Annotated in this window: 45 protein-coding genes, 1 tRNA gene and 3 pseudogenes; 29 read left to right on the top strand and 20 right to left on the bottom strand. The window is 40.0% G+C overall.

From position 1 onward, the window contains the following. Nucleotides 1-312 precede the first annotated feature (312 nt). The 3 genes and pseudogenes from PR809_RS16330 to PR809_RS16320 form a co-directional block, all read left to right on the top strand. On the top strand, nt 313-1266 hold the full coding sequence (locus PR809_RS16330; RefSeq protein ID WP_102140581.1) for a zinc-binding dehydrogenase: 954 nt from the start codon (nt 313-315) through the stop codon (nt 1264-1266). 426 nt (nt 1267-1692) lie between these two features. Next, nucleotides 1693-2805: pseudogene (locus PR809_RS16325) on the top strand (IS3 family transposase). A gap of 14 nt (nt 2806-2819) precedes the next feature. Continuing rightward, nucleotides 2820-2948, top strand: a pseudogene (locus PR809_RS16320) (helix-turn-helix transcriptional regulator); the annotation flags it as partial. Between the two features lie 648 nt (nt 2949-3596). On the opposite strand, the gene PR809_RS16315 reads toward PR809_RS16320, so the two are convergent. Beyond that, complete coding sequence (locus tag PR809_RS16315; protein WP_102140579.1) at nt 3597-4202, bottom strand: TetR/AcrR family transcriptional regulator; 606 nt, start codon at nt 4200-4202, stop codon at nt 3597-3599. A 343-nt stretch (nt 4203-4545) separates the two neighbouring features. Here PR809_RS16315 and PR809_RS16310 point away from each other — a divergent pair, with 343 nt between their 5' ends. Further along, the gene (locus PR809_RS16310; protein ID WP_148241606.1) at nt 4546-5751 is read left to right on the top strand and encodes an efflux RND transporter periplasmic adaptor subunit; all 1206 of its coding nucleotides are present in this window, start codon (nt 4546-4548) and stop codon (nt 5749-5751) included. 11 nt (nt 5752-5762) lie between these two features. Then, nucleotides 5763-7481, top strand: coding sequence for an efflux RND transporter permease subunit (locus PR809_RS16305; protein ID WP_442959986.1), 1719 nt, complete (start codon nt 5763-5765; stop codon nt 7479-7481). 1518 nt (nt 7482-8999) lie between these two features. Here PR809_RS16305 and PR809_RS16300 read toward each other — a convergent pair. The 4 genes and pseudogenes from PR809_RS16300 to PR809_RS16285 all read right to left on the bottom strand — a co-directional run bounded on the left by PR809_RS16300 (nt 9000) and on the right by PR809_RS16285 (nt 11816). Further along, complete coding sequence (locus PR809_RS16300) at nt 9000-9920, bottom strand: dsDNA nuclease domain-containing protein (protein WP_272524572.1); 921 nt, start codon at nt 9918-9920, stop codon at nt 9000-9002. Next, nucleotides 9905-10096: a dsDNA nuclease domain-containing protein gene (locus tag PR809_RS16295; RefSeq protein ID WP_272524571.1), complete on the bottom strand. Its 192-nt coding sequence runs from the start codon at nt 10094-10096 to the stop codon at nt 9905-9907. The genes PR809_RS16300 and PR809_RS16295 overlap by 16 nt, the downstream gene beginning before the upstream one ends. A 209-nt stretch (nt 10097-10305) precedes the next feature. Next, a pseudogene (locus tag PR809_RS16290) lies at nt 10306-11512 on the bottom strand (tyrosine-type recombinase/integrase). Between the two features lie 209 nt (nt 11513-11721). Continuing rightward, nucleotides 11722-11816, bottom strand: a tRNA-Sec gene (locus PR809_RS16285). A 309-nt stretch (nt 11817-12125) separates the two neighbouring features. On the opposite strand from PR809_RS16285, the gene prlC reads away from it, so the two are divergent. Together prlC and rsmJ are read left to right on the top strand one after the other, a co-directional pair. Then, complete coding sequence (prlC, locus tag PR809_RS16280; protein ID WP_206276165.1) at nt 12126-14168, top strand: oligopeptidase A; 2043 nt, start codon at nt 12126-12128, stop codon at nt 14166-14168. Then, nucleotides 14161-14931: a 16S rRNA (guanine(1516)-N(2))-methyltransferase RsmJ gene (gene rsmJ, locus PR809_RS16275; RefSeq protein WP_102140154.1), complete on the top strand. Its 771-nt coding sequence runs from the start codon at nt 14161-14163 to the stop codon at nt 14929-14931. Before prlC ends, rsmJ begins: the two co-directional genes overlap by 8 nt. Nucleotides 14932-15014: 83 nt before the next feature. Here the strand turns inward: rsmJ and gdhA are convergent, their stop codons facing one another. Both gdhA and uspA read right to left on the bottom strand, forming a co-directional pair. Continuing rightward, nucleotides 15015-16349, bottom strand: a complete 1335-nt coding sequence (gene gdhA / locus PR809_RS16270) for an NADP-specific glutamate dehydrogenase (RefSeq protein WP_004263145.1) — start codon at nt 16347-16349, stop codon at nt 15015-15017. Nucleotides 16350-16616: 267 nt separating this feature from the next. Beyond that, nucleotides 16617-17051 (bottom strand): universal stress protein UspA, encoded by a 435-nt coding sequence (uspA, locus tag PR809_RS16265; RefSeq protein ID WP_004263149.1) that lies wholly within the window; start codon nt 17049-17051, stop codon nt 16617-16619. 451 nt (nt 17052-17502) lie between these two features. Here uspA and uspB point away from each other — a divergent pair, with 451 nt between their 5' ends. Next, nucleotides 17503-17838, top strand: coding sequence for a universal stress protein UspB (uspB, locus tag PR809_RS16260; RefSeq protein ID WP_102140153.1), 336 nt, complete (start codon nt 17503-17505; stop codon nt 17836-17838). A gap of 132 nt (nt 17839-17970) precedes the next feature. Here the strand turns inward: uspB and pitA are convergent, their stop codons facing one another. Next, nucleotides 17971-19461: an inorganic phosphate transporter PitA gene (pitA, locus tag PR809_RS16255; protein ID WP_102140160.1), complete on the bottom strand. Its 1491-nt coding sequence runs from the start codon at nt 19459-19461 to the stop codon at nt 17971-17973. Nucleotides 19462-19836: 375 nt separating this feature from the next. Here pitA and PR809_RS16250 point away from each other — a divergent pair, with 375 nt between their 5' ends. Both PR809_RS16250 and PR809_RS16245 read left to right on the top strand, forming a co-directional pair. Further along, the gene (locus tag PR809_RS16250; protein WP_210848606.1) at nt 19837-21036 is read left to right on the top strand and encodes an NAD(P)/FAD-dependent oxidoreductase; all 1200 of its coding nucleotides are present in this window, start codon (nt 19837-19839) and stop codon (nt 21034-21036) included. A 504-nt stretch (nt 21037-21540) separates the two neighbouring features. Then, on the top strand, nt 21541-22239 hold the full coding sequence (locus tag PR809_RS16245) for a pirin family protein (RefSeq protein WP_166268263.1): 699 nt from the start codon (nt 21541-21543) through the stop codon (nt 22237-22239). A gap of 68 nt (nt 22240-22307) precedes the next feature. Here PR809_RS16245 and pckA read toward each other — a convergent pair whose 3' ends face one another. From pckA to PR809_RS16225, 4 genes are all read right to left on the bottom strand, one after another. Then, complete coding sequence (gene pckA / locus PR809_RS16240) at nt 22308-23927, bottom strand: phosphoenolpyruvate carboxykinase (ATP) (protein WP_166268261.1); 1620 nt, start codon at nt 23925-23927, stop codon at nt 22308-22310. Nucleotides 23928-24130: 203 nt separating this feature from the next. After that, the gene (gene hslO / locus PR809_RS16235; RefSeq protein WP_102140149.1) at nt 24131-25003 is read right to left on the bottom strand and encodes an Hsp33 family molecular chaperone HslO; all 873 of its coding nucleotides are present in this window, start codon (nt 25001-25003) and stop codon (nt 24131-24133) included. Nucleotides 25004-25042: 39 nt separating this feature from the next. Beyond that, nucleotides 25043-25453 carry a ribosome-associated heat shock protein Hsp15 gene (gene hslR, locus PR809_RS16230; protein ID WP_102140148.1) on the bottom strand — a complete coding sequence of 137 codons (411 nt, stop codon included), beginning with the start codon at nt 25451-25453 and terminating at the stop codon, nt 25043-25045. A gap of 64 nt (nt 25454-25517) precedes the next feature. Next, nucleotides 25518-27611 carry an IgaA/UmoB family intracellular growth attenuator gene (locus PR809_RS16225; protein WP_206276163.1) on the bottom strand — a complete coding sequence of 698 codons (2094 nt, stop codon included), beginning with the start codon at nt 27609-27611 and terminating at the stop codon, nt 25518-25520. A 325-nt stretch (nt 27612-27936) separates the two neighbouring features. Between PR809_RS16225 and nudE the strand changes: the two genes are divergently transcribed. Then, nucleotides 27937-28488 carry an ADP compounds hydrolase NudE gene (nudE, locus tag PR809_RS16220; protein ID WP_102140146.1) on the top strand — a complete coding sequence of 184 codons (552 nt, stop codon included), beginning with the start codon at nt 27937-27939 and terminating at the stop codon, nt 28486-28488. A gap of 156 nt (nt 28489-28644) precedes the next feature. On the opposite strand, the gene mrcA is transcribed toward nudE, so the two are convergent. Beyond that, nucleotides 28645-31158 carry a peptidoglycan glycosyltransferase/peptidoglycan DD-transpeptidase MrcA gene (gene mrcA, locus PR809_RS16215; RefSeq protein WP_166268257.1) on the bottom strand — a complete coding sequence of 838 codons (2514 nt, stop codon included), beginning with the start codon at nt 31156-31158 and terminating at the stop codon, nt 28645-28647. A gap of 116 nt (nt 31159-31274) precedes the next feature. On the opposite strand from mrcA, the gene PR809_RS16210 reads away from it, so the two are divergent. The 12 genes from PR809_RS16210 (at nt 31275) to PR809_RS16155 (ending at nt 41927) form a co-directional block, all read left to right on the top strand. Continuing rightward, nucleotides 31275-32114, top strand: coding sequence for a pilus assembly protein PilM (locus PR809_RS16210; RefSeq protein ID WP_206276162.1), 840 nt, complete (start codon nt 31275-31277; stop codon nt 32112-32114). Between the two features lie 3 nt (nt 32115-32117). Then, nucleotides 32118-32663: a PilN domain-containing protein gene (locus PR809_RS16205; protein ID WP_102140143.1), complete on the top strand. Its 546-nt coding sequence runs from the start codon at nt 32118-32120 to the stop codon at nt 32661-32663. Next, nucleotides 32656-33204 (top strand): hypothetical protein, encoded by a 549-nt coding sequence (locus tag PR809_RS16200; RefSeq protein ID WP_206276160.1) that lies wholly within the window; start codon nt 32656-32658, stop codon nt 33202-33204. Before PR809_RS16205 ends, PR809_RS16200 begins: the two co-directional genes overlap by 8 nt. Continuing rightward, entirely contained in the window at nt 33197-34261 is a 1065-nt protein-coding gene (locus PR809_RS16195; protein ID WP_231068892.1) for a secretin N-terminal domain-containing protein, read from the top strand. Before PR809_RS16200 ends, PR809_RS16195 begins: the two co-directional genes overlap by 8 nt. Before the next feature lie 507 nt (nt 34262-34768). After that, complete coding sequence (gene aroK, locus PR809_RS16190; protein WP_004906592.1) at nt 34769-35290, top strand: shikimate kinase AroK; 522 nt, start codon at nt 34769-34771, stop codon at nt 35288-35290. Nucleotides 35291-35338: 48 nt separating this feature from the next. Next, complete coding sequence (gene aroB / locus PR809_RS16185; RefSeq protein WP_166268251.1) at nt 35339-36427, top strand: 3-dehydroquinate synthase; 1089 nt, start codon at nt 35339-35341, stop codon at nt 36425-36427. Between the two features lie 263 nt (nt 36428-36690). Then, the gene (locus tag PR809_RS16180; protein WP_166268249.1) at nt 36691-37599 is read left to right on the top strand and encodes an SPOR domain-containing protein; all 909 of its coding nucleotides are present in this window, start codon (nt 36691-36693) and stop codon (nt 37597-37599) included. A gap of 82 nt (nt 37600-37681) precedes the next feature. Next, the gene (dam, locus tag PR809_RS16175; protein ID WP_102140138.1) at nt 37682-38584 is read left to right on the top strand and encodes an adenine-specific DNA-methyltransferase; all 903 of its coding nucleotides are present in this window, start codon (nt 37682-37684) and stop codon (nt 38582-38584) included. Between the two features lie 15 nt (nt 38585-38599). Next, the gene (gene rpe, locus PR809_RS16170; RefSeq protein ID WP_102140137.1) at nt 38600-39274 is read left to right on the top strand and encodes a ribulose-phosphate 3-epimerase; all 675 of its coding nucleotides are present in this window, start codon (nt 38600-38602) and stop codon (nt 39272-39274) included. Continuing rightward, on the top strand, nt 39271-39963 hold the full coding sequence (locus PR809_RS16165; RefSeq protein ID WP_206276159.1) for a phosphoglycolate phosphatase: 693 nt from the start codon (nt 39271-39273) through the stop codon (nt 39961-39963). The genes rpe and PR809_RS16165 overlap by 4 nt, the downstream gene beginning before the upstream one ends. Nucleotides 39964-39979: 16 nt before the next feature. After that, nucleotides 39980-41023 carry a tryptophan--tRNA ligase gene (gene trpS / locus PR809_RS16160; RefSeq protein WP_102140135.1) on the top strand — a complete coding sequence of 348 codons (1044 nt, stop codon included), beginning with the start codon at nt 39980-39982 and terminating at the stop codon, nt 41021-41023. 166 nt (nt 41024-41189) lie between these two features. Continuing rightward, complete coding sequence (locus PR809_RS16155) at nt 41190-41927, top strand: 3-oxoacyl-ACP reductase family protein (protein WP_102140134.1); 738 nt, start codon at nt 41190-41192, stop codon at nt 41925-41927. A gap of 73 nt (nt 41928-42000) precedes the next feature. Here PR809_RS16155 and PR809_RS16150 read toward each other — a convergent pair whose 3' ends face one another. From PR809_RS16150 to PR809_RS16140, 3 genes are all read right to left on the bottom strand, one after another. After that, a complete protein-coding gene (locus PR809_RS16150) occupies nt 42001-43206 on the bottom strand; it encodes a lactate oxidase (protein ID WP_102140133.1) in 1206 nt (401 codons plus the stop codon). A 37-nt stretch (nt 43207-43243) separates the two neighbouring features. Continuing rightward, complete coding sequence (locus PR809_RS16145; RefSeq protein WP_206276158.1) at nt 43244-43810, bottom strand: YceI family protein; 567 nt, start codon at nt 43808-43810, stop codon at nt 43244-43246. A gap of 100 nt (nt 43811-43910) precedes the next feature. Next, entirely contained in the window at nt 43911-44588 is a 678-nt protein-coding gene (locus PR809_RS16140; RefSeq protein ID WP_206276157.1) for a hydrolase, read from the bottom strand. A gap of 265 nt (nt 44589-44853) precedes the next feature. Here PR809_RS16140 and PR809_RS16135 point away from each other — a divergent pair, with 265 nt between their 5' ends. Then, the gene (locus PR809_RS16135; RefSeq protein ID WP_102140130.1) at nt 44854-45729 is read left to right on the top strand and encodes a pirin family protein; all 876 of its coding nucleotides are present in this window, start codon (nt 44854-44856) and stop codon (nt 45727-45729) included. Between the two features lie 44 nt (nt 45730-45773). Here the strand turns inward: PR809_RS16135 and PR809_RS16130 are convergent, their stop codons facing one another. Beyond that, nucleotides 45774-46679: a LysR substrate-binding domain-containing protein gene (locus tag PR809_RS16130; protein ID WP_195697984.1), complete on the bottom strand. Its 906-nt coding sequence runs from the start codon at nt 46677-46679 to the stop codon at nt 45774-45776. Between the two features lie 187 nt (nt 46680-46866). Here PR809_RS16130 and PR809_RS16125 point away from each other — a divergent pair, with 187 nt between their 5' ends. Together PR809_RS16125 and PR809_RS16120 are read left to right on the top strand one after the other, a co-directional pair. Further along, nucleotides 46867-48552 (top strand): ABC transporter ATP-binding protein, encoded by a 1686-nt coding sequence (locus tag PR809_RS16125; protein WP_206276156.1) that lies wholly within the window; start codon nt 46867-46869, stop codon nt 48550-48552. Continuing rightward, nucleotides 48545-50179 carry an ATP-binding cassette domain-containing protein gene (locus PR809_RS16120; RefSeq protein ID WP_206276155.1) on the top strand — a complete coding sequence of 545 codons (1635 nt, stop codon included), beginning with the start codon at nt 48545-48547 and terminating at the stop codon, nt 50177-50179. The genes PR809_RS16125 and PR809_RS16120 overlap by 8 nt, the downstream gene beginning before the upstream one ends. A gap of 91 nt (nt 50180-50270) precedes the next feature. Here PR809_RS16120 and yiiM read toward each other — a convergent pair whose 3' ends face one another. Then, nucleotides 50271-50948 (bottom strand): 6-hydroxyaminopurine reductase, encoded by a 678-nt coding sequence (gene yiiM / locus PR809_RS16115; RefSeq protein ID WP_102140126.1) that lies wholly within the window; start codon nt 50946-50948, stop codon nt 50271-50273. Between the two features lie 137 nt (nt 50949-51085). Further along, nucleotides 51086-51712 carry a superoxide dismutase [Mn] gene (sodA, locus tag PR809_RS16110; RefSeq protein ID WP_102140159.1) on the bottom strand — a complete coding sequence of 209 codons (627 nt, stop codon included), beginning with the start codon at nt 51710-51712 and terminating at the stop codon, nt 51086-51088. 417 nt (nt 51713-52129) lie between these two features. Here sodA and acs point away from each other — a divergent pair, with 417 nt between their 5' ends. The 3 genes from acs to actP all read left to right on the top strand — a co-directional run bounded on the left by acs (nt 52130) and on the right by actP (nt 56172). Then, nucleotides 52130-54085 carry an acetate--CoA ligase gene (gene acs / locus PR809_RS16105; protein ID WP_206276154.1) on the top strand — a complete coding sequence of 652 codons (1956 nt, stop codon included), beginning with the start codon at nt 52130-52132 and terminating at the stop codon, nt 54083-54085. 129 nt (nt 54086-54214) lie between these two features. Beyond that, nucleotides 54215-54526, top strand: coding sequence for a DUF485 domain-containing protein (locus PR809_RS16100; protein ID WP_004906633.1), 312 nt, complete (start codon nt 54215-54217; stop codon nt 54524-54526). After that, nucleotides 54523-56172: a cation/acetate symporter ActP gene (gene actP, locus PR809_RS16095; RefSeq protein ID WP_102140124.1), complete on the top strand. Its 1650-nt coding sequence runs from the start codon at nt 54523-54525 to the stop codon at nt 56170-56172. Before PR809_RS16100 ends, actP begins: the two co-directional genes overlap by 4 nt. Before the next feature lie 267 nt (nt 56173-56439). Here actP and PR809_RS16090 read toward each other — a convergent pair whose 3' ends face one another. Continuing rightward, nucleotides 56440-56868, bottom strand: coding sequence for a hypothetical protein (locus PR809_RS16090; RefSeq protein ID WP_168222872.1), 429 nt, complete (start codon nt 56866-56868; stop codon nt 56440-56442). Nucleotides 56869-57671 lie beyond the last annotated feature (803 nt).

Raw genomic sequence — 57671 nt, 5'->3', positions numbered from 1 at the left:
TAACGTAAACGCTTACGGGTCAGAGAATTGACCGTTGATGATGCAATTCTATGAGTCTGATTGCATTTGTCAAGTGCAATTTATTCTCAATACCGCAATGTTTTTTTAACCCTGATAATTCAAAATCGTATCTGCTGAGACAGAATAAGGGAAGTCAAAAGCAAGAGATAATTATATATCTATAAAGGCTATCATCATTTATTTAGTTATCTTTTCGGTATATAAAATGATACTACATTACAAAATTGTGCGTACTTATATAAAGAATCATATATGTATACACTGCATTTTAACTCAAACATGGAGATTAAAATGAAAGCGGTAATTATTAAACAATTCGGTGCATCACAGGTTATGGAGCTGGTTGAGCAATCAACACCGAAGCCGAAAGATGATGAAGTACTTGTTAAAATAAAAGCTACATCCATAAACCCAGTAGATATTCAAACTCGCCGTGGTGACTATAAAGATGCTATTTCGTTACCTGCAAAATTAGGTGTAGATTGCGCGGGAATTATTGAAGCAGTAGGCAAACACGTCCAAAACTTAAATGTTGGTGATGAAGTTTACTATGTGCCAAGATTGCTTGAAAATGAAGGTAGTTATGCTACCCATCATATTGAGAAAGCGGCAATTATAGCTAAAAAGCCAGCAACAATCACTTTTGAAGAGGCTGCTACACTACCTTTATCTGCGGGGACTGCTTGGGAATGTTTAGTCGAAAGGGGGCGTTTAAAAGCGGGTGATAACGTTCTAATTCATGGTGGAAGTGGTGGTGTTGGTGTTTATGCTCTACAAATTGCTAAATATTTTGGTGCTCATGTGGTTACTACCTGTAATAATACAAATGAAGGATTTGTAAAGCAATTGGGCGCTGACCAGTACTATGATTATAAGAGTGCTGGTTTATACGAGAAAATTTATAATGACCATCCTAACGGCTTCGATATTATATTAGATACTGTAGGTCAAAAAACCATAGAAAACAGTCTTGCTTTGCTAGCACATGCAGGAAAAATTGTTTCTATTGTCGATATGTCAACACCGCAAAACTTGATTAATGGTTGGTCAGCTAACGGTGAAATTCATTTTGTATTTACGACTCAATCAGCTAGAAGGTTGGCAGATATGGCAGATGTCATCGATAAAGGTGGTATCAAACCTATATTAGAGCGAACTATGATGCTAACCGATATTGTTGCGGCTCATGATTTAATTGAAGCTGGTACAAGAAAAGGTAAAATAGCCATTGCAATAAATGGCTAATTGATTCATAAAATAATATTAAAATTGTATGGTTCATAAACTAAATATTTAGTTTATGAACCATACCGTAGCTAATATAAAAATTTCAGATACATCACGCTATATAAGCACTGGATTCTAATCATAAACGTCAATATGAGACTCTTATTTTTAGGCATCTTTTGAATGACTTCATCATCTAAAATGATATTATTTCTTATCGGGTATATAGAAAGGCTCACTTTCAAATAGTTTATTAACCACAATCAACATGCAAGATCTTGCTTGGTTTCCTATTGTAAATAGTCAGATACATAAACATGAATCAACTTAATAGAGCATCTAGATGAGCCTTAGAAGGTTGATGTTTTAAATATAACCGTTCAGTTTCTCTAAAATTAGATAGCTATAATTAGATTTTCTGCCTTAAAAATTGCAGAGGTCATGATGAAGGAAGCCCGTTTTACTGAAACTCAAATCGTTAATATTTTAAAACTCGCTGATTCTGGTATGAAAGAGGACGATATTTGCCGCCAAAATGGGATCAGCAACGCCACTTATTATAATTGGAAATCAAAGTATGGTGACATGGAAGCTAATGATATTAGACGATTAAAAGAACTTGAAGATAAAAATGCGAAACTGAAAAAGCTCTTTGCGGAAGTTAGCCTTGAAAACCACGCGATGAAGGAGCTTTTCGCAAAAAAGGGTTGGTAGTGGCTGAAAAGAGATCCTGTGCTCAATCATTAAAAGAGGCAGGCTTATCAATCAAGTCATTAAGGCTTGTAAGCTAACGTCGTTGTCACGAGCCACGTTTTACCATCAGCAAATAGATTGGCGTAAAAAAGATCAAGTAATGATCGATGCCATACAATCGGTGTTAGCGAAATCACCACAATCGGGATTCTGGAAATGCTATTTTCGACTGAGATTTCAAGGCTATCCTTTTAATCATAAACGAATTTATCGCGTTTATTGTCGATTAGGATTAAACCTGAAACGACGGGGTAAAAAAGTACTTCCGATACATCAAAAAGGCCATTAGTGATTGAAAAATTCCCAAATATTCAATGGGCATTGGATTTTATGCACGACAGTTTATATTGCGGTAAGCGCTTCAGAACTCTCAACATTATTGATGAAGGAACGCGTGAATGCTTGGCGATTGAGGTTGATACGTCATTACCGGCTGAACGCGTCATCAGGTTGCTTGATCGTTTAAAAGCCGAAAGAGGGTTGCCGAAACAGATCCGATTCGATAATGGTCCTGAACTCATTTCAGTTAACTTATTGAATTATTGTGAAGATAACCAAATTTTACTGTGCCATATTCAACCGGGAAAACCGCAGCAAAATGGGTTTATCGAGCGTTTTAATGGTTCGTTCCGTCGTGAGTTTTTAAATGCGTATTTATTTGAATCGTTAAGCCAAGTGCGAGAATTAGCGTGGTTTTGGCTGCAAGATTATAACCAAAATCGAACTCACGAAAGTTTAAATCACCTCCCACCGGAGGCCTATCGTCAACAGTTAAAAAACTCTAAATTGGTGTGTCTCAATTAAAGGGAAGTGGACAGTTTTATAAGCTAATTCAAGACGGCGAGTTTCCTAAACCTATCAAACTAGGACGTAGCTCTCGTTGGTTACGGAGTGAAGTTGAAAACTGGCTGCAGCAACGGATTACTGAATCGAGAAAAAATAACTAACTATGTTATTGGAATTATATAGATATATATTGCTTTATTTATAATGCTAGGTCATAGGTTCAACTTCTATTATCGGTGTCATCTCAACGTCCCCAGACGTCCGTACTCATCTGTAAACACCTTGATTTATAATGATTATACTGCTTTTTAGTCAATCATTATCCGTAACCATCTGATAGAGTCCGATACTGAATCTATATAGGATTGTGTATATGTTCCTGTTCGGTTTTGGATTCTTATACACATGCATTTAAACAATATGCCAATTCGCTGTAAAACCCATACACTTGAAGCACGGCAAAGACTGTCATTGCTTATAAACACTTTGTAAAATTCAAATACAAGAGACTATAAAAAGGCAGCTAGGAATGGTAGCTAAATTACTGCTCCAGTTGATAAATACCTCTAGCCACGAACACCAAATTCATTAAAGACTCGATAGGTTTATTTAAACTAGTAATATTATTTGTATCAACATGACAAAAATGAGAGGTATAAATTTTTAATCTATTCTCACTTAACTTTCTTATATCTAAGACTAACTTTAAATTAGCCTTAGATTTTTAACACAATAGATAATAGTTTAGTCTAAAAAATCAATGCTATTGCCCATCAATACTATTAATGATTATTTAATAATAACTACTCTTATGCCTCCTTTAATATGAATTTAACAACACTTTTTAGCATATCTAAATCAAGAGTTTTATCAATATCAGGGTTCCTTAAAGCATTCACTGATAACCCATGTAAAATTGCACTAATGATTTCAAGCTTTGATTTCATTTCTGATTTTTTATATTTAAAAATTCCCAAAATTGACTCTTGAAATTCTTTATTCTCTTTGTGAACCACTTTTGATATAAATGGGTTTCTAGCTGCTTCAGCTAAAGTTTCCATCATCAATGAAGCTCTTTGTGTATTTTTATGTATAGCTGCTGCAATGGCAAAATCTTCAATTAACATATCTATCGCTTCATCGTCATTTACTGCCTGACGAGCTTTCTCAATAAAAAGGTCAGCATCACTTTTTTCATTTCGCACAATCTCTGCAATAATATCTTCTTTGCTTTTAAAATAGTGGTATATATGTCCAGTACTCATATTTGCTTTTTCTGCTATTTGGGCTAAGCTCGTTTTATGAAAACCTCTAATGCTGAAGCACTCAGCTGCCGCACCTAGTACTTGGGCCTTACGTTTTTTAGCTGTATCAGAGTCATCCTTCTCTATACCTCTTATATCTTTAGAAATCATAAAGTACCTCTATAACTATTATATCAATAAGTTAATGTAGCTCTTTTCATCAAAAGTATAAACTAATTCTACTTGACCTAGATTGGTTACTCAACCTAGAATGCGTGATTAAAAAATTTGGTATAGATATAGCTATATATCTCCATTAAATAGGTTGGTTAACCAGTTTTTTTTTAATCAGGATCTGTTTTCCTTTTGTGGTCTTTCAATTCCGACCACTTATAGGTTGGTTGACCAACCTATACGTGGGTAGGTATGAAATAATGCACAATACTCTTTTATATCAATAGATTATGTTTTTTACTAGAGTATTCATTTTACATTATAGATAGGTTGACTTTATATGAACAAGAAACTAAAACTTCCCAGTAAGAACATAATGTTAGCTATATTAACATCTTTCGTACTTACATCTTGTGAAAAAAACGTGGAAGATATTGAAAAAAAAAGCCAAATAATAGAGGTATCTACGATTGAGCTGGTACCAAAAACATTAGTACTCTCAACTGAATTACCAGGTAGAACATCCCCTTTTTTAATTGCCGAAATCAGACCGCAAGTCGGAGGAATTCTTCAAAAAAGATACTTTGAAGAAGGCTCTAAAATTCAAGTAGGGCAACCACTTTATCAGATAGATCCCGCCCCCTACAAAACAACATTAGCAAAAGCGCAAGCAAACTTAGAAGCTCTAAGATTACTCTCTAAAAGGTATGACAGCTTAGTGATAAGTAATGCTGTTAGTCAGCAAGATAGAGATGACGCTCGTTCAAAATATTTGCAGGCAAAAGCCTCTGTAGAAAGTGCAAAAATTGATTTAGGTTATACTCAAATAACGGCGCCAATATCAGGCCGTATAGGTCGTTCATCTTTTACTCAAGGCGCATTGTTAACGGCTAATCAAGTATTGCCACTAGCAACTATTCAGCAATTAGACCCTATTTATGTAGATATTGTACAGTCATCAACGTCATTACTTCGTTTAAAAGATGAACTAGAAAGCGGAAAATTAAAAAATATTGGTAATAGCCAAGTCGCTGTTGAATTAACGCTAGAAAACGGTAAACAATACAATCACCAAGGAAAGTTGCAATTTTCTGAAATAACTGTAGATGAAGGTACTGGCGCTGTAACTTTAAGAGCTGTTTTTCCCAATCCAAACGGAACGTTACTTCCAGGCATGTTTGTACATGCCCAACTTCAAGAAGGAAGCCTCGAAAATGCGATATTAGTCCCGCAAAAAGGTATCACCTGGGATCTTGATGGGAAAGCGACAGCATTGGTCGTTAATAACAAAAATACAGTAGAATTACGATATATCACCGTTGATAGGACGATCGGAAATAATTGGTTAGTTTCTGAGGGATTGTCCTCTGGTGATAAGGTTATTATTGAAGGTTTACAGAAAGTCCAGCCAGGTTCTATTGTTCATATCACTTCAAATAATACTATTAATGATTTTCCGACGAAAAACTCAAGTCAAAAAGATGAAAAAGACAATATAACATCTTCCATTATATTGCCTGCAACACATCAAAAAGAAGATGATTAAGGAAAATCTCAATGTCAAAATTTTTTATTGATCGACCTATATTTGCTTGGGTTATTGCAATTATTATTATGATAGCTGGTGCTTTATCAATTAAAGTGCTTCCTATTAACCAGTATCCCAATATTGCCGCACCAGCAATTCAAATTAGCGGTACATACCCAGGAGCCTCTGCACAAACGGTTCAAGATACGGTTGTACAAGTTATTGAACAACAGCTAAATGGCCTTGATAACCTCAGATATATTAGTTCAAATGGTAATGCTGATGGAAGTTTCTCAATTACAGTCACTTTTGACCAAGGAACAGACCCAGACATTGCTCAAGTACAAGTACAAAATAAATTATCGCTTGCAACACCATTAGTGCCTGACGAGGTGCAACAACAAGGCATCCGGGTCGCTAAGTTCCAAATCAATTTTATGTTAGTTATGGGGTTAATTTCTACCGATGGAAAAATGAGTAGCTTTGACCTTGGCGACTATATAGTTTCTAACTTACAAGACCCTCTATCAAGAACAAAAGGCGTTGGCGACTTCATGGTTCTTGGAGCCCAAAATGCGATGCGTATTTGGTTAGACCCTGTGAAATTAGTTAGCTATAACCTGACTCCCTTAGATGTTAGCGACGCAATAAGATCACAGAACGTACAAGTTTCATCAGGACAATTAGGGGAACTACCAACAACTAAAAATGTTCAATTAAATGCAACTATTATCGGAAAAACACGATTTGAAACACCAGAGCAGTTTGAGAATATTTTACTCAAAATGAATACAGATGGTTCACAAGTTCGTTTAAAAGATGTGGCTAAAGTTGAATTAGGTTCTGAAAATTTTTATATACAAGCTAACTATGGTGAGAATCAACCTTCTGCAGGTATAGCATTAAGATTAGCAAGTGGTGCTAATGCCCTAGAAACTATTAATGCAGTTAAAGATACTTTAAAAGATTTGGAGGCAACTTTCCCTAATGGTGTAAAAGTTGTTTATCCTTACGACACATCCACAGTAATAAGCACTTCTATAGAAGGCGTAGTAGATACTTTATTTGAAGCGATTGTGTTAGTTTTTCTCGTCATGTTCTTATTTTTACAAAATTGGCGAGCAACACTTATTCCTACTTTAGCAGTACCTGTGGTGCTTTTGGGTACACTAGGCGTAATGGCAGCATTTGGTTTTACTATTAATATTTTGACTATGTTTGGCCTAGTACTTGCCATTGGCTTATTAGTTGATGATGCAATCGTCGTTGTTGAAAATGTTGAGCGCTTAATGGTTGATGAAAAACTATCTCCAATTGAGGCAACCCGTAAATCAATGGACCAGATTACTGGGGCGCTAATTGGTATAGGAGTAGTTTTATCTGCAGTATTTGTTCCAATGGCATTCTTTGGCGGATCAACTGGTGTAATTTATCGACAATTTTCTATCACTATTGTTTCAGCAATGGCTCTTTCAGTTATTGTTGCGCTAATTTTTACCCCCGCGCTCTGCGCTACAATATTAAAACCGGTGGTAGAAGGACATGAACACAAAAATAGATTTTTTGGTTGGTTTAACCGTTTCTTTGAGTATTCAACAAATAAGTATATTAATGGACTAACTCGTTTGCTCAAAGCAAGAAAAAGTGGCATGGCTGCGTTTACTCTTATTACTTGTTCTCTTATTGTCCTATTTCCAATGATGCCTACATCATTTCTCCCAGATATTGCCTCAACTATTTTCTTATAATTTTCTGTAGATTGCTCTTGTTGGTTAGGGGTATCAATAACAAGAGGTGGTATGGCCTCACAACAATGTTCTGCAATATGCTCATACAAAGCCAAATAATATCCTAAAACAGCCCTTGCATCCTCTGCTGCACCACCAACCTCATATATTTTATTATAGTCAAGTGGGCTAGTTATAAGTGAAGCATCAATGTTAACCTTTAACTTTGCTATATACTTAAAGAATGTATTCGAGAAATTTTCTTTTACAGTGTCTCTTTGCTCCTTTGTAATCAAAGCCTTTTGAGTTTTCTTTAAATTCCTCTCTTCTATTTCTTTTGTTTCAAGAACGACCGATTTCTTTTCAATAATAATATCAACTTGTTTATCAACATTATTAGCAGTAAACGTTGAAAACTCCTTTGAATTACTTGATTCAAACGCTAACTGTGAATTTAATAATTTTTCTTTAAGCTTTGAAAGCATCTCATTCAAGTGAGTTAAATCTCTTTGAGCGTTAACTCTTTCATTCTTCAATGAAAATAATTGTCTTTCGGCACTTTCTTTATCAATAAGAATGCTACTTCTATGTGCTATAGAGTTCTCGTGAATTGTTCCACATGTAGGACATTCAATACTTCCTTCACTCATATTTTCCACAGAAAAAATGTAATCTTTATCCAACTCATTAACTATGGACTCTGCAAGTTTCACTTGAGAATCAAGACTAATAATATCAATTTTTAAATTAGCAGACTCGTCTAAATTATTTTTAATTAACTCTTCATATTCTAATATATCACTAGCTAAACTTTCAGAATCAATAATATACTCCTGCTGAATTACATTGTTTTTTAAAATAGCAACAGCATTAGTTAGCTCATTGATATTACTTTTAACTTCATCTACTTGAGATTTAACTTCATAAATATCTTCCTCAATAACAAAGTGTTCCTTCGAAACAAGGCCAGCATGGAAAGATATTACAGGCTTAGCCCATTTACTATATTGCTGTAAATTCAAAAATGAATCCCATGGTTTAACCCATGTCCTCTTCTGGTCAATATAAAAAGGTAAAAAATAATATGCAGGCGGGGGAACTTCTAAATTAAAACTATTTTTTTTGGTAACAAAACATCGAAAAAAACCAATTTTGAGAATAAATCCGAAAACTCACCAGTAATTTTACTATAATTTTTTAATATACCACCATTTTTTGAAAGGTCATTTCATTTTTATAGCGATGAATAGAATATGACTCACCATCTATACTGAAATTTATAATCGATGAGCAATCCAACGCCTTCCAAACATTAGAAAACAATGGTTCACAACCAAATGACCAAAAAATCATTTTAGCTAACGTCGATTTACCAACGCTATTACCATCATTAGCAGTTATTAGAGTCAGATTCTTTCCGAACTCGAATTGCCTCGCGGACTTTGTTGAATGAGATATTATTATTATTTTCTCTAAAATTAACTTTCTCATGTAATTTTATCCTTAAGTTCCTAATCAACAGTTTATAGTTTTTTTCCATTAGATTTCACTCAATATAATTTCGTATATAATCGCTGCAATCAATGCCCTATCTGACTCAAAGAAAGAGATTTTTTTCTTTAGCAATTCAGTTTTAATCTTTTCAAGAAGCTCATAAGTTATTTTTTTATTTAAATCACTTCGATTATTTATAATAATTTTCTGAATGCTTTTCTGAATGTCCTGTATAGCTAATGAAGGAGATAAAACACGCAAAGAGTATGTGTTAACTTCTTTTAATAATTTCCCCTTTTCTAAAGCAGTTACAGTTAAGTCATCAATAATATATTTGGCTGCTTCAAGAGCAACTCCTGAGTTTTCTCCTGATATACCTTTTGTAACAACATCATGTATGTCATCATATGTTAATGCCTTTTTGACAAGTATTTCATCCCACTTAGCATAATCAAAAGTATCTTTACCTCGGATTCTAAGTGCATCCATTAAAACTCTATAAATATCCTTTGGTTTCAATAAATGTTTAGGAAATACGACCTCAACACTATCAGTTATACTTGTTATTGTGTGCTCATAATAACTTTGAAGTGGTATGTCAGAACAAACAAGCCTAAGTATTTCTTTTGGAAAAGAATCGAAGTCATCAACTTCTTTCTTTAAAGCATTTGTTATCGAATCAAAATCACCTGATTTCAGATCAGACAGCCCCATGGCCTTCAATTTTAATCCATCTTTTGGAGAAAAATTAAAACCTATTGTACTTACAAAATTTATCTCAGTAACTTTTTTTAAATAGCTTTTTTTATGGGCTGAAGAACATAGTTTTCCTAAAAGAGATGGTTTTTCATTTTTTTTCCCTTTATCCCGTTTAGTAAGGCTTTTCGTCGTATAACGAACTGAAGAATTAGCTTTGACTCGATTAAAAGTAAACTTAACTTTTTCTTTGTCTAATGAATCAGCAATAATGACTCTTCATGGTATTCCATAAATACAGCAAAATCTTTAGCATTTCTGTACGCTGAAAAAGCCTGACATAGAGCCCAGTGATATTGATATTCAAAACGGTCATAGGATTCAGCTCCAGCAGACTCTCGCTGAGCTACTGCAAGTGGGTTATCCATCTCTATTTCGCTATCCATTACAATTCCTCGAACGCTTTGACTTAGTGTATTAAACAAAAGATTATCAAGAAAAATTGAATTTGGAAGTAAAAAAAGATCGTTTATCTATCCAACTCACAGCATATATGAATATTTCTATAAAAAATCTCAGCGAGATTAAGCAATAATTTTTATCAATAATACCATTACATAAGTAGCCTTCTTTATATAAATAAAGCTATCTATCACTAAAAATTCACACTAACCACATTATCCAAACTCCCCTCCAACTCATCAATATAATCCGCATACCACTGCATCATTTCCCTGCGTCCATCAATATACTGAGCATGATTATACGTACCACGGATCGCATTCTTATCAATATGTGCAAGTTGTGTCTCAACCCAAGCAGAATTAAATCCTTTCTCATGCAAAATTGTGCTCATTGTGTGGCGGAAGCCATGTCCTGTTAGCCTTCCTTTATACCCTAACAATTCAATAACCTGATTTATGCTTTCCTTACTGATCGGTTTTCTATGGTCATTACGGCCTATAAAGACAAGCTCATAATGCCCTGACAGTGGCTTGAGTGAATTAAACAGCTCGATCACCTGCTTTGATAATAGCACAACATGTGGTCGCTTCATTTTCATCACTTCAGCAGGTATCTCCCAAATTCCTTTTTCTAAATCAATATCCTGCCAACGGGCAAAGCGAAGTTCTTGCGTTCTAACAGCCGTTAATAAAATAATTTTAGTGGCAGTTTTGGTGATTATACTGCCGGTATAACCAGCTAGATCCTTCAAAAAATAAGGCAACTCTTCAGCGGTTAAAAATGGAAAGTGTTGTTTCTTCGGTGGAGTTAGAGCAGAAGCTAGATCAGGGGCTGGGTTATATTCCGCTCGACCGGTAATAATTGCATAGCGAAAGACCTCACCGCAGCGTTGACGGACTTTCCGCATCTTCTCTAAGGCTCCGCGCTTTTCTATCTTACGCAACGTTTCAAGTAGCTCTAGAGGCTTAATTTCTGCTATCGGACGCTTACCGATATAAGGAAATATATCCTTTTCAAAGGTATCAATAATTTCATCACGATAACGTAGTGACCAGCGATCCGCTTTAGACGGTATGCCATTCACGAGCGACTGCTTCAAAGGTACTTTCAGAAGCTAAGTGCTTTTCTAATCGCGCTAATTGCTTTTGCTCACTTGGAGCTTTATTTTGAGCCAACAATTTTTTCGCATCATCACGCTGGTTTCTTGCTTCCGCTAATGTCACTTGCGGGTAAACACCTATAGAAAGCATCTTTTCTTTGCCTGCAAAGCGGTACTTCATTCTCCAATATTTAGAACCATTGCGATTAACGATCAGATATAACCCACCTGAATCAGAAAGTTTGTAGGGCTTATCTAGCGGCTTTGCCGTTTTAATTTTTATATCACTCAGAGCCATAACAAAACCTCCGTAAGCCCTATCTGTTACAAAGAAAATGAGAATTTGGGGGTGCAAGATATACCATACCTAAATGCACCCCCGATTAACACCCCCAATAGGGGGTTGATGTGGGGTAACCCCAGTTGAACTGAGTTGACTATGATTTGCCTTTATATGTTGAATTTAAAGGATTTAATTGACTTCAGTGGAGGTGTATTGAACTTGAGTGGCGGAAGATCACAGGAGTCGAACCTGCCCGGGACTGCTGGCAGCCCCAACTGGATTTGAAATCCAGCCGCCTCACCGGAGACGACGATCTTCCTCTATAGGTTGGAAAACGATTATAGACTGAATTCATTATTTTCCAAAGCATTGAAACTACAACTATTGCCTTTATTGATAAAAGCCAATAAAAACCCCATTTATTGATAAGCGTTAATAAGAAAAAACGTTAGATTGATATTGAGGTTTGTACATTTGCCCCCATATACTTTCTTATATTCGCAATGGCGTGCTAGTTCTATCACCCATAACATTGACCATATTTGGGTTTAAGTTCGCCATTTAACTTTTATTGTCAACACAGTAAGCCTTGGCCTACGAGCACAAGCCTGCAATCACAGGATGTTTTATGACAAATTCATTATTAGCCGATTCCGCACTACCCCGTTTTTCTACTATAGAGCCCGCGGATATTTTCCCCGCAGTCCAACACGTACTCAATGAATATCGCCAAACAGTAGAAAACCTGCTGAGCGCAGCGGATCAATATACTTGGGACAACCTGTGCCAACCTTTAGAAGAAGCCAGTGATAAGCTTTCTCGTGTTTGGTCGCCAGTCAGCCATTTACACTCCGTGAAAAATAGCCCAGAACTGCGCGAAGAGTATGAAAAATGTTTGCCATTACTGTCCGAGTTCAGTACTTGGATGGGGCAACATGAGCCTTTATATCAAGCATATAAATCATTAAAAGAAGGGGCTGAATTTAATTCCCTTAACCAAGCCCAACGTAAATCCATCGAAAATACTTTACGTGATTTTGAATTATCTGGAATTGGCTTACCTGCTGAAAAACAGCAACGTTATGGTGAAATTGTTGCACGTTTGTCGGAAATAGCGTCTAAGTTTAGCAATAACGTCCTTGATGCGACTATGGGTTGGAGTAAGCTCATTAAAGACGAAAAAGAATTAGCAGGCATGCCAGAAAGTGCAATTGCCGCAGCAAAAGCCATGGCTGAATCAAAAGGCGAAGAAGGCTACTTACTCACCCTCGATATGCCAAGCTACTTACCTGTTATGACCTATGCTGATAACGCAGAATTGCGTCGTGAGATGAGCCATGCATATAGCACCCGTGCGTCTGACCAAGGCCCAAATGCCGGTAAATGGGATAACAGCGAATTAATTGATGAACTGATGGCGTTACGCCACGAACTGGCGCAATTATTAGGTTTTAAAAACTACGCAGAGAAATCCCTTGCCACCAAAATGGCCGAATCACCAGAACAAGTGCTGAATTTCCTCAATGATTTAGCTGACCGAGCTCATCAGCAAGGGGAAAATGAGCTGGCTGAACTGACGGCTTTTGCTAAAGAGCATTATGGTGTCGATACGCTTGAATCATGGGATTTAGCCTATTACAGCGAAAAACAAAAACAGCATAAATTCTCATTAAATGATGAACAATTGCGTCCATATTTCCCTGAACAACGTGTCCTAAATGGGTTATTCGAAGTTGTTCATCGTATCTATGATTTAACCGCCAAAGAGCGTCATGATGTGGAAACATGGCATAAAGATGTGCGTTTCTTCGAGCTCTATGACGAAACCAACACTCTGCGTGGTAGCTTCTACCTAGACCTCTACGCCCGCGAACACAAACGCGGCGGTGCTTGGATGGATGACTGTGTTGGCCGCATGGTGCATAAAGACGGTTCATTACAAAATCCTGTTGCTTACTTAACTTGTAACTTCAACAAGCCACTCGGTGATAAACCCGCACTGTTTACCCATAATGAAGTCACGACCTTATTCCACGAATTTGGTCACGGCTTACACCATATGTTAACGCAAATTGATGTTGCTGATGTTGCTGGGATTAACGGTGTACCATGGGATGCCGTCGAATTGCCAAGTCAGTTTATGGAAAACTGGTGCTGGGAGCCTGAAGCCCTCGAATTTATTTCTGGCCATTATGAGACAGGCGAACCATTACCAACAGAAATGCTCAATAGCATGTTAGCAGCAAAAAACTACCAATCAGCCATGTTTGTTCTGCGCCAGTTGGAGTTTGGCCTGTTTGATTTCACCTTGCATGCTGAATATGACCCAGCGAAAGGCGCGCAAGTCATGCCAACGTTATATGCAATTAAAGATAAAGTCGCTGTGGTCCCTTCACCAACATGGTCTCGCTTCCCACATGCTTTTAGCCATATTTTCGCAGGTGGCTATGCCGCTGGCTATTACAGCTACTTATGGGCAGATGTGCTTGCGGCAGATGCATACTCACGTTTCAGTGAAGAAGGCATCTTTAACCGCCAAACAGGCCAGTCTTTCCTCGACAATATCTTAAGTCGTGGTGGTTCAGAAGAGCCAATGGCACTGTTTGAGCGTTTCCGTGGTCGCAAACCAGAATTAGATGCCATGTTGAAGAGCTATGGTATTCATGGCTAATCGTATTGAGATCCAATTGATCTGTGAAGAGGGTGCCGATCCCGGCACTCTTTCTCAACTTTCTGAAAAATGGCAGCTTTCTCACACCCCTGATGCCGTTATGGCTGTTGTACTTACGCCTGAAAACTTACAACTACGTAAGCTAGATGAGCCTAAGTTAGGGGGGATCTTTGTCGACTTCGTCTCTGGGGCGATGGCCCATCGTCGTAAATTTGGTGGAGGCCGCGGTGAAGCTGTTGCCAAAGCTGTCGGGATCAAAAAAGATTACCTTCCCGATGTGATTGATGCCACTGCTGGCCTAGGGCGTGATGCCTTTGTTCTAGCCGCTCTCGGTTGCCATGTCCGTATGTTGGAGCGCCACCCTGTGGTTGCTGCCCTATTGGATGATGGTTTACAACGAGGCTACCAAGATGCAGAAATTGGCCCATGGTTACAAGAGCGAATGTCATTGATTCATGCATCCAGTATTACAGCACTGAGCGAGATAACCCACGCGCCTGATGTTATCTATCTTGACCCGATGTACCCTCATCGGCAAAAAAGTGCTTTAGTGAAGAAAGAAATGCGAGTATTTCAGTCATTAGTGGGAGCAGATGATGATGCAGATTCATTGTTAGCCCCTGCGATTGCTTTGGCTAAACGTAGAGTGGTTGTTAAGCGCCCTGATTACGCAGAGCCCCTTGCGGGACAAAAAGCGCCATCAGCGGTTACCACTAAAAACCATCGGTTTGATATCTATCCATGTATTAAAAGTAGCGAATAAACGTAACGGCGAAGGGCGTATGTACAGGTGAAATTATCAGTATGATACAGCCGCCCTTTCGCGTACGTTTTGAGGTCAGAGAATTACAACACACCCTGCCCAAGCATTGCATCAGCGACTTTTACAAAGCCTGCGATGTTAGCACCTTGAACATAGTTTGTTTGTTTCTCTTCGCCACCGAATTCCACACAGTGCTGGTGGATATCCAACATGATGTGGTGCAGACGAGCGTCAACTTTCTCTGCTTTCCAACCTAGGCGAGCCGCATTCTGTGCCATTTCTAGACCAGAGGTCGCAACACCACCTGCGTTAGCCGCTTTACCTGGTGCAAACAGCACTCCCGCTTCAAGGAACAGCTCCGTTGCAGGAATAGTTGTTGGCATATTAGCCCCTTCAGCCACCGCTTTAACACCATTTTTGATTAACACTTTTGCTGCATCCACATCCAGCTCATTTTGTGTTGCACATGGCAGAGCGATATCGACAGGCACATTCCATGGTTGCTGGCCTGCTAAGTAAGTCAAGCCAAACTCTTTTGCATACTCTTCAATGCGACCATAGTTGTTTTTGATCTCTTCCAAACGTGCGAGTTTTTCTGTTGTAAAACCATCTTCATCAACGACAGTACCGCTTGAATCAGATGCAGTAACCACTTTCGCACCTAGTTCCATACATTTTTCAATGGTGTACTGTGCAACGTTACCTGAACCAGAAACTGCGACACGCATTCCTTCAAAACCTAGGCCATGGCGTTTTAACATCGCATTGGTGAAATAAACCAAACCGTAACCAGTTGCTTCAGGGCGAATTAAACTGCCACCAAAGGACAATCCTTTACCAGTAAATACACAAGAAGTGTCATTAGACAGTTTTTTCATCATACCCGTCATAAAGCCCACTTCACGGCCACCCACACCAATATCCCCTGCTGGGACGTCAGTATTAGAACCAATATGGCGATAAAGCTCAGTCATCAATGCTTGGCAGAAACGCATCACTTCACCATGACTTTTACCTTTAGGATCAAAGTCAGAGCCACCTTTACCACCACCCATTGGTAATGTGGTCAGGGCATTTTTCAGTGTTTGTTCGAAGCCTAAGAATTTCAGAATGGATAAATTCACAGACGGATGAAAACGCATACCACCTTTGAATGGACCGATTGCAGAGCTAAATTGTACACGCCATGCGCGGTTGACTTGAACTTTACCTTGGTCGTCTACCCAACACACACGGAATTGAATTACACGCTCAGGTTCAACAAAACGTTCAAGTAATGCTTGGTCACGATACTTAGCATTTTGCTCTAAGAACGGCCAAAGGGAAGTGAATACTTCACGCACCGCTTGTAGAAATTCAGGTTGAGAAGGGTCTCTTTTTTGGACAGACTCCAAGAACGAAGATAGTGATTGTGTCATCTATGTCTTCCTTTTTAACATTGTAGTTGTTGTGATGTGCCTCACTCTTTCTTTTCATTATTTTTAGGAAATGTGAGGTTGATTTGCGTTTGCCTATTGAATATATCATTAGTTTGTATTCTAAATTCAAGGTTTTTTTTCACTCAATAGCAAAATAAATTGCTTGACCTGCCAATAACTCCCTCAAGATACATATTTTGAAACAAAAAAAACGCCTGCATAAGCAAGCGTTTTTAGTGAATAATATTTCAAATATAGTGATATGGATTATTCTTCATCATCATTTAGTGGCACAATCAACATATCCACATGAACGGTATTGATTAACTGGCGAGCAGAAGACATGAGCTTGCTCCAGAAATCTTGGTGGTGTCCACAGACGACTAAATCCATATTGTATTTTTTAATGGCATCGACCAGTACTTGGCCTAAGTCACCACTGCCACTGAGTGTTTCTTGAATTTCATAACCTGCACCCGCAGACAAATCCTTCAGAGCATTACGTGTTTCATCAGTAATACGTTGCTGCATGTCTCCAAGATTGACATCAATAAGACCGGTATAGAGGTCTGAATAGTTAACATCAACATGGATCATAGATACTTTGGCCCCGTAAGGTTTTGCCATAGAGACAGCCTTATCCAGTAATACTTTACTTTCAGGTGATAAATCTACCGCAACAAGAATATGTTTGTAAGCCATAAGTAAACTCCTTCCGAATGCTGATTATCTGGTGGTTATGCCTTCACCACATCTTTATGAATACTATACCTGCTAATTGTGATTATTAAGTGTTGCTTTGATCACATCTAAGCAGATTAACCTTAAAATCATCACTACATATAACATTTTATAAAACAATAACATCATTCATACAATATTAATATATTGCCCTAAAAAATTCGAGTTATGGGAAATATTTTAGCTTAGAAAAACAACAAAGTTGCACCGCAAACTGTGATACTAAAGTTCAACCATTCAGTTTTATTTTCTTCAATGAAAACAAAAAGTCATCACAAATTTGCGCTAACTGCACTTTTTTTAAACAGTAATTTATCCTACAATAAAATAACTGAGTATAAGTACAATTTTTCTGCTGTATTTCCTTTGCGACAATTGCTGTGAGCTTGAGCTAGGTTCTAAGGAGAGGATTATGTTCAGTATGATTGCATTGTTTTGGGCATTATGCATTTTGTGCATCTTAAATATGATGCGGTATTTTTCTTCCGTTCGTGTTTTATTGTCTATTTTAAGGGATTCAGACCCTCTGCTTTATCAATCCGTTGATGGTAATGGCTTTTTTACTACACACGGTCAACTGAACAAACAACTACGGTTAGTTCGATACATAAATAACAAACAGTACCTTGAACATTATGACCCTGAAGTTATTTTGCGTTGTGAGCGGATCCGCAAGCAATTCATGATGATAAGCAGGCTCAGCATTCTTGTTGTCGTGAGTTTAGTCTATTTATTGATAACGGGTTAATTGTAATTAGTGACTGACTAATGAAAAAATAGTGATGACCTTACGATCATCACTATTTTGTATATGTAGATTACTGTGTTCATGTAACTGTTAAAGGCTCCATACTCATGTATGAAGCCCAAATTAGTGCGACTAGATAAACAGCAGCGATAGCCAGTACAAACCACCCGATAACACAATGGACACTGGTAAAGTTAATAACCATGCTAACGCAATGCTTTTAATGGTTTTTGTTTGTACACCGCCACCATCGACAACCATCGTCCCCGCAACGGCAGAAGATAAAACCTGCGTTGTTGAAACGGGCATACCAGTATAACTTGCCACGCCGATAGACACCGCTGCAGTCACCTGAGCAGATACGCCTTGCGCATAAGTCATGCCTTTCTTACCAATTTTCTCACCAATGGTCACAGCAACACGCTGCCAACCAAACATGGTGCCTAATGATAATGCTAAAGCAACCGCAATAATGATCCACAGTGGTGCATACTCAACGGTATACAGCAAATCATTACTGAGTTTTTTCAGTAAGCTGGCATCTTTCGAGCTTGTTTCTGGTAATTTCGCAACCGCATTAGCAGTATCAGAGATACACATCAGCAAACGGCGTGCGTGGTTACGTTGGTCTGGCGTCAGCTCTTCATAGCTTTGAATGCCATTTAGCATCGTTTGAGCTTGATTTAAAATAGCGCCAGTACGCGTGCTATCACAATGGAATTCGCCACCTGGTTCATCACTACTTTCTGCAACGACAGGCGCATTTTCTATTGCATGGTTTAACGCTGGTTTATGTGTTTCATAGTATTGTTGCAGGTGGACAACCGCATCATGCGTTTTTGCGATGTCATAACCGTTAGAATTCATATTCATAACGAAACCTGCTGGAGCAACACCAATTAGCACTAACATGATAAGACCGATGCCTTTCTGGCCATCGTTCGCACCATGGGAGAAACTTACCCCAACTGCTGACAAAATCAATGCAGTACGGGTCCAGAATGGTGGCTTACGCTTACCATCTTTTTTCTCACGTTCCGCTGGTGTTAAGTGAATGCGTCGACGTTTCTTTGTGCCACTCCAATAACGGCGCAAAAAGAAAATCATCAAACCGGCAATCACAAAACCGATAGCGGGAGACAAAATTAATGACATGAAAATACTGATCATTTTCGGTATATTCAAGGCATCAACGACAGACGAATCAGTCACAATCGCGTTGGTTAAACCCACCCCGATTATCGCCCCGATCAGCGTGTGCGAACTGGAAGCAGGAATACCGAAGTACCAAGTTCCAAGGTTCCAAATAATTGCAGCCAAGAGCAATGAAAAAACCATTGCAAGGCCGTGAGCTGAGCTCACATTAAGCAAGAGGTCTGTTGGTAAGAGATGGACAATTGCATATGCGACGCTCAACCCTCCCAGCAAGACACCAAAAAAGTTAAAAACCCCTGCCATGACAACTGCGAACTGAGCCCGCATTGCTCTGGTATAAATAACCGTAGCTACCGCGTTAGCGGTGTCATGGAAGCCATTTATAGCCTCATAGACCAGCACAAATAACAGTGCCAGAACTAATAATAGACCTGTATGAAATTCTAAACCTGTAAAAAGATGTAGCATAGACGTTAAGCCATTATATGTTGGACATGAACGCGGCGCATTATCAGTGACAAACGCTGGCGGTGGAAGCAAAATCTAACCTTTTTTTGATTTAACTACTCATCAAAAAAGTACCTCATAGCAATTACCCCATATTTTTCAATAAATTAAAGCAATCAAACTTATTCTGAATTTTTGAAACTTTTTAACGATATTTCCAGAAAATAATCGTTGTTTGCTTTTTTTAGACGAATTTCTCTAATTATAATACGTCCTGTATAGTTTTCATCAGTTCTTCCTCAAAGCTTTACATTACAATCCCGATGAGATGACGTAAAATATCCCAGTTATCAATGTAATTATACTAAAAATCAAACATATATAGAGATACTTACTGTGAAAAATTTCGACGTTATTATTTTAGGTGCTGGCGCTGCGGGTTTATTTTGTGCCTCACACTCTGGCAAACGCGGTTTAAAGACGCTAGTAGTTGATAACGGGAAAAAATTAGGCAGAAAAATATTGATGTCCGGTGGTGGGCGCTGTAATTTCACTAATATGTACGCAGAACACAGCAATTACATTTCAACAAATCCACACTTTTGTAAGTCAGCACTTGCTCGCTATACACAGTGGGATTTTATCGCCTTAGTCGCTAAATATAATATTCCATACCATGAAAAAACCCTAGGGCAGCTTTTTTGTGATAATAGTGCACAAGATATCGTCGATATGCTGCAAAATGAGTGTAATTTACCGAATATAACAATAAAACTTCGCAGTGAAGTCACTGGTGTCGAAAAAACACCTGAGGGCTTTCTAGTCACGGTGAATGGGAGCCAAGTAAGTGCTCGCTCACTGGTTGTCGCAACGGGTGGGTTATCGATGCCAGGTCTTGGCGCCACACCATTTGGCTACCGCGTCGCAGAACAATTTGGCCACTCGATTATTCCAACTCGTGCTGGCCTTGTCCCATTTACACTGCATAAGCCGCTTTTAGAAGCGCTGCAAGTCCTTTCAGGGATCTCGGTCGCGGCAAGCGTGACAGCTGCGGATGGGACGTTGTTTAAAGAAAATATTCTCTTTACCCATCGGGGCCTCTCTGGCCCTGCTATTTTGCAGATTTCTAGCTATTGGAACCCCGGAGAGTATGTGAGCATTAACTTACTTCCTAACCTTTCACTGAGCGACTTTTTAGCGGTAGAAAAGCAAAATCACCCAAATCAATCCTTAAAAAATACCCTTGCAAAATTATTGCCTAAACGACTAATTGAAATCATGCAAGCGCAAGGGCAAATCCCTGAGTGTGCCCTAAAGCAATTGAACCATCCGCAAATTGAAGCACTGCATAGCACGTTACATGCTTGGCAAGTTCAACCCAACGGGACAGAAGGCTACCGCACCGCAGAGGTGACTTTAGGGGGTGTTGATACCCATGAGATATCATCGAAAACAATGGGGTCTCTGAAAACTGAGGGGCTATATTTTATAGGTGAAGTCGTCGATGTCACCGGCTGGTTAGGTGGTTATAACTTCCAATGGGCTTGGAGCTCTGCGGCAGCATGTGCAGAAAGCCTGCCTATTAACCCTAATTAATTTAAGGGAATTAATATTCGCGATGCCTTCTTGTTTGCATCCTTTTAACCGAATATCTCTTAATCCATTGAAAAATAATGGTTAATATTTAATTCCATAGAAATCATATAATTGCAGTTTTAATTATAAGATATATTATTTTGGTTAAAAATAATGCTTTACAAACGATAGTGATAACTATTATCATTATCATCACTTCCTCAATACGGTTACTTAGTCACCTATTGTAAGAAGTACGACATTGCTCACATTGCTTCCAGTGTTTACTTTAGCCAGCCTCGCGCTGGCTATTTTTTTATCTGCATCAACGGCTTAATTGGTTAAAATTCCCACATCATCATTTCCTATCCATTTTCTTAACTTATCTCAAACCTACTTATTCAAATTTTTTGGATCCTATGGTTAATGGCAGCTACTTTTCTCTTTTAGCAAAATGGTTAAACTGTCATCAATACATTTAGAGCGAGTTCAACCAAGGTTGGAATCCGTACAGGAGAGAACACGATGATCTATTTACGCAAAGCAAACGAACGTGGTCATGCAAACCATGGATGGCTCGACAGTTGGCATACCTTTTCATTCTCTAGCTACTATGACGAGCAATTTATGGGCTTTTCTGCGCTGAGAGTGATTAACGAAGACTTTATTGCTGCAGGCCAAGGGTTTGGAACACATCCCCATAAAGATATGGAGATATTGACCTATGTGCTCAATGGGGCTGTTGAACATAAAGACAGCATGGGCAATATGGAGCAAATCCCTGCGGGTGAATTCCAAATCATGAGTGCAGGTACGGGTATTCGTCATTCTGAATACAACCCAAGCAATGAAGAAGAGCTACATCTGTACCAAATTTGGATCATTCCTGAAAGAACAGGTATTGAGCCACGTTATGAGCAAAAACGGTTCGATTCCAAAGATGGCAAGCAATTGGTGCTATCACCGGATGCGCGTGATGGCGCATTGAAAGTTTATCAAGATATGGAACTGTGGCGCTGGGCATTGCCTGCTAATAAAACACACACTCATAGGATTGCGGATAAACGTGTCGTGTGGATCCAAGTCGTTAAAGGGGATGTTGAAGTGAATGGCCAAAAAGCAACCACCAGCGATGGTTTAGCCATTTGGCAGGAAACTGAACTCTCCATCAAAGCGAGTGAAGATAGCGAAATTCTATTGTTTGACTTACCAGCCGCAGAATAATCATTTTCACAACAAAAAAGGCTCTACCAACGTAGAGCCTTTCTGCTACTACCTACTCACAAAACCAATTACAGTTTTGGCCCTGCTTTCACCAGTGCCGCGCCTGCTGGAGTGTCCGTGTACTTATCAAAGTTGTTCACGAAACGTTCCGCTAAATCTTGCGCTTTTTCATCCCACTGTGCTTTGTCTGCATAAGTATTACGTGGGTCAAGGATATTGGTATCCACACCCGGTAATGCTGTTGGGACTTCTAAATCGAATACCGGTAGTTTAATCATGTCTGCTTTTTCGATATCGCCACTTAAGATAGCATCGATGATGGCACGTGTATCTTTGATAGAAATACGTTTACCTGTACCATTCCAACCTGTATTCACTAAGTAAGCTTTCGCGCCCACTGCTTCCATACGCTTAACTAATACTTCAGCGTATTGTGTTGGGTGCAGTGATAAGAATGCAGCACCAAAACATGCAGAGAATGTTGGAGTCGGCTCCGTCACACCACGCTCTGTACCGGCTAATTTCGCAGTAAAGCCCGATAGGAAGTGGTACTGAGTTTGCTCAGGCGTTAAACGAGAAACAGGCGGTAACACACCAAATGCATCTGCGGTTAAGAAGATAACTTTTGTTGCATGGCCTGCTTTAGAAACAGGTTTTACAATGTTTTCAATGTGGTAGATTGGGTAAGAAACACGGGTGTTTTCTGTTTTTGAACCATCATTGAAATCGACTGAACCATCAGCCAATACCACCACGTTTTCCAATAACGCATCACGTTTGATAGCGCCATAGATGTCTGGCTCAGCTTCTTTAGATAGGTTGATCGTTTTTGCGTAGCAACCGCCTTCAAAGTTGAATACACCGTCATCATCCCAACCGTGTTCATCGTCACCAATTAACTTACGTTTTGGATCGGTAGAAAGCGTGGTTTTACCTGTTCCAGATAAACCAAAGAAAATAGCTACATCGCCTTTCTCACCGACGTTAGCGGAACAGTGCATAGATGCAATGCCTTTTAATGGCAACAGGTAGTTCATCATAGAGAACATACCTTTCTTCATTTCGCCGCCGTACCAAGAGCCACCGATCAGTTGCATGCGTTCTGTTAAGTTGAACGCAACAAAGTTTTCTGAATTCAAACCTTGTGCTTTCCAATTCGGGTTAGTGCATTTCGCGCCATTCATAACGATGAAATCAGGTTCAAAACCCACTAACTCCTCATCAGATGGGCGAATGAACATGTTTTTAACGAAATGCGCCTGCCATGCAACTTCAGTGATAAAACGTACTTTTAGACGCGTGTCAGCGTTCGCACCACAGAATGCATCTATGATAAACAAACGTTTACCTGACAGTTGTTCCGTCACTAAATGTTTGAGATCCGCCCAAACTTCTTGCGACATAGGTTTGTTGTCATTTTTACCTTTACCTTGGTCTGCCCACCAAACTGTATCGCGAGTTACGTCATCACGTACAATATATTTATCTTTTGGTGAACGGCCAGTAAAGATACCAGTATCAACCGCAACAGCACCTAAAGTGGTCACTGTTCCACGTTCATAACCTTCAAGTCCTGGCTTAGTTTCTTCCGTGAATAATAGCTCGTAACTTGGGTTATAAACCACTTCAGCTACATCATGAATACCGTACTTTTCAAGTTCCTTCAGGGTAATGCTTTTAGCGCTCATTATATTGCTCCTGGTAAACATAACTAATCTGCGGATGATCATAATTCTTTACGACTAATTAACAGCGATTGCTATCAAAGAATTGAAAATGTATAATTTTTTTTAATTCATAATGAGACTTAGAGCACGTAATAATGCTTTAAAATTATAAAAAAAAGGTGCAGAATTGCACCCTTGTCACATAATTAGGTTGCTAAATCGTATCAGTGAAGTTGCTGATTTAGCTCATTATTTAACCCTTGAAGATCAGATTCAATAAATACGTAGTGTGAGCCACAAAATTCACATTCCATATCAATTTTCCCATCTTTGTGCAAAATATCGATAACATCTTCCTTAGGTAAGGTGGCTAATGTACTTTCACAACGCTCCCTTGAACAAGTACAACGAAACTCGACAGATTGTGGGTCATATAGCGTGACATCTTCTTCATGATAAAGACGATGTAAAACCTCTTTCACATCCAATGTACTCAGTTCTTGGCCCTTAATCGTGGCCGTCAGTTGCACTAAGTGGTCAAAGAAGTCATGGCTTGTGTCATTTGCTGCAGGCAAAACTTGCAACAACATGCCACCTGCACTTGGTTTCCCATCCACTTCACCCACACGAATGAATAAACGGGTTGGTAATTGCTCTGATTGGCGGAAATAGGCATCAATGCTTTCTTCGATAGAATCCCCTTCGATCGCTACAATCCCTTGATAACGTTCACCTTGACTCGGTGTAATAGTAATCACTATAAAGCCGTTACCAACCATCTGTTTCAGGGTGCTACCTGCAACAACTGGGCCATCTACACGTGCAACACCACGCATCTGTTGTAAATTATTACCGTTGATAACCGCCAAATTAACAGGGCCATCACCTTGAATTTGGACAGTAATATCGCCATCGAACTTCAACGTTGCCGTTAATAAACTGGTTGCAACAAGCAACTCTCCTAGCAAACCTTTTACCGCTGTTGGGTAGTCATGGTTTTCTAAAATATGTTCAAAAGTTTCATCAACACTAATCATTTCTCCACGAACGGAATGTTGTTCAAATAAAAAACGGTGGAGTGAGTCTTGGTTTGCCATAATATCTCTCTATTGCTCTGACTGTTGCTCAGGCCGTCATTAAGACGACTCATGAGAATTTGTTTGTTTAAACTTTAACAGAGTACGCCGTTCTTTCTTATCTGGACGTCGCTCTGGATGTGGCATCGTAAGTGCGTTCATCTTACGTGCTTGTGCCATTTTCTCTCGTTGCTCAATACTTTCTACGGTTTCACTGTACAGGGACTGTGCTTCCGGTGCGCCTTTGCGCTGGCTGCTGATCTGCAAGATTTCAACCGTACGTTCATCATTACCTTGCCGAAGTTTAACGACTCCATGCAGCTCAACAATTTTCCCAGGCTTAGTTCTTTGCCCATTGTAATGGACTTTACCGCCTTCAATCATTTCACGGGCGACGGCACGCGTTTTATAGAATCGCGCAGCCCACAGCCATTTATCAAGGCGAACAGGTTCTATAGTGGATTGATTCATGGGGCCTCCTCGACATAAGTCTGAATCAAACTAAGAAGAGGCTCCCTCTATTTTCGGGATGATACTATCGACGATAGGGAGGGGGATTAGCCTCAAAGCATTTATCATAATATTCTGTGATATTACGCAAACGCTTCTTATTATTCAAAACACGTAGCACAATCAACGAACCATTTAACAGCGCACACACCAACAAAAACAGTATAAAAAGCGCACTACATATATACTGAGATACCACTTTTGCATTGGGTTCTTCATGCAACACAATCTGCAATGTGCCATTGGCATCTACGGATAAACGAGTAATAACCCCTTCAATATTGAACGGTGTATTGATCAGAAGATTTGATAACCTTTGCAGCTCTTGCCAGCGCTGTAATGGCGATTGCTCATTAAAAGAAATTCCCGGTATCGAATCGACTAAAGGCTTATTTTCATCACTAATTAATAAAACACCGCCAGGGGGCGGACTATTAATCTTGCGCACTTCTCTGTCTATTTCTGTACTGATAAAATCATATATGGTGTCTTCCACGATGTTTTCCAAGGCCTCAGCACTGCCTGCACGTAATAAAACATGAGCCCCTTTTAATTTCCCCGCGGACGCTTTTTTTACTAAAGTAGGCCAATCCTCTGTACTTCCTAGGTTAGTCAGCGCATTTTTTAGTTTTAGGCAGTTATCAGAATTATGGCACAGTTGTTCTGTGCCCATAATAATAGCTGAAAAATCAAAGATAATATTCATCCCTGATTTCATAATATCGCGCTGTAATCTTGGGTTAACGCCTACCGAGTTTTTATCTGGATGCAACTGGCTTTTGACGGTATCAAGCAATGTTATTGAGCGCTCAACAACTTCCGATTGGGGCTCGGTCAATAAACTAACATCATTCCAATAAATACCTGAGCAATCAAACGGCACAAATTGTGCTTGGTTTTCTTTATTCAAATTTGGAGGGCGGTAACACATCCCTTTCCCTTGGGCAACTAATGTATCCCCAATTTTTATTGGCCGAGAAACAAGATCATTAGGGCTATCAACCTTAATTTTCTCTGTGCCACCTAACCAAGCAAAACCGAGCTTTATCGGTAACCCCATCGGTTGATAGGCAAATATCAGAGTCATCGTTAACAATGCCCCAACTAACATCAATACATTCTTTTTGAACCGCTTGTATGGGTAATAACGTTCTTCTTCATGCAAAGAAAGGTACTTGCCGTGCTTAACTACCTCACCAGTCGTATAAAAATCAATATTAACAGCTTGATTCTCTTCGTATTTTAAATAATTTGCCCAATGACTGGGGTAGTACAAGTCAATACCTGCAATAGACGTATTCGTGGAATATTTTTTATCAAGCTCACCATAGAGTTCCCAGCGCTTTGGCTGACCGTGAATACATTGAATATCTTGATATTTTCGAGGAAACATCCTAGAGCGAAAGAGAACAAGTAACCCAATAACAAACGTAATCATGGTAATCACTAACCCCGATTCCTGTAATAACGGAATTGAAACGAGGGTTAAATAACCAAATAAAAAACTCAGGCAAATAATTGCGGCGCCAAGCCAACCTGTAGAATGGTGTAACCTATGCTCTTCAAGCGTCTCTTTACGAACTTTCAATCGCTCAATACTATGTTCACCACGTTCTTGAATCGCCGCATCAGACCATGTTGAGTTGCTTGGTACACCTGTTTGCCATTCACCACTGAAATCCTTCAACGAATGGCTGTTCATTGAAATGATCAAGGGTAAGTGGTCAGTTTCTACAATCTCCATGACATTTTGGCGTTGCAAAAAAGGTTCAAGCTGCGAAGGGAGCTGAACCTCAATAGTATCAATGAAATAGCGCCAGCTATTCCCTTGTTCTTGACGTAAGTTAAAACGCGTTAATGAATGACAAACCGTGGCAATTATTGAATTTTTTTTGATTTGCCATGGATATTGAGAAGTATTTATTGATATAGCAGCGCAATAATTCAAATACTGGGAGATGGTTTGGTAATCTGAATCAATCATTTTTCTAAATGATGGTGACGCAACAGAAGGTATTTGATAGACGCCAGAACGCCGCCCCCGCCTAAAAAATAGGAAGGAAGCCATTATAGTTAGGCTAATAACAATTATAGCCGTTATAATGACATGGTTCAGCATTGTTTCCCCAATGAAAAATGAATAAGAAAAGCATATCAGCCCTCACACTTCCTAAAAATAAGCCGATTCCTATTCTATTTGTGGTTTTTATTTTAAATTACAACACCTTGTAAAAAATGTTTTATTTATTTACCCATATTATTTGTTTGAGCCGATTATACTAACAGCATTTTATCTACTCGATAATATCTATCATTTTATTTTGATATAGGTCATAGTTGTATGATGATTTCAAAATACAGACCGAGCTAGATAAACTGTGTCCTGTAAATCAATGAAATAGGCTTTTAGCAATAGATTTTACTCATCCTGTTCGGAAATCGTTATGACAGAGTTAAAAAAACCTAAAATCTTGAATATTCAAGATGTTGCTCAATCAAAATTATTCAGCATTCAATCAGTTGACCTCGAATTTAGCAATGGTGAAAAACGAGTCTATGAAAGAATGCGGCCCGCAAAACGCGAAGCGGTTCTTATCGTTCCTATCATGGGTGATAACCTCATTCTCATTCGCGAATACGCTGTCGGGATTGAAAGCTATGAATTAGGCTTTCCCAAAGGTGCTATCGACCCCGGTGAAATCGCCATTGAAGCAGCCCAGCGTGAACTCAAAGAAGAAATTGGTTATGGCGCTAATCACATTGTTCAGCTCGCCAAACTGACAATGTCACCCTCATACTTTTCGAGTAAAATGAATATTCTTATCGCTCAAGACTTATACAGCGAAAAACTCGAAGGAGATGAACCTGAGCCTCTACAGCAGGAACTATGGCCAATATCTCGAATGATGGAATTACTAGAACACCCAGATTTCAACGAAGCTCGGAATATTAGCGCACTTTTCTATCTAGAACGTTACTTAAAAAGTATTAAGTAAAAATACGTTTTATTGTATCAGCGGAATGTTATTTCCATAACCCATCATGAGTGTGGCTATGTAACCCACTGATATATTAGTTTTCTCTATAGAAAACACCCCATGTTTAAAATCAACAATGGGGTGCTAATGGTGAAAACTTAGCCAACAATAACGTTAAAATAACTCTTGGCTAACCCCACCTTCCGTTGAAATTGTCGTACCCACCTCTTGAACTGCATGTTCTTTCGGTTCAGTTCCTTCAATAAAATACTCACGGCGGGAAGAACCTAATTGACCTGTTCGGCTATCAATGGATACAGAAATAACCCCCTTAGGCGGCTTCATTGTTTTGACTGGCACCCCGGCCAAAATTGACTTCATAAAGTCGTCCCACATTGGTTGTGCGCTTTTCGCGCCAGCTTCACCGCGGCCTAATGTACGCCTATTATCATCAAAACCTATCCATGCAGAAGCAACAACATCTGGGCCATAACCAGAGAACCAAGCATCTTTCGAGCTATTCGTGGTTCCTGTTTTCCCACCAATATCACGCCGACCACCTAAGTCTCTCGCTGCACGCCAACCGGTACCAGACCAACCGGGCTCACCATAGATATTGGTCATCATCGCATCCCTAATTAAGAATGCGAGTGGGGTATTAATCACATGAGGTGCATATTGGTCAGCGGAGCTCCCATTTAGGTCAGCTGCCGTTGTTAGCTCCATTGTTGGCTCTTGTATCACCGTATTGTCGGACTGTGTCACTTCTTCGGTAGAGTCATCATCAATACCTTTGCTCGCAATAGTGCGCTCGGTATCCCCATAAATCACAGGAATATCCGTGCAATCAGGGCATGCTATTTTAGGATTGGCTTCGAAAATAACCTCATCATTATGATTTTCGATCTTCGAAATATAGTATGGGTCAATCAAATACCCGCCATTGGCCATGACGGCATACCCACGAACCATTTGCATTGGTGTAAATGATGGCGCACCTAACGCTAATGCCTCTGTACGGTTAATATTTTCCGCAGGGAAGCCAAAACGTGTCAGATAATCAGCGGCATAATCCACCCCCATGGCTCTCATCGCACGAACCATCACGACGTTTTTTGATTGACCTAAACCTTGGCGTAACCGAATAGGTCCATCATATCGAGGTGGTGAATTTTTAGGACGCCAATCAGAACCAGCGCCCGCATCCCAACGGCTAATCGGCACATCATTAAGTAATGATGACAAAGTCAGGCCTTTATCCATCGCGGCTGTATACAAGAAAGGTTTAATATTCGAACCCACTTGTCGCAATGATTGGGTGACCCGGTTGAATTCACTCATATTGAAGTCAAACCCACCAACAAGTGCAATAATTGCACCGTCATTTGGGTTTAAAGCAACAAATGCCGCATTCACATCAGGTACTTGCCCTAACCACCAGTTATCTTTAACTTTTCTAACCCAAATTTGCTCACCCACCTGCATGACTGCGTTTACAGCTCTTGGCGCGGCACCTTGTTGAGTATCTGAAATAAATTTACGCGCCCAACGCACTCCGGTCATCGTAATAGGGATTTGCGAACCATCAGCTAACATCACTTGTGCTTCTGAAGCGGTGGCAGATGTGACGACAGCTGGCATTAAAGGCCCATAGGTAGGCATTTTTTTCAATTTTTCGACAATCTGCTCTGCTGTCCAAGCGGTTTCATTCTGTTTCCATAAAACCTCAGCAGGGCCGCGATAACCATGACGCGTATCGTAGTCGATCAAATTATTACGAACTGCCGTTGTGGCAGCTTCCTGATCTTTACGGATCACCGTAGTGTAGACTTTATATCCATCGGTATAGGCATCTTCGCCATATTTATCAAACAGGGTTTGACGCGCCATTTCGGCTAAATACGGCGCAGAAAAATCGATTTTCGGCGCATGATACGAAGCCACTATTTTTTCATTTTTTGCTTGTTCATACTGGTCTTGAGTAATGTACTTTTCCTCAAACATACGAGAAAGGACCACATTACGACGGCTTACCGCACGATCATAAGAGTACAGCGGGTTAAATGTAGAAGGTGCTTTTGGTAAACCCGCAATCATCGCAATTTCACTGAGGGTCAACTCATCCACTGTCTTACCAAAATAAACGTATGCAGCCGCCCCGACGCCATAAGCACGGTTACCTAAATAAATTTTATTCAGGTACAGCTCCATAATTTCATCTTTAGTAAAAAGCTGCTCAATGCGAATAGCCAAAAATGCCTCTTTAGCTTTACGCATCAAGGTTTTTTCAGGACTTAAATAAAAGTTTCTCGCGAGCTGCTGCGTGATCGTACTCGCCCCCTGGGAGGCGTGACCAGATGATGCCATTACGGTAACTGCACGGAAAATACCAATAGGATCAATCCCATGGTGGTCATAAAAACGGCTATCTTCAGTGGCGATAAACGCTTTTATCATTAAAGGAGGGATTTCGGCCAGCGGCAAAGGAATACGACGTTTTTCCCCATATTGGGCAATCAATTCGTTATCCGCACTGTATACCTGCATTGGAATTTGCAGACGAATGTCCTTCATTGTTGCTACATCAGGTAACTCACCTTCAACATATTTATACATGCCATAAATCGAGGCGGTTCCCAAAAAAATGCAACAGAAAACAAGAATAAAAAAATATTTTACGAACTTCACCGGAAAATTCCCATGCTCGACTAACAAGAGGGTTTAGATATCACTAACACACAGTATAAAGCTTATACAGCACAATAGAAAACGTAATTTATTTGTTAATGATAAGGAAATTAATTATGTATACATCAAAATGGAACATTGGGATCGACCTATATCAAGATAGAATACAGCTAGTCGCTGCAAAGCGACGCAGACAATATTGGCACTTATGTGAATGTTGGCAACAACAATTACCATTCGAGCTGACGGATAGTTCTAGCCATGAACAATATAAAATTTTACTGAATATTTTATTACAATGGCGTCAGAAATTACCTAAAAAGTGTTCTGTCTCCTTCGCATTACCCGCTGTTCGCACAATAAAACAACAAATTTCATTACCAAGTGAAATCAATTTGCCACAGCCAGAACTCGGTTGGTATTTACAATCTCAAGCTGAAAAACGTTTTGCTATGCACGCCCAAGAGCTAGTTATCGACTATCGTGTCATCAAGCAACAAGTTTATTTTAATGGGGCTCGCCAGTCAGATATTACTTTTTGGCAAAACCTACTTACAGAAAGCGGGTTCAACCTGCTGGCTATTGATGTCGCCCCCATAGCTTTACGCTATGTGGCAAGAAATGCGGGTTTACCCGATGAATGTTGGGTTGTTCATTATCGTCAAGGTGAATGGCTTTGGTCAGGGCCAATTAGCCAGCCAGCGAATTATAACCATTTGCAAGATACCGATATCCCAACAATTTCTCATTTACTGCCCTTTCTTGATCAAGAAAACACCTCTCCCGCCTCACCTATCTACCTCATTACAGACCATCAGCATACTCATCGTACTACTGAGGCAGCTCATCTCTGGGAATTACGCCAAGCTTTTCAACAGAGTAATATTAAATTACCCCAATTGCTGGGAGATTTTGTGATTGCGGCTGGTCTTGCTTTACGTCATGGAGATATTTAACTGATGGAACTATACCAAGTTAATTTTCTCCCTTGGCGCCAACGGCAAATAAAAAAGAAGATCCGAGCGTTTTTACTTTTTTGTTCTGTGATTTGCTGCTCGGTGATTACAGCATGTGTATTTTTATTTATTTTTCAACATATTGAGATAGAAGACCTAAAAAACAGAAAGCATAATAACCAACTGCAATACGAACAGATACAACAATTAACATTGCAAATCACAGATCAACAAACACAAATTAATCGTTTAATGAACCAAAAAAGAAAGATAGATAACATTATGGTAAATAACCAATTTTTACTTGGTCTCTTACAAAATCTTTCAACTATAACTCCCCCCAGAAGCTGGCTAACAAATCTACAGTTAATGAATAACAAAATAGAAATCAAAGCTAACAGCTATGACTTTCAAGATATCAACTCGCTCGGCCTACAACTTAAAAATCATCCTGGTTTGAGTGACATTCAATTGAAAAAAATCAGCCGAGTGAATCAGTTAAACCGTTTACATCTAACAGCCAAATATCAAGGGGGCCTCGATGAGTGAATCAACACATTCTTTTTGGTATCGCCCATTTTGGCAACAAACTCTACCTGTTTGGTTCTTAATTGCGCTTTGTATCTCAATGGGGTATTTTTTACACTGGAAGGAAAATCAAAATAAAATCATGGAATTAGATACTGAAAACCTGAATTTAATTGAAGCCATCGCAAAAGAAACAAAAATCATCCACCGCTCACCTTCATTACAACAGCTTGAAAAACAAGCTCAATTGTTAAAACAATCCGTTAATATTCAAGAAGCGCCTCTTGAATCCCTTACGCAGTTAAATACCTTACTCTCACATTCATCTGTCACACTTAACCAGTTACAACCAACTGATATCAATACCTATTTCATGGAACTTCAGGGCACTTTCATTCCTATTTATCACGTTATAGAACAGCTTCTTACCCTTCCTCAAACACAAAAATGGCATTTCCATGATATAAAAATATATTTAAAACAAGGGATTATCGTTACCGCCATCTCATTTTCATTATTCAACAACTCTCTCGCTATCAAGGATGATAACCATAATGAATAGTTCACTAATTAACATTCCCAAAGTGATTGTTGTGGGGCTCTTCTTTCTATTTTCATTTTTAGTCTCTGCCGAAGAGATTCGAGATCCCTTTGCACCACTAACGCCACCTTTTACAACAGAAAATCACCTCAACTCAGAGACAGTAGTCGCACCGATAACGCCAAATAAAACATCACTAACCGAAAAAATATTTAAATTAGTCTCAATCAATGTCGAAGAAGTTCATCATCTATTAAAGCATTCAGGTACTTCGTTATTATCAAAAAATGCATCTATCCATCACGATATCACGACAAACAGTCTCATTATTAAAGATAGTCCAGAGCGGTTAGCACTGATTGATGAGTGGATAAAACATAAAGATAAGCCGAATAAACAAGTGCAAATTACCGCACATATCATTAGTAGCAGCCGAACTGCATTACAAGAATTGGGTTTAGAGTGGGGAATGATGACAGGGGGAAATCTGACCACTAATCATTTAAATCGCTACAACCGTTACTCTTCAACATCAGGGCAATTTTCCTTCAACGTTCTTAGCCTTAGTGATGGTTTACTTGAAATGAAACTAAAAGCATTAGAAAAAGAAAATCTGCTTTCTATTATTGCAAGTCCTCGCTTAGTTGCTTCACATCAACAAGCCGCAAGTATTCAGCAAGGTACAGAGATCCCCTACGTCACCAGTAGTGAAAAGAAAACTCACGTACAATTTAAAGACGCTGTACTGGGGATGGATGTCACACCTTCCATTGCACGTGATGAAAAAATTGAGTTAATCCTTAAAATTAGCCATAACTCGCCTGATACGGCACTCACGAGCAGTCAACATCATCACTTGGCCATCAATAAGCAAGAAATCGCCACAACCGTCACCATCAAAAATAACGAAACCCTTATTCTTGGGGGGATTTTTCAGCAAAAACAAGAAAAAACAGAGATGGGGTTACCTTTTTTATCCCATATCCCTTTCTTAGGGGCATTATTTACAAATACGGCAGAGCATACAGATAAGCGTGTCCTTATTGTTTTTATAACACCAAAACTTATCAATATTTAATATGGGGAAAATAACACATATACTTCAACTAGTTGAATACGCAATAAGTCAAAGATGACAAAAAAAAATATTTTTTATGCCATAAACCTACCGGATAAATTTGACGCTGGCGTCGTTTTAGCATACAAGGTTATCCATTGAGTGTTCTAACTATCCGTAGATTAAAGAACAAGCTGTCAGTCGCTTATAAAACAGCCACAATTAATGTTGCTCTACACTTAACAGAAATAGCTAGCTAATACTAATAGCTAAAAACTGTTAAAAACCATGATAAACAAGGCATTAGACAACATAGACGGCTCAAATATCGAAACCTGTAATTTGAAATATGGCACTTTGCATGCTTAGTGCCATATTTATATAGTTGCAATTCAGGTTGATGTATTGAGATAATTTTCTTATCTGATCTCACATCATCACTTATGAGGTTTCAGTTTAGGTCCCGCCGCTAATCTGATTGGCGGGGCGGGTAATCATTAACGAATAATCGTAGTAATACCAAAAAACATGGCAGAGAAACGCAATATCTTTCTGGTTGGACCAATGGGTGCTGGCAAAAGTACTATTGGCCGTCAGTTGGCTCAACAGCTTAATATGGAGTTTTTCGACTCTGATCACGAGATAGAAAAACGCACTGGCGCGGATGTAGGCTGGGTATTCGACCTTGAAGGCGAAGAAGGCTTTCGCGATCGCGAAGAAAAAATCATCAATGAGCTTACAGAGAAACAAGGCATTGTATTAGCAACGGGCGGTGGCTCTGTTAAGTCCAAAGAGACCCGTAACCGCTTATCCGCTCGCGGTGTCGTTGTTTATCTTGAGACCACTATTGAGAAGCAACTATCTCGTACACAACGTGACAAAAAACGTCCACTGCTACAAGTTGACGAACCCGCACGTGAGGTACTTGAGAAACTGGCTGACGAACGTAATCCTATGTATGAAGAAATTGCTGATATTACTATTCATACTGATGAGCAAAGCGCAAAAGTTGTTGCCAGCCAAATCATTGAACTATTAGAAAAAAACTAATTATTCATGGTGTTATTTTCAAAAATGAACTCAAGGTGGTAAAGCAAGATGGAAAAAGTCACCGTCACTCTAGGCGAACGTAGTTATCCAATCAATATTGCACCCGGCTTATATCAACAAACGGGGGCGTTTTGGCCATTAACTGCGGGTCAACGAGCAATGGTTGTGACAAATGAAACTCTTGCCCCTATTTATCTCGATAAGATAAAGAATGCCCTTGAATCTTCAGGCGTAAAAGTTGATACCATCATTTTACCCGATGGTGAACAATACAAATCATTATTCATTATGAATGATGTATTTACCGCATTACTTGAAAAACACCATAACCGTGACACCACCCTCATCGCTCTTGGTGGGGGCGTCATTGGCGACCTTACAGGCTTTGCTGCAGCAAGCTATCAGCGTGGCGTGCGTTTTATTCAAGTCCCTACAACCTTATTATCTCAAGTGGATTCTTCTGTCGGTGGTAAAACCGCCGTCAATCATCCATTAGGGAAAAATATGATCGGTGCATTTTATCAACCGGCTTCTGTTGTGGTTGATCTCAACTGCTTGAAAACACTTCCACCAAGAGAACTCGCCTCCGGCTTAGCTGAAGTCATTAAATACGGCATTATCCTCGATAGTGAGTTTTTTAGCTGGCTAGAAGAGAATATTGATGCTCTCCTCTCTCTTGATGACCAAGCGATGGCCTACTGTATTCGCCGTTGTTGTGAACTAAAAGCACAAGTCGTTGCTGCGGATGAAAAAGAAACTAGTGGGTTACGTGCACTATTGAACTTAGGCCATACTTTTGGGCACGCTATCGAGGCGCATATGGGTTATGGCGTCTGGTTACATGGTGAAGCTGTAGCCGCTGGTATGGTCATGGCAGCAAAAACAGCTGAATTGCTTGGTCAATTTACTCCTGAACAAACCCAGCGGGTAGTCACACTTTTAAAGCGTGCATCACTTCCCGTCAAAGGCCCTTCACAAATGAAGCCCGATGATTATCTTCCACATATGATGCGGGATAAAAAAGTGATGGGTGGAAAACTGCATTTAATTTTACCTACCACAATCGGCCATTCGGAAATGCGTTCAGATGTTGATACGCAAACTGTCATTGCGGCAATATCATCCTGTATGCCATAAAACGAAGAAAAAACCGAATATTTACTGACGTTTTAAAATGTTACTGGTAGATGTTCGCTAAAGTCGTTAAATTATACGGTATGCCTACACCTATAGACGAAACTCTGAAAAGCATATTATCAATACCACTTTGGCTAGCGTGGTATTACGAAAGGATATATGCTTTAAAAATAAGCAGCAATGTCCTGCTTGGTCGTTAAGAGGTTGTACTGATAAGAGACATTTTATCTCTACTATAGGCAAATTTTATTCGGGAGAGGAAAATGGACGAATTTAAACCAGATAACCAGCCTCAAGGTCAAAATGACCTTAGGCCAGATACATCAGATAGACCGACAGGGCGTTCACGCCAATCATCTGCTGCAAAACCTAAAATTGCACTCTCACGCCAACATATCATGATCGGCGTGGGTGTCTTAGTTTTATTGCTGCTCATTATTGCTATCAGCTCAGCGTTAAAAGCCCCTACAGAGCATGAAAAGCAACAAACAACGGGTGCAAATAATTCACAAAATATCGACTTATCGGGCTCCTCATCGTTGACAAACTCACAAGGTCAAACGCTATCAGGGCAACCACAAGAAATTACAGGTTCACAAATTACGCCAACGCCAACCCAAGGAGAGCCTCAAACTCAACCAAATGGTCTGGGAGAGCGAATCGAAATACCTGGCGATGTGGTTGATGCCTTAAATCAAGGCCAAGTTTCGGTACCAGGCACTAACCAGCCACAAAATACGACACCGTTAACGCCACCACCGGTTAAACCTGTCGAACAACAACCTGCCGTCAAACCAGTGGCGCCAGAAAAAACACCTGTAAAACCCGTTGAGCAAAAACATCCTGTGCAGACTAAACAGCCAGCGAAATCTACATCAACGGCGAGTAGCCAGGGTAGCAATATCATGTCTGCGCCAGCAGGTAGCTACACATTACAGCTTAGCAGCGCAAGCCGTTCTGATACACTGGAAGCTTTTGCAAAAGAAAACAAGCTGGCCAATTACAAAGTCTATAAAACGATACGTAATGGGCAAACCTGGTATGTTCTTATTCACGGGAATTATAGTTCAGTGACCGATGCCAAAAATGCAATAGGAACCTTACCTGCTGCAGTGCAAGCGAAAAAACCGTGGGTTAGAAATATGAAACAAGTCAAACAGGATCAAAAATAACAACGTTTTTCCCCGGGCGCATTATGTTGTCCTGACAGAGTATAAATGCAGTTACTCTAAACGATTGTAATAATAAGACGGCATGAAAAAAAAACGCGCTTTTTTAAAATGGGCTGGGGGTAAATACCCCCTTGTGGAAGAAATCAAAAAACACCTTCCACAAGGTGATTGCTTAATTGAACCATTTGTTGGTGCGGGGTCAGTGTTTTTAAACACCAGTTACGATTCCTACATACTGGCAGATATTAACAGTGACCTCATCAACCTCTATAATACAGTTAAAGATAATACTGATGCTTTCATTGAAGAAGCCCAGCAAATCTTCACACCTGAATATAATACTTCCGAACAATATTATTTAATGCGTGAAGCCTTTAACCAATCGACCGATACTGAGAAACGCAGTGTCCTTTTTTTATACTTAAACCGCCACTGCTATAATGGGTTATGCCGCTATAATTCTCGTGGTGAATTTAACGTTCCCTTCGGCCGCTATAAAAAACCCTATTTCCCGAAAGAAGAATTACTGTGGTTTGCTGAAAAATCACAAAATGCGACATTTATAACTCAGCATTATGGTGAAACGTTGCTCAATGCAAAAGAGGGGGCTGTTGTCTACTGTGACCCTCCTTACGCACCTTTATCAGATACAGCTAATTTTACGGCGTACCACACGAATTCCTTTAATTCGCTTGAACAACAAAACTTAGCTATTTTGGCACAAAAATTATCAACAGAAAGCAAAATCCCTGTCTTGATCTCAAATCATGATACCCCGATGACAAGAGAGTGGTATTATCAAGCTCAGTTACATATTGTAAAAGTACGTCGCACCATTAGTAGAAATATATTAAACCGGACAAAAGTTAATGAGTTACTGGCATTATATCCGGGTATACCTAATAGCCTTTCTCCTAGACAAACGGATAAGAAAAAAATGCAGCGCCCTGTACCTAGTGCTGAATGGCTCTCAGATAACGATTAATAATCGGAGACAATTATGAAAAACTTTCTCATTGCCCCATCTATTTTATCTGCTGACTTTGCCCGTTTAGGTGAAGATACTGCCAAAGTTCTGGCCGCTGGTGCCGATATCGTGCATTTTGACGTTATGGATAACCATTACGTGCCCAACTTGACGTTTGGGGCGCCTATCTGTAAAGCGCTGCGAGACTATGGAATTACCGCCCCCATCGATGTTCATTTAATGGTCAAACCGGTCGATAGGATCATCCCAGACTTCGCTAAAGCAGGGGCAACTCATATCAGTTTCCACCCAGAGGCCAGTGAACATGTTGATCGCTCATTACAATTAATTCGCGAAAATGGCTGTACTGCAGGGCTAGTATTTAATCCAGCAACTCCACTAAGCTACCTTGATTATGTCATGGATAAAGTTGACATGATCCTGCTAATGTCCGTCAATCCAGGCTTTGGTGGCCAATCCTTTATCCCACAAACTCTCAATAAATTGCGCCAAGTCCGTAAACTCATTGATGAAAGTGGCTATGATATCCGTTTGGAAGTCGATGGCGGGGTTAAAGTTAATAATATTGCAGAAATTGCAGCAGCAGGTGCCGATACTTTTGTTGCAGGTTCCGCAATCTTCGATCAACCAGACTATAAAACCGTCATTGATGCAATGCGTAGCGAATTACAAAAGGTATCTCAATGACTGACATGGTATTAGAGAATATCAAAGCAATAGCTTTCGATTTAGACGGCACTCTTGTAGACAGCGCAGATGGCTTAGCTGAAGCCATCGACAACATGCTAAAAGAACTTGGCTTTTCACCCGCAGGTAAAGAGCGTGTCTCTATTTGGGTTGGTAATGGCGTGGATGTTTTAGTTGAACGCGCGCTTTCTTGGGCTGAAGCCCAAATAACACCCGAGTTACAAAAAGCTGCGCGAGCTAGCTTCGATAAATTCTATGCCATTTCTGTCACAACTGGCAGCGAACTATTCCCTGAAGTGAAAGAAACCTTAGAGCAACTAGCAAAATATGGCCTCCCAATGGGCATTGTGACCAATAAGGCCACACCATTTATTGCACCGCTCTTGAAGAAATTAGGTATTGAACACTACTTTTCTCTTGTCTTGGGTAGCGATGACGTCAAAGCTTTGAAACCACATCCCGCTCCCCTCTACTTAACGATGGGAACATTCGGTTTACGTAAAGAAGAATTGCTTTTTGTCGGCGATTCTCGTAATGATATTATTGCAGCGAAAAACGCTGAATGCCCGTGTGTCGGTCTGACCTACGGTTATAACTATGGTGAATCTATTGCACTGAGTGAACCGAACTGTGTATTAACACATTTTTCTGATTTATTACCTGCAATTGGGTTATCTGAAATAAAATAAGCAAGGACATAACTAAATGAGCACTCCCACTGAAAATTTAAAGCACCCCCAAAAACCAATCGTATTCAGCGGCGCACAGCCTTCCGGTGAATTAACCATCGGTAACTATATGGGTGCATTACGTCAGTGGGTACAAATGCAAGATGACTACGATTGCATTTACTGTATCGTTGACCAGCACGCAATTACCGTTCGCCAAGACCCTATCGAACTGCGTAAAAGAACTCTCGATACACTCGCGCTTTATTTAGCCTGTGGCATTGACCCGAAAAAAAGTACCATTTTTGTACAGTCACATGTGCCGCAACATGCCCAATTGAGCTGGGCGCTTAACTGCTACACCTATTTCGGTGAATTGAGCCGTATGACTCAATTTAAAGATAAATCAGCGCGCCATGCAGAAAATATCAATGCCGGCCTATTTGACTACCCAGTATTAATGGCTGCGGATATTTTAATTTATCAAACAAATCAAGTGCCTGTTGGTATTGACCAGAAACAGCATCTTGAATTGAGCCGAGATATTGCTCAACGCTTCAATGCCATTTATGGTGATATTTTCACAGTACCCGATCCATTCATTCCAACTGGTGGTGGTGCTCGTGTTATGGCATTACAAGATCCAACCAAGAAAATGTCTAAGTCCGATGATAACCGTAACAACGTTATCGCCTTATTAGAAGACCCGAAATCTGTCGTGAAAAAAATCAAACGCGCAATGACTGACTCCGAAGAGCCACCGCGTATTCGTTATGATTTAGAAAATAAGCCGGGTGTTTCTAATTTATTAGACATTATGTCAGGCGTGACTGGCAAAAAAATTGCAGAACTTGAAACCGAATTTGAAGGGCAAATGTACGGTCATCTTAAAGGCGCTGTGGCTGAAGCCGTTTCCGGTATGTTGACCACACTGCAAACTCGTTACCATGAATTCCGTAATGATGAAGCGTTGCTCAACCAAATTATGGATGAAGGCGCAACGAAAGCAGCTGCACGTGCACAAGAAACCCTAGATAAAGTTTACGAAGCAATTGGTTTTGTTAAACGCCCACAACGCTAGCCAAATAAAAAGCGCTTACTCATCAATGGGTGAGCGCTTCCATTAATACATAATCAATTTTTTTCACAGACTCCTTCTATTTTTCTATCTGGAGTCCCCCCATCTTTATCTATTAAATACCTTATCTATTGATTTTAAATTATTTAATTAATAATAAGGGCACCCTATGTTATTCAAAAACAAACATGCTATTGTTCAAGGCGGCTCACGTGGTATTGGTGCGGCTATTGTGAAAAAACTCGCCAGAGACGGGGCCAATGTTACTTTCACCTATGCCTCATCAGATGAAAATGCAAAATTATTGATCACTGAAACAGCGCAATTTCCCGGTAAAGTCATGGCTATCAAAGCCAATAGTGCTAATGAGTATGAAATTACAGCAGCAATCAAACAGTCATTTGATAAGTTTGGATCTATTGATATTTTAATTAACAGTATTGGTATTCTTGAATTTGGTTCAGTAGAAACCCTCTCTCTAGAGTCATTTGATCGTTCCTATTCCCTAAATGTACGCAGCTTATTTATTGCCAGCCAATCCGCATTAGCGGTTATGAATGATAATGGACGAATAATTCACATTGGCAGTGTCAACTCAGAGCGAGTGCCATTTGAAGGCGGGTCTGCCTACGCGATGAGTAAATCAGCCATCATTGGCTTAACAAAAGGCATGGCTAGAGATGTGGCTTCAAGAGGGATAACGGTCAATAACGTTCAGCCAGGCCCCGTAAATACAGATATGAACCCAGAACAAGGCGAGTTTGCAGAGAGTCTGAAACAAATAATGGCCTTAAAACGCTACGCTAGTGCTGATGAAATTGCTGATTTTGTATTGTACTTAGCTAGCCCTGCTGCTGCTTATATCACGGGAGCAAATTTAAATATTGATGGTGGATTCACAGCTTAGTCTTCGCTTTTGCTTATAACAAAAAAACGGGATATTTTTCCCGTTTTTCATTAACCAATGAGTTTAACTTTAATTATTGAAAATCTTTGTCGGTATATAACTGAGTTGCTTTTACACCTTCAATATTTTTCGCACCACCTAACATCATATTGATAGATAATTCTTTATTTAATTGCTGAATGACAGAATTAACCCCTTCTGCACCACCTAAATTTAATCCATAAAGAATAGGACGGCCTACAGCCACAACATCAGCACCACTCGCTAAAGCTTTAAATACATGTGAACCACGGCGTACACCACTGTCAAAAACAATAGGAACACGTTTATTCACTACTTTTGCAATTGACGGCAACACATCAAAAGATGCAGGACCACTGTCTAATTGACGACCACCATGATTAGACACCCAAATAGCATCCGCGCCAGCTTTTATCACAACATCAGCATCTTCAGGTGATTGAATACCTTTGACAATAACCGGTAAACCTGACAATTTTTTCACATATTGAATATCTGCTGGCGTAAATGCTTGCTTCGCTTGCGCATAAATTTCACTGATCCCAGCACCTTTACCTGTTTTCGAGCCATCGCTATTTTGCTGAGCAAATAGTTCTAAATTGGCAAAACCTAACGGAAACTGAAAATTATTACGAATATCATCTTCACGATATCCACCAACAGGTGAGTCCACCGTCAAAATGATCGCTTTAGCACCACTTTCTTTAGCCCGTTTCAACGTAAATTCATTGAAAGCCTCGTTTTTACTCATATACAGCTGAAAAAAGAATGGGTTATTTCCCGAAACTTCCGCAACTTCTTCAATAGTTTTATTGCCATAAGTACTGAGAGAAAAAATAGAACCTGCTTTAGCCATACCTTTTGCAGTCGCTATTTCACCCTCTTTATGAGCGAGACCTTGAGCCGCCATCGGCGCCTGAATAATCGGTGTTTTAAGTTTAATACCTAAAAAATCAGTTGATAAATCAATATCTGAAATTTCAATACCTTGCATCACACGTGGCATAATGTATTTTTTATCAAAATGCTGCGTATTTTTATTTAAATTCAGCTCATCTTCAGCACCACCACGGATGTAGCCAAAAGCGCCTTTTTCCATATTTTTTGCCACTTGGCTTTCTAGCTCATCCAAATTGACAATTTTAATTGGGCCTTCTTTATCGCTCGCTTTATATTCAGCAGCTTGAGCCGTCCCTAATGTTAAAGCAACAGCTAATAGTGTTGATGTCACAACGGTATTTTTTTTGAAATTCAACATGATTAATCCTTTACTTTCTTGTACTTATTACCACAAATTATTGTTTAATGGCTTCTGCCTGGATCTTGATAGTGACATTCTGAGTCATACCATCTTTCACTAAGAAATCGATACCCCACTGTGTACGATCAATAGTTGCTTCAAAATCACCACCACAAACATCCGCTTTAAAAATTGGGCTGAAGTAACAACCAAACTTTGTTGTTTTTAATTGAATAGGGTGTGATTCGCCTTTCATTGTCAGTACACCGTCAATAGAAACAGGCTTGTTATCAACGAAATTCCATTTAGACGACTTAAATTCAATCGTTGGGTACTTGGCAACATCTAACATATCTGCACTTTTGATATGATTGCCGAATGCAGGTAAACCTGTATTTAATGTTTCCGCAGGGATGATAACATTCACGCTACCTGTTTGTTTTTCCAGAGAATAAGTCATATCGCCCGTAATATTATGAAATCCACCGCTATTGGTTGAAGTATTAAAATGGTCAATATAGAACACCGCTTTCGTATGTGTTGGGTCTAATTTATAGTCAGCCGCCTGAGCGGTTCCAAAAACAAATAAAGATGCCAATAAAGGTAAAGCTAGCTTTTTCATGTACGTTCCTTAAACTTTAAGTGCAAATAAACTGCCCTTATTCGTAATAAAGGCAGCCTTATTTCATTTCGTGAGTTAAATATCGTGAGTATTTCTTTAATTAACGCTCTGAATCTAATTGCTCATTATTTTTCAGAACTTCTTGTGCTTTGCTGTAGCTTTCAATTAATAATTGATAGGCAGGGAAGATTTGCGTGTAAGCCATTGCCCATTCAGCTGCATCTTCACGGTTCCAAGTCCCTTGTAATTCTGAAGCAACCGCAGCAGTATCCATCGGCACCACCCCCGCTTGAACAACTCGAGCCAAGGTAATTTCTTGCGCCATTTTGCTGTAAGTCCCTGATGCATCAATCACCACAAATACTTGGTAGCCATCCATCACCGCACTAATCGCAGGGAACGCCATACAAACACTGGTAATAGTTCCAGCAATAATCAGTTGTTTTTTACCTGTTGCTTTCACGGCCGCCACAAACTCTGGGTTATCCCATGCATTAATTTCACCGCGGCGTGCAATATATTGTGCATGTGGTGCATTTTGATGAATTTCTGGGATCAACGGACCGTTTGGGCCTTGAGGTACAGAAGCCGTTGTTATTACGGGAATTTTTTCAAGAGATGCCATTTTAGCCAGAACAGCGGCGCGAGCACGCAATTCCGTCATTGGCATATCACCTACAGTTTGAAATAAACCACTCTGATGATCGATTAATAACATCACCGCATCTTCTGGGTTAATAGCAGGACGTTGACCATTAAAATTAGCTGGACTACTCATGATGAAACCTCTCAATCGATAAAATATGAAAGCTGTTTTTGATTTAAAAATAGAACGATAGCCGCTCCGTTTTTGTGTTATTTAGATTAATTCATCGATTTAAGGCTGAGTAGTCCAGTTTTTGATAAACACTGTTCTATAAATAGAATTATCAGTGCTTATTCTATTGTTCTATTACTGCAACAATGAAACCTATTTTTGCCACTACCCCCTCATTATTAGCTCCTTTATTATTCAGTCATCAAAACAATTTAGGAGCAAAACCATGAAAAAAATTATTGGTATCTATCAATCTCCTCGCAGCCATTGGGTAGGAGACGGCTTCCCTGTCCGTTCAATGTTTAGCTATAACGATCATGGGAAATACCTTAATCCGTTTATTTTACTCGACAGAGCGGGGCCTTTTGATTTCCCAAGCTCAAACTCAGCAAACAGAGGCGTTGGTGAGCACCCACACCGTGGGTTTGAAACAGTCACGATTGTGTATGATGGCGAAGTGGCTCACCATGACTCTACGGGTGAAGGCGGTGTGATAGGCCCTGGTGATGTTCAGTGGATGACTGCGGCGTCCGGTATTTTGCATCAAGAGTATCAGTCTGATACCTTCATGAAAAAAGGTGGCACACTTGATATGGTGCAACTGTGGGTCAATTTGCCAGCAAAAGACAAATCAGCGGCCCCCGGCTACCAATTGTTAGAAAGCCAAAGCATGCCAAAAGTTGCATTACCCAATGATGCAGGTACATTGCGAGTGATCGCTGGTGACTATTTAGGCAATAGAGGTGCAGCAAAAACTTTTAGCCCATTAGATGTATGGGATTTACAGTTGAACAAAGGTAAAACTGTGGGTATCCCAACCAAAGCGGGGCGCCATGTTGGTTTAGTCATGTTACGCGGCTCAATGTTTGTTGATGGTCGTTCCGCTTTAAACGAAGGCGAGTTGATGATCCTCGACGATACAGACAGTAATATTCTGCTGGAAGCTACGGAAGACGCATTAGTACTGCTGCTCAGTGGCGATCCCATTGACGAGCCAGTTGTTGGCTACGGCCCTTTTGTGATGAATACTGTTCAAGAAATCAATGAAGCCATAAATGATTTCAACAGTGGGAAATTTGGGCGCATTCCTGAAACACAATAAATGACGAATATTTCCCTGATAGCCTAATGCGCTATCGGGGAAATTTATTTCACCGACGGTGAAATATTATCGGCCAAATAATTCAAGAGTAATTGAATTGATGGCAACAACCCTTTGCGTGATGGATATACAGCATGAATGATATCTTCAGGAAACTGCCATTTCGGTAATACCTCTACCAGACTCCCTGACCCAATGTCTTTTTCTACCACACCATAAGGCAGCCTTGCTATCCCGACACCTTTCAGTGCCGCATGGTATAACGTTAAGATATCGGTTGTCGCTAACTTGGGGGTAAAATGCTGCGTAAAACTAAGATCATCACTATTTTTAAGGGTTAACGTGTAATTTTGTGAGTGCTCCGTATTCGCTAACATTGGGTAATCCACCAGCTTTTCTGGTTCAGTAAGTTCACCCCGCTCTGTGAATAATTGTGGGCTAGCCACTAATATACGTCGTGAATACCCAAGTACCTTCATCATTAAGCCTGAATCATCCAGTGGTAATGAGCGCACGCGAATAGCTAAATCCAACCCTTCACTGATCACATCAACAGGTCGGTTAACTGCTAAAATTTGAATGTCGATATCAGGATATTGCACCATAAAATTAACAAGTAATTCATTGAGATAAACTTGCAATAGCGCGACGGGGCACGATAATTTAATTATCCCTTTAGGGTGAGACTGAACAGAACATATCAATTCATGAGCAATTTCAGCTTCATCAACCACATTTTTACACTGCTGATAAAATACTTGCCCTACTTCTGTGACATGAAACTGGCGAGTAGAACGATAAATCAATGAAACATTTAACTTTTGTTCTAATTCTGCGATGCGACGACTTAATTTAGACTTAGGGATCCCTAGCGCCAGACCCGCTTGTGAAAAACCACCATATTCGACAACTTTCACAAAATAGTAGAGATCGTTTAAATCATATTGCATCTCACGCCCCTTAACATTCCCAATCGCAATATCACCATCTTACTAAAAACCCCAAAAAAGCGCTTTAAAAATGAATACGGCCAATTAAAGCCTGCAAACAAAACAAATAGTCTGGCAAGCAAAACAACTAATTCACGATAACAAAGCGAAATAAATTAAAGTGATGGATTCGCAATGGAGGTTTCGCATGTACCGCGCACTTTGGGAACAACTTTGTCCCTATCGCTTCACATTATTATTTGCACTTATTTTACAAGCTATTGCAGGCCTCTGTTCACTCATTCCATTAATAGCAATTAGCCAAGTTGCTGCCGCACCCGTTCATCAATATTATGAGTGGGTCGTTATTGCGTCTATTGGTGGTGTAAGTTGGCTAATTTGCCAAACTCTTGCTTTGTATTTAACACATCAAACGGATAACCACCTCTGCTACCACGTTAGACTACAACTTCTTAATAAAATAGAAAAACTCCCACTAAATCACTTTGCCCAACACGGTAGAGACGGTTTTTTGCAAATTGCGGAGCGTGATGTGCGTGGGTTGCATCAATTAACTGCTCACGCCCCCGCAGATATCACAAAACTAATTATCGTCCCCACAGCAGCGACTCTTATTCTATTATGGCAAAATGTACTGCTCACCCTTTTTTGCTTAATGCCATTAATTGCCTCTATTTTTTTATTTAGACAAATGCGTTCTGTACGCTATCAGGCACTCTACACCTCACGTAACCAGGCAATGGGCTTCCTATATGAACAATACGCGGAACTCGCAGATAACCCGCTACAAGCTAGGCAATACCCCAACCAATCAATTCAAAAAAAAGCATCACAAGCTTTATCTCAATTTGAAATCGCCTTTCATCGATGGATAAGCAAAATAGGCGCCTTGAGCTCACTGACCCAAGTCGGTATCAGCAGCACATTGCTTTCATTATGGGTAATTGTAGGGGTTTCATTACTACCTGAGCCCGTACCTCTTGCTCAAGTGATTTTATTCATTTTATTAATTAGCAGTATCGCTGCACCTGTTGCAGCAATGGGGCATGGCGCAGACGCCTTAAACCTTGCTGTCAATGCATCAGAGCGTATTCACCAACTTCTCGCTGAACCAGATATGCATTACGGAGAAAAAGACGTTAGCACGTCCCAAGGTGAGCTCAAACTTGTTCAAGTTGACGTTAAAATAGGTAATAACCCAATATTATCGAATATTAACATCACCGTTGCTCCCAACGAATTTATGGCTATAGTCGGGGCATCAGGTGCGGGGAAGAGTACTTTATTACAGCTTATGGCGCGCTTTTTAGACCCAACAGTAGGAAATGTGCTCTTTAACTCGGTTCCATTACCACAGCTATCATTAACCAGTTTGAACCGTACGGTTTCCATCGTCATGCAAAACACCCCATCCTTACCTTGTTCTGTACGTGAAAATCTACAGTTGTTTGCCCCAAATGCCACTGAAGATGAAATGTACCGTTACCTTGATGCGCTCAACTTATTATCGCTTGTGAAACAACAACCTAAAGGGCTGGATGCCGTAATAGAACAAGATATGCAGCTGTCCGGTGGGGAAGCTCAACGCCTTGCCATTGCACGTGCGCTGCTATCACCAGCGCCTTTATTACTGCTTGATGAGCCAACATCCGCACTTGACCCACAAAATGCACAACGGGTTCTGAATTTATTGCATACCGAGCCACGAACCTGTGTATTAATTACCCATGACTTAAGTGGCTTGGGTCTAGTAGATCGCGTATTGCTGTTAGACAGCGGGAAATTAATCGCACAAGGCTCGCATCAACAACTTTCAATGCAGTCAGAACCCTATCAGCAACTTTTACGCGCTCTGGAGGATGACTGTGCTTAAGCGTTTATTGTACACAGTACGTAATGCCATATTTTGGATGACGCTAAGTGCTGTTTTAGAGGGTGTTAGCGGGTTATTTTTATTTGTTGTTATTTTAGATTGGCACCTTGATACCACGATGCCATTAACCCTTTTCGCTCTTTCTAGTTTATCTGCATTAGCCGTAACATTTATCGCCACTCAAAAAGGCTATTTTGCTGGGGGGTTGGTGATGCGTTATCTTGCTACGGCACTTATTCGCCATCTACCGCTTTCATTACAACCCATATCAAACAGTAATCAGCTAATTTCAGGGCCTGTTTCACAGGTTATGTCTGTGCCCGCACATTTATTACACCCAATTATCAGTGGGTTAGTAACACCCTGCACTATCGTAATTGGCGCTTTAATTTATCAAATTAGTTTTGGTGCCATTTTACTATTTATAATCAGTATTTTATTAATATCCTTACGTTTTTCCGCCACTAAAGTTGCCTTTTTTGAGCAAGCCGTTCATGAGTCAGAACAACAAGCAGTGAGTGCACTCAATCAATATGCCCTCCACCAGCCATTAATTCGTCGCTCAAGCGCTCACCATGAGCAACTGCACCCTAAACTTGCCTTAGCGTCCCAATATCAAACTCAAAAACAGCTACAACGAAGAAGTTTGCCATTTCACTTATTATTTTCATTGATGGTGCAAACTGCGTTTATTACGCTCTTTGGATTCGGTATTTATTTAGTTGATCATGCAAAGATGCCACTAAACATGTGGCTAGCAGGGTTAGTTTTATTAGCTCGCTTAATTGAACCTATGTGGCTGCTTTCTCATTTAGACCAATCAATTAGGCAGATGAAAAAAGCAGTTCAACAAATCGAGAAAGCCTTGCAGACTCCAGTGTTGGTGTTTCCTTATCGTACATCAGCGCCCACCATCAATAGCGTTAGCTGTGAACAATTATCATTTTACAGTGATAATAAAAAATGCATTCTGCAAAATATAAACCTTACTTTTAAGGAACATACGCTTACCGTCATTGTAGGCCCATCAGGAGCAGGGAAAAGTACATTATTAGGCTTGCTTGCTCGCTTACAAGACCCAACACAGGGCTGTGTGAATTATGGTAGTCAAAATATTAAAACCCTATCACAAGCAGTGTTGTGCGCTAGCCGGGGGATCTTATTACAAGACAGCCGTTTATTTTACGGTAGCGTACGCCAAAACTTGATACTTGATGATGATAATATTGATGACCGGGCTATCAGCACATTACTGACACAACTTAATTTTACAGCCAATCATGAGTTCTTAGAGAAAGAGGTTGGTGCCGGTGGTATGCAACTTTCTGGCGGCCAAAGGCAACGACTGTGTATTGCGAGGCTAATGCTACAGCACCCTGACATCATTTTAATGGATGAACCAACGGCAAGCCTTGATAACGTCAATACCGCCTCAGTGATTGACCTTATAACTCAAGCCAAACAGCAAACACGGGTCATCGTCACCCACCTGCCCAATCTTGCACGCCAAGCAGACTCTATTGTGTATATGGAGAACGGGAACGTGATCGCTCAGGGGACACATCCCGAATTAATGGCGAATATCCCGTGGTACCAACAGTTTATACAACAAACGCCTAAGACATAGGCATTCTTAGTATCGCACGTTATATTGCTAGCAAGCGCTTATGGCTAAATACTCCCTTTGCTATAAGCGCCCAATGGCTTTTCACTGGTGATTAACGCTTACCAAACAGACGGTGCTTAAACTCTTCAATGCGGTGGTTATCTAAACGGTTTTGCATGGTTAAGCTCCAACTTGCAGATAACCCTGCTGCGCTTAAAAGGCGCTGATATAACTCTTCATCATAAGGGGCGTGAAATGCAATCATAATGGCTTCTTGTACCGAGATATCACTATTGCGGCTCAATAATGTTAATGGCGCATTTTCACTAACATTGCCCGTTTTAATGACACGGTACAGCCAACCACAGCGCCCATTGTCTTGCATCATCTGTGCAAAATTTTCAATTCCTGTTAACCCATTGAGCTTATAACAAGGGGAACGAGGTTGCGTGACCTGAATGCGCGCATCACCCCAAGCAAAAATATCCCCAATAAATACGTTTTCTTCTGTCATACCCAGCGTTGATATATTTTCTCCAAATGCGGAGGCAATAAATAAATCCGCTAAATCTGGATACGCACTAGCCCAAAAGTCATAATGGTCACGTGGATAATGGCAAAGAGCTCTATCAGGCCCGCCATGGAAGCGTTTTTCAGCTTGTTCATCCCCCTCAAGCCCTAATTGCCCTAACATCAATAACCCATCGGCAGCTTGCTTATGAATAGCGCTGTGCCCACAGGACTGGGTTGCTTGGACTTTACCGATAAAGACTTGGGGAAGGAATAACATGGGCGGCACTCTCCACATAAATAGGTGACGAAACCTTCATCATAAAGAATGCCAATAGAGATAACAATCGGGTGGGGTATAAATAAAAAAGCGCAGCATTAACGCTACGCTTATGGTAAATAAATTATCTTATAAAATTATTTAGCTTTTGCTGCAAAACGTGCCGCAGCTTCATCCCAGTTCACAACTGACCAGAATGCTTTAATATAATCAGGGCGGCGGTTTTGGAATTTCAGATAATAAGCGTGTTCCCATACATCTAAACCGATGATTGGGTAACCAGATGCACCTGAAATAGCCTCACCCATTAATGGATTGTCTTGGTTCGCTGTTGAAACAACAGCTAATTTACCGTCATCTTTCAGAACCAGCCACGCCCAGCCAGAACCGAAACGGGTTGCAGCGGCTTTTTCAAACAGTTCTTTAAATGCATCAACGCTACCGAAATCACGTTCAATCGCAGCTTTCAGTTCGCCTTTTAATTCAGTATTTAATTTCAAACCTTTCCAGAACATGCTGTGATTTGAATGTCCACCCGCGTTATTACGGACAAACGTACGTTGATCAGCAGGGATTTGGTCTAATTTTTGGATCAGAACATCGATATCTAAACCCGCTAATTCAGGCAGTTTTTCTAACGCTGTATTGGTGTTAGTCACATAGGTTTGATGATGCTTAGTATGGTGGATTTCCATGGTTTGCTTGTCAAAGTGTGGTTCCAATGCATCATAAGCATAAGGTAAAGCAGGTAATGTATAACTCATATTATTGTCTCCAGTGACGTAAATACCGCTATGTTTCTCATTTTTACCACAAGGCTCATAGGGTAAACACTTGCGTAACTTCGCACCTTGTGAATTACTATCTATTATAGTTATTTTACTGTTAATGAAAATCATTATCAAACCCACAGTAAACATATGGATATTTATATTCGCTATGAGAGCTCGTTTATTCAGTAACTAATACCAATAACCCCACCTTTTATTTTTCTTTAAATCTACCTTTTGTTATATTTTTAGTCTTATATTTCAATTTGATATTTAGCATCAAATGATAATCCTGCAAATCTCATTACAATTAATACGTGATCTTCCGCGCAAAAGAAAAACAAATTTAAAATTCGTGCTTTAGTTAACCATTTTTTGACATAGTATTAACATTTGCAAGGAGATAATAATATGACTCAAATAACTAAACATCCCGTTCCTGCTGAAATTGCAAAAAATGCCCTGATAAACGAACAACAGTATAACGATGAGTACCAACGCTCGATTCAAGACCCTGAAGGATTTTGGGGCGAAAAAGGAAAAATCGTTGATTGGATTAAACCTTACACTCGTGTCAAGAACACCTCTTTCGACCCCGGCCATATTGATATCCGCTGGTTTGAAGACGGTACATTAAATTTAAGTGCTAACTGTTTAGATCGCCATCTGGCTGAAAAAGGTGACCAAACAGCGATTATTTGGGAAGGCGATGACCCTTTATCGTCAAAAAATGTTACTTACCGCGAACTGCACCATGATGTATGTCAGTTTGCTAATGTCCTGAAACAACAAGGTATTCGTAAAGGCGATGTTGTCGCCATTTACATGCCTATGGTTGTTGAAGCTGCTGTCGCGATGCTAGCCTGTGCCCGTATTGGCGCGATACATACGGTCATTTTTGCTGGTTTCTCCCCTGAAGCTGTCTCTGGTCGCGTTATTGACTGTAAAGCGAAGCTCATCATCACCGCAGATGAAGGCTTACGTGCTGGCCGTGCAATTCCATTAAAGAAAAATGTGGATGACGCACTCGCTAATCCGCAAGTCACTACGGTTTCTCATGTGATTGTTTACCAACGCACAGGTAACGCACCGAGCTGGGTAGAAGGCCGTGATCTCTGGTGGCACGACGTCATCAAAGGGGTCAGTGCAGACTGCCCTCCTGAAGAAATCAACGCAGAAGACCCGCTCTTTATCCTGTACACCTCGGGTTCTACAGGTAAGCCAAAAGGCGTTCTGCATACCACTGGCGGTTATTTGGTTTATGCCACACTGACATTCAAGTACACCTTCGACTACCATCCGGGTGAAGTCTATTGGTGTACTGCTGATGTCGGCTGGGTAACAGGCCATAGTTATTTGTTATATGGGCCATTATCCAATGGCGCTAAAACATTAATGTTCGAAGGGGTACCTAATTACCCATCAGTTAACCGAATGAGCCAGGTGGTTGATAAACACCAAATCAATATCCTTTATACTGCGCCAACCGCCATCCGCGCATTAATGGCTGAAGGCGATAAAGCCATTGAAGGTACTGACCGCAGCTCATTACGAATTCTCGGCTCCGTGGGGGAACCCATTAACCCTGAAGCTTGGGAATGGTTCTATAAAAAAATTGGTAATAGCCGTTGTCCAGTGGTTGATACCTGGTGGCAAACGGAAACGGGTGGTTTCATGATCACACCGCTCCCGGGAGCAACTATGTTAAAACCGGGGTCTGCAACATTGCCATTCTTCGGTGTTCGCCCTGCGTTAGTTGATAACCTTGGTGAACCTATAGAAGGCGCCACAGAAGGTAACTTAGTGATTGTTGATTCATGGCCGGGTCAAGCCCGAACCTTATTTGGCGATCACGAACGCTTCGAGCAAACCTATTTCTCAACCTTTAAAGGCATGTACTTTAGCGGTGATGGTGCTCGTCGTGATGAAGATGGTTACTATTGGATTACCGGCCGTGTTGACGATGTACTGAATATTTCGGGCCACCGTCTAGGTACGGCAGAAATAGAATCCGCCCTCGTAGCACATCCGAAAGTGGCTGAAGCAGCTGTGGTCGGTATTCCTCATAATATTAAAGGCCAAGCAATCTACGCTTATGTCACATTAATATCTGGGGTTGAGCCATCACCAGAGCTATACACCGAAGTTCGTAATTGGGTTCGTAAAGAAATTGGCCCAATTGCTACACCAGATGTTCTTCACTGGACGGATTCACTACCCAAAACCCGTTCCGGTAAAATCATGCGTCGTATCCTACGTAAAATTGCATCAGGGGACACCAGTAATTTTGGAGATACCTCCACTCTGGCCGATCCAGGTGTTGTCGAAAAACTACTCGAAGAAAAACAGTCTATGAGTATGTCATAACGCTAAAAGGCCAACTCATTGAGGCGGCCTTACATACATCCCAACAAGATGGTTTACTCTAAATAATTCGAGGTGCAGTCAACAATGCTGCAGCTTGAAGTATGACGAGTATAACAGAGGAGAACTCTGATGAATGCTACTGCTTACGAAAAGGTAGAGGATAACCCTCGCTTTAAAGAACTGGTTAGGAAACGTAGTCGCTTTTCATGGTTGTTATCAATAATAACGCTCGTGCTGTATGTTGGATTTATTTTTCTTATCGCTTTTGACCCAAGCTGGCTAGGAACACCGATATCCGAAGGTTCATACATCACAAGAGGGATCCCTGTTGGTGTCGGCCTAATTGTCATTTCATTTGTACTCACTGGGCTTTACGTTATCCGAGCCAACGGTGAATACGACCGTTTAACCGCAGAAATTTTAAAAGAGGTAGAAAAATGAAAATATTGCTCTCACTCATTCTCTTTTTTACCTCATCAATGGCGTTTTCTGATGCATTGACAGGGGATGTTGAACGCCAGCCTGTGAATATTCAGGCAATTGTGATGTTCTTACTGTTTGTCGGCTTCACTTTATATATTACCTACTGGGCGTCAAAAAGAACGCGTTCTCGCTCTGATTACTACACTGCGGGTGGGAAAATTACCGGTTTCCAAAACGGGATGGCTATCGCTGGCGACTTTATGTCTGCTGCCTCCTTCTTAGGGATCTCTGCTCTGGTTTATACTTCTGGCTATGATGGCCTGATTTATTCAATTGGCTTCTTAATTGGCTGGCCGATCATTCTATTCTTAATTGCCGAGCGCTTACGTAATTTAGGTCGTTATACCTTCGCTGATGTCGCTTCTTATCGATTAAAACAAAGACCCATTCGTATTCTATCTGCGGTTGGCTCTCTAGTTGTTGTTGCACTGTACCTTATCGCTCAAATGGTTGGCGCGGGTAAATTGATTGAATTGTTATTTGGTCTCAATTACCACGTCGCGGTTGTTATCGTGGGTATCTTGATGGTGCTATATGTCCTATTTGGTGGAATGTTAGCCACAACTTGGGTGCAAATTATTAAAGCCATCTTGTTATTAGCAGGTGCAACATTCATGGCCGTTATGGTTATGAAGCATGTTGGCTTTAATTTTAACACTCTGTTTAAAGAAGCGGTTGAAGTTCATAAAAATGGTATTGCCATTATGAGCCCGGGAGGACTGGTTTCCGACCCAATATCCGCCTTATCCCTTGGTCTTGCTTTGATGTTTGGTACTGCAGGTCTCCCTCACATAATTATGCGATTCTTCACAGTCAGTGATGCAAAAGAAGCGCGTAAAAGTGTGTTCTATGCCACTGGCTTTATTGGTTATTTTTACATATTAACCTTTATTATTGGTTTTGGTGCCATCGTTCTAGTCAGTTCCAATCCTGCATTTAAAGATGCAACTGGAGCACTTATCGGTGGAACAAATATGGCAGCTGTTCACCTTGCAGATGCCGTCGGTGGTAACTTCTTCTTAGGCTTTATTTCTGCGGTTGCCTTTGCCACCATCCTTGCTGTTGTTGCCGGTTTAACACTAGCGGGTGCCTCTGCGGTTTCCCATGACTTGTATGCGATGGCAATGAAAAATGGTAAAGCAGATGAAAAAGATGAATTACGTGTCTCTAAAATTACCGTTGTTATCTTAGGTTTTGTTGCGATTGGTTTAGGTATTTTGTTTGAAAAACAAAATATTGCCTTCATGGTTGGTTTAGCCTTTTCTATCGCTGCCAGTTGTAACTTCCCGATCATTTTACTGTCGATGTACTGGCGTAAGCTGACAACTCGCGGTGCATTGGCTGGTGGATGGTTCGGTTTAATTACCGCAGTTGTCCTGATGATTTTAGGACCAACCATCTGGGTTAGCATTCTTCATCATGAAAAACCTATATATCCATATGAATATCCAGCACTTTTCTCCATGGCTGTTGCATTTATTGCTTCATGGTTATTCTCGGTGACGGATAATTCCGAACAAGGAAAAATGGAAAGAGAGCGCTTTAAAGAGCAATTTGTTCGTTCACAAATTGGACTAGGTATTGAACAGGGTAAATCACACTAAACCTAACTTTATTGCCACACCAAACGGCTCAGTGTATCGAGCCGTTTTTTATTAATAGTTTATTTAAGCCTACACTAGTTTCACCATTGATTTTCTTAATTTTATCTAATAAATCAACAGGCTAAATGAACTCACATAAAGGAATTGATAGTATAATTTGCCCCTATTACTCATAAGTTTTGTGTAAAAAAAATCCTTCTTTCTATGTAGAGAAAAGAAGGATATTAATAATATTAAAAAACTTATTTTTGTTTTCGTTATTCGATACTATCTTGCATAGTGTTGTCTTTCTACATCAGCCCAATTTTCTACTAGTGAATAAAACTCTGCTGAACTTGTTTTTCTTTCTTCTTGTAATTTTTTAAATTCTTGCTTGTTTTTCGGCGTGTAACGAGAAAGTAGCTGGTCTAATACAATATTTTTATCTGCGAATTGGGAACCCAGTTTTAATTTTTTATACAGCACTGCGGTAATAAACCCACTGATAGCGAGCATTCCAATGACAGTGGCAAAGCTATAGTCAATGCCAAGGGTATTTCTCAGCGCATTTAACAGTAAAAAAGGAACAAAAAACATCACTAATAAAGAAAGAATCGTTGCGCCATCTTGGCCATTATTAAACTCATTTTCTTTCTGTTTGTTTACAGAAATAATTTGGTCGAAAATTCGATGATTAGCGCTTTTTGATTTATTCATATGACCCACCTTTGCTATACAAATATTGTTTACACGAAATACCATCCATTAAAAGGTATAACTTGCTTAGCCGGCCTATCTTTCATATCGGGATGTAAGTTTCTTTCCTTTGAAAATTTCACTTATAAGCAAACTTCATCGGTAACATGATAGCTGGATATACCATTAACTACTTAACACAGTATAAATGTAAGAAATTGAAACATCAATTTAACAATTTTTATATAAAAAAATAAACAATCGAGCACTTATTTATTAAAAATAAACTAACAAAATAGTAAACTTACATATGAGTAAAATTGATTAATTTACTTTTATCTATTGATATTAATGAGTTTATTGTTCAAGAAATGACTTCTTTGGGTCACTTAATTAACACCATAAAAACCATTAAGATTATAAACATTACAGATCAGGTTAAGGCCAATTCTGTCAGATAGTTTCATTAAGTCATTATTTTTTTTAATAGATCATAAATTACCTATCATCCAGAGAGTCAAATCACACAGCAATTGTACTCGGAGAGATAAACTCACCTAACCCACCCCCTATTGCCCTTACTGTAAAGCTGAGTTTGATTTTATTGACTTACCTGCACTTAATTAAGAAATAAGTGAGCTGTTACTTACTACTTTAGTTCCAACAATTCTATTCACCACGATCAGCGGTAAAGATGTATTAATGGCTTTCCATAAGCCAAAGAGATGAAAAGGGGAGGAATAGCGTAAGAAATACAGGAATAAAGAAATAAAAAAGAAAAAAAAGAGAAAAGAGGAAAAACACAAGATAATTAGCACGCTAGT

The sequence above is a fragment of the Providencia sp. PROV201 genome (genome assembly GCF_028479545.1).
GTDB lineage: Bacteria > Pseudomonadota > Gammaproteobacteria > Enterobacterales > Enterobacteriaceae > Providencia > Providencia huaxiensis.
Note: the sequence above shows the minus strand (reverse complement) of the source record. Positions and strands in the feature narration are given on the sequence as shown.

Bases quoted from the DNA above. Each gene is read 5' to 3' on its own strand.
- PR809_RS16330 (WP_102140581.1), top strand. From the start codon at position 313: ATGAAAGCGGTAATTATTAAACAATTCGGTGCATCACAGGTTATGGAG.
- PR809_RS16315 (WP_102140579.1), bottom strand. From the start codon at position 4,202: ATGATTTCTAAAGATATAAGAGGTATAGAGAAGGATGACTCTGATACA.
- PR809_RS16310 (WP_148241606.1), top strand. From the start codon at position 4,546: ATGAACAAGAAACTAAAACTTCCCAGTAAGAACATAATGTTAGCTATA.
- PR809_RS16305 (WP_442959986.1), top strand. From the start codon at position 5,763: ATGTCAAAATTTTTTATTGATCGACCTATATTTGCTTGGGTTATTGCA.
- PR809_RS16295 (WP_272524571.1), bottom strand. From the start codon at position 10,096: ATGGATAGCGAAATAGAGATGGATAACCCACTTGCAGTAGCTCAGCGA.
- prlC (WP_206276165.1), top strand. From the start codon at position 12,126: ATGACAAATTCATTATTAGCCGATTCCGCACTACCCCGTTTTTCTACT.
- rsmJ (WP_102140154.1), top strand. From the start codon at position 14,161: ATGGCTAATCGTATTGAGATCCAATTGATCTGTGAAGAGGGTGCCGAT.
- gdhA (WP_004263145.1), bottom strand. From the start codon at position 16,349: ATGACACAATCACTATCTTCGTTCTTGGAGTCTGTCCAAAAAAGAGAC.
- uspA (WP_004263149.1), bottom strand. From the start codon at position 17,051: ATGGCTTACAAACATATTCTTGTTGCGGTAGATTTATCACCTGAAAGT.
- uspB (WP_102140153.1), top strand. From the start codon at position 17,503: ATGTTCAGTATGATTGCATTGTTTTGGGCATTATGCATTTTGTGCATC.
- pitA (WP_102140160.1), bottom strand. From the start codon at position 19,461: ATGCTACATCTTTTTACAGGTTTAGAATTTCATACAGGTCTATTATTA.
- PR809_RS16245 (WP_166268263.1), top strand. From the start codon at position 21,541: ATGATCTATTTACGCAAAGCAAACGAACGTGGTCATGCAAACCATGGA.
- pckA (WP_166268261.1), bottom strand. From the start codon at position 23,927: ATGAGCGCTAAAAGCATTACCCTGAAGGAACTTGAAAAGTACGGTATT.
- hslO (WP_102140149.1), bottom strand. From the start codon at position 25,003: ATGGCAAACCAAGACTCACTCCACCGTTTTTTATTTGAACAACATTCC.
- hslR (WP_102140148.1), bottom strand. From the start codon at position 25,453: ATGAATCAATCCACTATAGAACCTGTTCGCCTTGATAAATGGCTGTGG.
- PR809_RS16225 (WP_206276163.1), bottom strand. From the start codon at position 27,611: ATGCTGAACCATGTCATTATAACGGCTATAATTGTTATTAGCCTAACT.
- nudE (WP_102140146.1), top strand. From the start codon at position 27,937: ATGACAGAGTTAAAAAAACCTAAAATCTTGAATATTCAAGATGTTGCT.
- PR809_RS16210 (WP_206276162.1), top strand. From the start codon at position 31,275: ATGTATACATCAAAATGGAACATTGGGATCGACCTATATCAAGATAGA.
- PR809_RS16205 (WP_102140143.1), top strand. From the start codon at position 32,118: ATGGAACTATACCAAGTTAATTTTCTCCCTTGGCGCCAACGGCAAATA.
- PR809_RS16200 (WP_206276160.1), top strand. From the start codon at position 32,656: ATGAGTGAATCAACACATTCTTTTTGGTATCGCCCATTTTGGCAACAA.
- PR809_RS16195 (WP_231068892.1), top strand. From the start codon at position 33,197: ATGAATAGTTCACTAATTAACATTCCCAAAGTGATTGTTGTGGGGCTC.
- aroK (WP_004906592.1), top strand. From the start codon at position 34,769: ATGGCAGAGAAACGCAATATCTTTCTGGTTGGACCAATGGGTGCTGGC.
- aroB (WP_166268251.1), top strand. From the start codon at position 35,339: ATGGAAAAAGTCACCGTCACTCTAGGCGAACGTAGTTATCCAATCAAT.
- PR809_RS16180 (WP_166268249.1), top strand. From the start codon at position 36,691: ATGGACGAATTTAAACCAGATAACCAGCCTCAAGGTCAAAATGACCTT.
- dam (WP_102140138.1), top strand. From the start codon at position 37,682: ATGAAAAAAAAACGCGCTTTTTTAAAATGGGCTGGGGGTAAATACCCC.
- rpe (WP_102140137.1), top strand. From the start codon at position 38,600: ATGAAAAACTTTCTCATTGCCCCATCTATTTTATCTGCTGACTTTGCC.
- PR809_RS16165 (WP_206276159.1), top strand. From the start codon at position 39,271: ATGACTGACATGGTATTAGAGAATATCAAAGCAATAGCTTTCGATTTA.
- trpS (WP_102140135.1), top strand. From the start codon at position 39,980: ATGAGCACTCCCACTGAAAATTTAAAGCACCCCCAAAAACCAATCGTA.
- PR809_RS16155 (WP_102140134.1), top strand. From the start codon at position 41,190: ATGTTATTCAAAAACAAACATGCTATTGTTCAAGGCGGCTCACGTGGT.
- PR809_RS16150 (WP_102140133.1), bottom strand. From the start codon at position 43,206: ATGTTGAATTTCAAAAAAAATACCGTTGTGACATCAACACTATTAGCT.
- PR809_RS16145 (WP_206276158.1), bottom strand. From the start codon at position 43,810: ATGAAAAAGCTAGCTTTACCTTTATTGGCATCTTTATTTGTTTTTGGA.
- PR809_RS16140 (WP_206276157.1), bottom strand. From the start codon at position 44,588: ATGAGTAGTCCAGCTAATTTTAATGGTCAACGTCCTGCTATTAACCCA.
- PR809_RS16135 (WP_102140130.1), top strand. From the start codon at position 44,854: ATGAAAAAAATTATTGGTATCTATCAATCTCCTCGCAGCCATTGGGTA.
- PR809_RS16130 (WP_195697984.1), bottom strand. From the start codon at position 46,679: ATGCAATATGATTTAAACGATCTCTACTATTTTGTGAAAGTTGTCGAA.
- PR809_RS16125 (WP_206276156.1), top strand. From the start codon at position 46,867: ATGTACCGCGCACTTTGGGAACAACTTTGTCCCTATCGCTTCACATTA.
- yiiM (WP_102140126.1), bottom strand. From the start codon at position 50,948: ATGTTATTCCTTCCCCAAGTCTTTATCGGTAAAGTCCAAGCAACCCAG.
- sodA (WP_102140159.1), bottom strand. From the start codon at position 51,712: ATGAGTTATACATTACCTGCTTTACCTTATGCTTATGATGCATTGGAA.
- acs (WP_206276154.1), top strand. From the start codon at position 52,130: ATGACTCAAATAACTAAACATCCCGTTCCTGCTGAAATTGCAAAAAAT.
- PR809_RS16100 (WP_004906633.1), top strand. From the start codon at position 54,215: ATGAATGCTACTGCTTACGAAAAGGTAGAGGATAACCCTCGCTTTAAA.
- actP (WP_102140124.1), top strand. From the start codon at position 54,523: ATGAAAATATTGCTCTCACTCATTCTCTTTTTTACCTCATCAATGGCG.
- PR809_RS16090 (WP_168222872.1), bottom strand. From the start codon at position 56,868: ATGAATAAATCAAAAAGCGCTAATCATCGAATTTTCGACCAAATTATT.